Source organism: Streptomyces sp. NPDC059255, from assembly GCF_042752355.1.
In the GTDB taxonomy this organism is placed as follows: domain Bacteria; phylum Actinomycetota; class Actinomycetes; order Streptomycetales; family Streptomycetaceae; genus Streptomyces.
In genome coordinates this window covers 22,295-79,965 of sequence record NZ_JBHYZP010000007.1, presented here as the reverse complement: position 1 = coordinate 79,965, position 57,671 = coordinate 22,295, and the positions used below count along the sequence as shown (strand labels likewise).

The window sequence follows — 57,671 nt, the reverse complement described above, 5'->3', positions numbered from 1 at the left end:
GTCTCGGAGCTGGTCTCCATGGCCGTACAGGCGCTGCTGGAGAACGGCGACGAAGTACTCATCCCGGCCCCCGACTTCCCGCTCTGGACCGCCGTCACCACCCTGGCGGGCGGCCGGCCCGTGCACTACCTCTGCGACGAGTCCGCGGAGTGGTACCCGGACCTGGACGACATGGCGTCGAAGATCACCGACCGCACCAAGGCCGTGGTGATCATCAACCCCAACAACCCCACCGGCGCGGTCTATCCGCGCGAGATCGTCGAGGGCATCCTCGATCTCGCCCGCCGGCACCAGCTCATGGTGTTCGCCGACGAGATCTACGACCAGATCGTCTACGACGACGCGGTCCACCACACCGCCGCCTCCCTCGCCCCCGACCTGGTCGTCCTGACCTTCAGCGGGCTCTCGAAGACGTACCGTGTCGCCGGCTTCCGCTCGGGCTGGCTCGTCGTCACCGGCCCGAAGCAGCACGCGCGCAGCTACCTTGAGGGGCTCACGATGCTTGCCTCGATGCGCCTGTGCCCCAACGCGCCCGCCCAGTACGCCATTCAGGCCGCGCTCGGCGGCCGGCAGTCCATCAAGGAGCTGACCGCGCCGGGAGGCAGGCTGTACGAACAGCGCGACCGCGCGTGGGAGAAGCTCAACGAGATCCCCGGCGTGTCGTGCGTCCGGCCGAAGGGCGCGCTGTACGCGTTCCCCCGGCTCGACCCCAAGGTGCACAAGATCCACGACGACGAGCGGTTCGTCCTGGACCTGCTGCTGCGCGAGAAGATCCAGGTCGTCCAGGGGACGGGCTTCAACTGGCCGCGTCCCGACCACTTCCGGATCCTCACGCTCCCGTACGCCGACGATCTCGACGCGGCCATCAGCCGCATCGGCCGCTTCCTGAGCGGATACCGCCAGTAGACGGATGCCCGAAGAAACGAACCCGGGAACCCCGGGAAAAGGAGCGGACCCGGGGGCGTAGCCAACCTCCCGGGCCCTGAGATGCCACCCATCGAGCACGCCGGCACGTTTAAGAACCCAGGTCAGTCATGAAGTCGTCGCGTCCTGCCTTTGGACCACCGCGCATCGAGCTGCGCAGGCCGGAGTTGAACCGGCATTTCGACGTCCGGGGCCTGGGCCCGTTCGATCCGGCGATCGGCGGCGAATGCTGAGTCTGGAGCAATAGTCTGAGATTGATCGCGGTCTGCCTCTGCCCGTTGGGCTACCGCGGCCCGTCCATCCGTACGGATGTGCCGCGGGGAGGACTCGAACCTCCACTGGAACCGCGCCGTCACGACAAGCCTCAGTTTCAGCTTGCGCTCCTCGCGCACCCCGGCACACACCGGAACAGGGCTCAAGCCCTGCACCGACGGCCGGGGAATCATGGGGAACTGCTCTGTGTTACGTGAGCGAGGTTACCCGAAACTACCCGAACAGGTAGCCGAATACGGCGTCACCCACTCGCTCGTCGGTGACCTCCGCGCTGTTGGCCTCCTCGCGGGCGAACTTCACCGCCTGCTGGAGCTTCTCGACCCGGTCGAGCAGTTCGTTGACCCGGCGGGCCGGCAGCGCCCCGCTGAATTTCACCGTGGTCCAGTAGCCGACGGGAATGTCCTCGTAGTACACCTCGACCTGCGCCGGGTGCTTCTCCGTGGCCTCGGCCTTCACATGGTTGCGCGGCACCTTCTTCGTACGGAGTGTCCGTACGGCCTCGGTCTTCCACGCGTCCGTGGACGGGTCCTGGCTCCAGGACTCCGCCGCGTCCAGCACCGGCAGCTTGCGCACGAAGGTGTTGAGGTCGGTGAGCTGCTTCTCCAGGAAGAGCAGGTACGCCACCGGCGCGTCGCTCACCAGCACCCGGCCGTCGACGGTGACATCGGCGCGCGCCGTGCAGTTCGCCCAGTCCTTCGTGGCGGTCACGTCGAACAGCCGCGTCAGGGTCTTGGCCGTCTCCCGCAGGACATCCTCGGCCTTGACCTGGACCCGGGTGGACTCGGGCGGAAGCTGCTCGCCCTCCTCGTCCTTCGCCTGGTAGGTGCGGGAGATCCCGGCCAGCAGCGCCGGCTTCTGGAGGCCGTGATGCGCTGCCGTCAGGTCCTGGTGGGCCTTGGACTTGACGCCCTTTTCGACGGCAATTATCTGATTGAGTTTCGCCACGGCACCGACCCTAACAAGCCGGCCACCCGCGATCGAACGGATAAACGATCGAACGCGCCCCGGAGTCCATCGTTGGTATGGACCTGTCAGGCATCCTCCGCTACGCTCCGGCTGGCATCGCCTGAAAGCGCTCTCAGGCGCTGCTGTTCCACCCCCACGATGCTGGAACACAGAAGGGCAATTTCCTTGAGACGCACAACAGTTGTACGCACCGGTCTCTCCGCGCTCCTCCTCGTCGGAACCTGGGTGACCGCAGGGATCGCCCCCGCCGCCGCTACCCCCTCCACTCCCTCCGACGTCAAGGCCCCGGCCTCCGCGGGCATGCTCACGGCGATGCAGAAGGACTTCGGCCTGACGGAGAGCCAGGCCGTGGCACGGCTGGCCGCGGAGAAGACGGCGGCCGCCGTCGAGACCAAGGCCAAGCGTGCGGCGGGAGCGTCGTACGGCGGCTCCTGGTTCAACGCGGACAGCGGCACGCTGACCGTCGCCGTCACCGACGCGGCCAAGGCCGACGCGATCCGGGCGACCGGCGCGACCGTACGCCTGGTCGAGCACAGCGAGCGGCAGCTCGACGCGGCGAAGGACCGGATCGACGCGCTCGCCGACGACGCCCCGGCGGGTGTCAGCAGCTGGCGCGTGGACACCAGGACCAACCAGGTCGTGGTGGACGTCGTCGCCTCACGGAAGAACGACAACGATGTCCGCGCCTTCGTGGCCCAGGCCCGCGAGGCCGGTCCCGTCACCGTCGCGGAGACCGCCGAGGCCCCGTCGACCTTCGCGGCGGGCACGGTCGGCGGCGACCCGTACTACACGGGCAACGTCCGCTGTTCCATAGGCTTCTCGGTGCAGGGCGGCTTCGTCACCGCCGGCCACTGCGGCTCGACCGGTGCCCAGGTCAGGGGCTGGGACAACTCGTACATCGGCAACTTCCAGGGCTCGACCTTCCCCGGCAACGACTACGCGTGGGTGAACGTCGGCAGCGGCTGGTGGACCGTGCCGGTCGTCCTCGGCTGGGGCACCGTCTCCGACCAGCTCGTGCGCGGCTCCAACGAGGCCTCGATCGGCGCCTCGATCTGCCGTTCCGGCTCCACGACGCACTGGCGCTGCGGCAACGTCCAGGCCAAGAACGTCACGGTCAACTACTCCCAGGGCGCCGTGTACTCCATGACGCAGACCAGCGTCTGCGCCGAGGGCGGCGACTCGGGCGGCTCCTACATCAGCGGCGACCAGGCCCAGGGTGTCACCTCGGGCGGTTCCGGCAACTGCACCAGCGGCGGTACGACCTTCTTCCAGCCGCTCAAGCCGATCCTCAACCGCTACGGCCTCACCCTGCACACGGCCTGACGCGGGACGGCACGCGCGACCTGCCGCGCGTGACCGGCCGCACAGCCGGCTGACGGAAGCCTGTCGCACGGACCCGGGCCGCGATGACCGCCCGGCCCCCGCGCGGCAGGCTTTCGGCTGTGCTCACTCACGTTCGCGGGAGCCGTAGTGCCGGCCGCCGATCTTGTCGATATCGCCGATCTGATGGCCGATCTGGAGGACCGGTTCGTTGAACGTGCCGCCTTTGATCGTGTTGTGCAGATGAGTGGCCTGCTGGGTCGACGGAGGCGGGCTCAACTCGTCCAGCAGCGACCGCAGTTCCGCCGCCGCCTCCGGGTCCGCGCGCAGGGTGCGGCGCAGCCGGTTGCGCCACTCCGCCTGGATGTCGCTCGCCGCCTCCGCGTCGTCGTCCTGCCGGGCCGCGGTCAGGTCCGCGTGCGCGGTGTCCAGATCCGATCCGACGGACTCCGCGGATCCCCAGCCCCGCGCCGCGAAGAATCTCGCCACCCGGTCACGGGCCGCGCTCCAGCCGTCCGTCGCCATCTGCTGGACGAGTGTCGTCGCCCCTGCCGCCGCCAGTGCCACCAACTCGGCTTCCACAGATCCCCCTTCAACCGCTGTGCGATGTGTCCGCTTACCGAGGTACGGGAGTGAACGAGCTTACCGGTCACCTCCCGAGCAGGGCGGTGAGTGCGCCCACCGGGTCCGTGTCGGGGGTGCCGCGGGGCCACCAGTCCTCCCGGCCGCGGTCCGACTCGTAGCCGTACCAGATCCCGTCGCGGCCGAAGCGGAGCTGGAGGGAGTCGGTGGAGAGCTGGTTGCGCCTGGGGCGGAAGTGCGGGAAGTCGGCGGCGATGAGGGCCGGGCGGGCCCGGTCGAAGGGGCCTGCGGGCGGGTCCCAGGGCTCCTCCAGCACGGTCAGCCCCGCCAGGCCGCCCTGACGCCAGGCGGCGACGGCGCGGGCCAGGTCGGTGGGGGTGCGGTGGAGTGCGGCGGCCAGGTCCCGGTAGAGGGCCCGGGTGGAGGCCGTCAGCCCCGAGCCGGGGTGGGCGGCGGCCAGGCGCACCGCGTCCTGCCAGGGGGTGAGGGCGCCGACGGGGTCGAGCCCCGTGGTGAGGAGGGTGTGCGCGCGGGCCGCGGCCTCGGTGGCGAGGAGGTCGAGGGCGAGCGGGTCGGGAGCGCCGGGCGACTGCGGGTAGACGGGCGGCCGGCCCGGGTGCGCGGGGACGGGGAACGGCGGCGGGAGCTGCGGGAGTGTGCGCGGGGCGAGGGCGGTGTACGCGTCGACCGTGGGCATCGGCGGTGCGGACGTGCTCCGTTCGGCAGCGGAGCGGGCGGCGTTGCGGCGCGTCAGATCGGCGAGGACTTCCTGCTCGCCGCGGCCCCGGAGCAGGAAGAGGACGAACGGGTCCTCGTCGAGGAGCCGGGCCGTCTGGTAGCAGAGGGCCGCCGCGTGCTTGCAGGGGTAGCCGTCGTCCGGGCAGGAGCAGTCGGGGGTGAGGTCACCGGCGGTGGGCAGCAGGTCGGCGGAGGCCGCGAGGGTGTGCGGCATGGCCTTGTCGAGCAGCGCGGCGATGTGGTCGGGGCGGGCCGCCGCGGCGTCGAGGAGTTCCTCCCAGCCGGTGTCGTCGAGGGTGCGCAGGCGGATCTCCGTACGGTACGGGCGCGGCCGGGAGCCGTGGACGTACGCCATGACCCGGCCGGGCGTGACAGTGATCGCGTCGACATGGCCGCCGCCCGCGTACGTACGCCCGCGCTGGAGCCGGGCGGTGTCGAGGGCGGTGTCCTCCATGGACTCCACCCAGGCGTTGCCCCACCAGGTCTCGGCGAAGTCGGCGCCCTCGCGCGGGCGCGCCGGCAGGGCGGGGAACGTACGGCGGCGGTCGTCGTGCCGAGGAGTGCGGGCGGCGGTCATGACAGCCTCCTCAGGGAGACCAGATCGCCCAGCTCACGGTCGGTCAGCTCGGTGAGCGCGCTCTCGCCGGAGCCGAGAACGGCGTCGGCCAGTGCCTTCTTGGAGGCGAGCATCTCGGCGATCCGGTCCTCCACCGTGCCCTCGGCGATGAGCCGGTGGACCTGTACGGGCTGGGTCTGGCCGATGCGGTAGGCGCGGTCGGTGGCCTGTTCCTCCACAGCCGGGTTCCACCAGCGGTCGAAGTGGACGACATGGCCGGCCCTGGTCAGGTTGAGGCCGGTGCCGGCCGCCTTCAGCGAGAGGACGAAGACGGGCACCTCACCGGATTGGAACCGGTCGACCATGCGCTCGCGCTCCGCCACGGGCGTACCGCCGTGGAGCAGCTGGGACGGGACCGCGCGGGCCGCGAGATGCGCGGAGAGCAGCCGCGCCATCGACACGTACTGGGTGAAGACCAGGACCGAGCCGTCCTCGGTGAGGATCGTGTCGAGCAGTTCGTCGAGCAGGGCGAGCTTGCCGGAGCGGCCGGTCAGCCGGGCCGGGTCCTCCTTCAGATACTGCGCGGGGTGGTTGCAGATCTGCTTGAGGGAGGTGAGCAGCTTCATCACCAGGCCCCGGCGGGCGATGCCCTCGGACTCCTCGATCGCGGCCATCGTCTCGCGGACGACCGCCTCGTACAGCGACACCTGTTCGCGGGTGAGGGGGACGGGGTGGTCGCTCTCGGTCTTGGGCGGCAGCTCGGGCACGATCCCGGGGTCGGACTTCTTCCTGCGCAGCAGGAACGGCCGGACCAGCCGGGCCAGTCGCTCCACCGCCTCTTCGTTGTCGACGTCCTTGACGTCGACGCTCTTCGCGTTCTCCACATTCTCGACGATCCTCGCGTGGCGGGCGCGGAACGCCTTCAGGGAGCCGAGCAGCCCGGGGGTGGTCCAGTCGAGGAGGGCCCACAGCTCGGAGAGGTTGTTCTCCACAGGAGTGCCGGTCAGCGCGACCCTGGCGGGCGCCGGGATCGTACGGAGCGCCTTCGCGGTGGACGAGAAGGGGTTCTTGACGTGCTGCGCCTCGTCGGCGACGACCATCCCCCAGGGGTGCGCGGCCAGGGTCTCGGCGCTGCCGCGCATCGTGCCGTACGTGGTGAGGACGAAGCCGTCCGTCACCTCGTCCAGGGTGCGTCCCGCGCCGTGGAAGCGGTGCACGGGGACGCCGGGGGCGAAGCGGGTGATCTCGCGCTGCCAGTTGCCCAGGAGGGAGGCGGGGCAGACGACCAGCGTCGGGGCGGGGCGGGCGCGGTGCAGATGGAGGGCGATGACCGTGACGGTCTTGCCGAGGCCCATGTCGTCCGCGAGGCAGCCGCCGAGACCGAGCGAGGTCATCAGGTCGAGCCAGGCCAGGCCGCGCAGCTGGTAGTCGCGCAGGGTGGCGGCGAGCGCCGGGGGCTGCGGGACCGCCCCCGGGCCCGCGACCAGCCGGTCGCGCAGCGCCGCCAGCGCGCCCGTCGGGACGGCCTCCACCGTCGCGCCGTCCACCTCTGCCGTGCCGGTGAGGGCGACGGCCAGCGCGTCGACGGGCTCCAGCAGGCCCAGCTCCCGCTTGCGCGCCTTCCGTACGAGCGCGGGGTCGACGACCACCCACTGGTCGCGCAGCCGGACGATCGGGCGGTGCGACTCGGCGAGGGCGTCCATCTCCTGCTCCGAGAGCGGGTCGCCGTCGAGCGCCAACTGCCAGTTGAACTTGAGCAGTTCGGCACTGTCGAAGAACGGGGTGCCGTCGGTGGCCGAGCCGGGCGCGGGACGGACGACAGCGGCGGCCGTGAGGCTGCGGGCCAGCTCCCGGGGCCAGTGCACGGCGACGCCCGCGTCCGCGAGGCGGGCCGCCCCGGGCCCGAGCAGCTCGTACAGCTCGTCCTCGGAGAGCGGCAGCGCGTCGGGGACGTCCCGCTCCAGGAGCCGGGCGAGCGGTGTCCAGACCCGGGCCGCGCGGCGCAGCGCGAGCATGGCGTCGATCCGGGCGCGCGGGCCGAAGCTCTCACCGCCGCCCGCCCAGAGTCCGGCCGCGTCGATGACGAGGGTCGGGTCGGCCAGGCTGTGGATCTGGACGAGAGCCGCCCCGGACCGGCGCACATCGTCCGGGGACTCGCCGTCGGCCCGGCCCTCCCTCCCGAGGACGTCGGGGGCCGTCTCCGTGTGGTCGAACAGTTCGTAGGCCGACAGGTCGAGGCGCAGCGAAACCCGTACGCCCGCGTCCATGCCGGCCGCCGCCTCGGCCGCCCAGGGCCTGGCGCCCGGGAGATGCTGCGGGGCCCGCGCGGCGAACGGCTTCCCCGCCGCGTACGCCGCCGCGGGGGTGCGGGGCAGGGAGTCGGCCACCGCGTCGAGGAACGCCCGGACCAGCGCTTCCGGTTCGGGGAGCAGGAGAGGGCCGTCGCCGGGCAGCGGCACGGGATGGGCCTCGGGCGGCATGGCCGCGGCGACGGCGCGCAACTGCGCGATGTCGTCGGCGTCGAGCGGGCCGGCCCGCCAGGCGTCGTGGTCGGAGGCGGTGAGCCCGGGGAGCAGCCGGCCCCGCGCGGCCAGCTGGAGGGCGTGCAGCGCGGCGGCGCCCCAGCAGGCGGACGCCGGGTGGGCCGTCCTGTCGCGCCGGGCACGGACCAGCAGCGGGACCGCGTCGGCGACGGACATCATCACGGCGGGGACCGTGACCGCGCGGACACCGCCACCCGCGCCGCCACCGGCAGCGCCGCCACCGCCGGCGCCGAGTCCGTCGCGCCGTACGACCGTCAGCTCGTCCCCCGGCGCCTCGGGCAGCTCCCCCTCCGGCGCCCAGAAGGCGACCCGGCCTTCGCGCGGCAGCCCCGCGGGCAGGAAAACGGCTGCGTGGCGCACCAGCCCCGCGGTCCCGTGCGACGTCATGGTGCTCCCCCTCCTGCCTCGAACGGCCAAGATCCGATTACCTCTGCGAGTCTAGGCGGGGGGTCTGACACTGCCCCTCGGCCGAGTATCTCCGCAGGTCAGCGCAGTCCGTCCCAGAGTTCACGCTCCCGTGGCCGAAGGTCACGCACGGCGGCGGAGGCGGCGCCGGGGCCGCCGCCGAACACCATCGTCGTACGCGTGTCCCGGTCGTACGGCGCCCAGCCCGGGTCGCCCGTCCGCGCGAACGCCACCCACGCCCGGTGCATCGCGCCGGCGAGCTCCGCCGGCGGCCGGTCGCCGAGCATCGGGGTGTACGCCGGGTGGTCCGGGCGGTCGAAGACGAACCCCAGCTCCGCGCCGTGGCAGGCGCCGAGGACCCGGCCGGGCCCGTCTCCGTGGCGGAAGAGGCGAGGGGAGCGCCAGGCGAACTCGTACAGGTACGCGCCGGGCACGGACTCCGCGAGGCGGACCGCCGGGATCCGGTAGAACCAGTCGGTGGCCAGGGCGTCGAACACCTCGCCGGGGCTCGCGCCGGGCCGCGCCTCGCGGTAGACCGCCGACGCCCTGTCGGGGTCGGGCCCGTAGGCGGCGGCGGTCGCGCGCAGCTTGGACTCCGGCAGCGCGTCCAGCCGCCCGGTGGGCACGAGGAAGAGCCGGTACTCCTCCCGGTTGCTGCCGGCCAGCAGCCGGACGCCGCAGTCGGGGCCGGGCAGGGGCAGCTCCGGGAGGACCGGTTCGAACGGCATCATGTTGAGCGCCGCCTCACCCCAAAGCTCCGGGTCGGGCCGGGCGCCGATCTCCGCGCGCAGCTCGCTCTGCGCCGCCAGCAGCCGGTCGCCGGACACGGCGGCGAAGGCGTCCGCGGTGGGCGGTACCGACAGCTTCGCGGCCAGCCGGGCGGTGATCAGCCGCGCGGACGCGGGGCGCAGGAAGTGATGGGCCGCGCCGCTCTGGAGGATCGCCCCGCGGAACAGACCGCGGGCGCGCTCCGTCGCGAGGAGGACGCCGATGCTCATCGCCCCGGCCGACTCCCCGCAGAGGGTGACACGGTCCGGGTCACCTCCGAAGGAGGCTATGTTCTCCCGTACCCACTCCAATGCGGCGATCTGGTCGAGCAGCCCCCTGTTGTCCGGTACGCCGTCGAGATGGAGGAAGCCCTCGGCCCCGAGCCGGTAGTTGATTGTCACGCACACCACGCCGTCGCGGGCGAACGTACCGCCGTCGTACGCGGGCAGTGATCCCGAGCCGTTCGTGAACGCCCCGCCGTGCACGAACACCAGCACCGGAAGGCGGGCCTCCGGACCGGCCGCCGGGGTCCAGACGTTCAGGTTGAGGCAGCTCTCCCCGGGCGCGCCCGGGACGGTGTGCTGCGGCAGGAGGGCGTCGAGCGGCGGCGCGTACGGGGCCTGCGGCGCCGTCGGGCCGTAGCTGACCGCGGGCCGGACGCCCTCCCACGGCTCGGCTGCGTGCGGTCGGCCGAAGCGCGGGGCGGTCGCGTACGGGATCCCCAGGAACTCCGTCACCGACGGGAACGGGGCCGCCCGGCCCGCGACCCGGCCCTGCCGGGTCGCGCACCACACCGTAGGCCCTCGGCGCGCCACGCCCCGCCGGTCAGATGTGCGGCTGGACGTGGGGCCGGGCCGGTGGCGACGCCTCGTGGGAGACGAGCCGCTCGCTCAGCGCGTCCGGCTCCGCCTCGGCCCGCGCGGGCGTGCCGACGGGTCCCGGCGCCTCTGCCCTCCCTGGTGCCGCGGCCGTCCCCGGCTCGTCGAGCGGTTCCGGCTCCGGTTGCAGTTCCGGCTCCGGCTCCGGCTTCTCGACGGACCGGTACGGCTCGGCCGAAGGGGTCTCCGGGGTCCCGGTGCCCGCCGACGGGGCCGCCGGGGCCGGTGCGGCGACTCCGGCGACTCCGGAGACCGCGTCGACCGCCTGCGCGGCCTCGGCGGGCGTGGCCCGCTCCAGGAAGCGCAGCAGTTCGACCGGGAACGGCAGGACGAGGGTGGAGTTCTTCTCGGCGGCGACCGCCACGACCGTCTGGAGCAGCCTCAGCTGCAGGGCTGCGGGCTGTCCGGACATCTGCTTGGCGGCCTCGGCGAGCTTCTTCGACGCCTGGAGCTCCGCGTCCGCGTTGATGACGCGGGCCCGCCGCTCCCGGTCGGCCTCCGCCTGGCGGGCCATCGACCGCTTCATGGTCTCCGGCAGCGACACATCCTTGATCTCGACGCGGTCGATCTGGACGCCCCAGCCGATCGACGGGCTGTCGATCATCAGCTCCAGGCCCTGGTTGAGCTTCTCCCTGTTCGACAGCAGGTCGTCCAGGTCGCTCTTGCCGATGATCGAGCGCAGCGATGTCTGCGCCATCTGCGAGACCGCGAACCGGTAGTCCTCGACCCGGATCACCGCGTCTGCCGCGTCGACCACCTTGAAATAGATCACGGCGTCCACGCGCACCGTGACGTTGTCGCGCGTGATGCCGTCCTGTGCGGGCACCGGCATCGTCACGATCTGCATGTTGACCTTGTGCAGCCGGTCCACGAACGGGATGACCGTGGTGAATCCCGGACCCCTGATGCCTTCTCGCAGCCGCCCGAGGCGCAGGACCACGCCGCGCTCGTACTGCTTGACGACCCGGGCCGCCGCCATGGCGTACAGCCCGCATGCGCAGACGGCGGCTATGACCGCTACGACCAGTTCCTCGACCATGATGGGCCCCCTGACGCCTGACGCCGGACCGAGGTGCTATTAACCACGGTATGCCTTGTATGACCCGGTGGTCGAGACGCGCGGAGCGGGAAGATACCGGCGCGTAGCCCGACCGGCCGCGCTCGCGGTGCCGCGGTGGTCCGGATCCGGCAGGGTGACCAGCACCTGCCCGCTTTCCGCCTCCTCCCCGCCCGTTTCCCGCTCTCCTCCCGCCCGATTCCGCCGCTTCCGCCGATTCCGCCGCTTCCGCCGCTTCCGAGACGAGGGCCCGCACATGTCCGTGACCGATCACCGGCGCCTCGGCATCGCCGCCGGGACCGCGCTCCTGACCCTCGCCGTCGCGGGCTGTTCCGGTCTCGGCCGGGCCGCGGTGGGCACCATCACGTACGACACCGGGCAGAAGCTCCGGATCCAGGTGACCACCCCTTCGGTCACGGGCTGTCACCGGCTGAAACCCGTCGGCGCGGTCTCGATCGCCAATCGCACCGTGCTCGACCTCGTCGCGTACCCGACAGCCGACTGCACCGGCAAGAACACGACGTACATCGCCACGACGCTGTCCGATGTGATCGCCCCCGGCGCCGGGCCCTGGCGCAGCTACTCGATCGTGCACTGACGCGTTCACCGGCGCGTCGCGCGGGTACACCAGGGGTGAGGGCGGAACGGGAGGTGCGAGAGCCATGCGGCGCACCGGAAGTGAACCTGTCACCGCGCGCAGCGCACTGCGGATGCGGTTCTGGCTGAGCCTGTGGGGGCTGGTGTGGACCGGCCTCGGCACCGCCGCGTTCGCCGTGGCCGGCAGGCCCGGGTGGGCGGCGGCCTGCGGGGTGCTGGTGCTCATCGTCGCGATCGATCTGACCGTGGTCCTGCGGCGGATCCGGCAGGGGCCGCGCTTCCAGCCGGGCCGGGAGGTCCCGCCGTACCCACCGGGTCATGGCCCGAACCCGGTCCTGCCGCAGGACCGTGAGCGCATCCGCGACGTGGAGCGTCACCGGATGCGCCGGCGCCACCGCACCGGGCACCACACCGTCTGAGGTATCTGCCCGGCGCGGGGGACGCGCGCCTCGCCGAGGCGCGCGTCCCCCGCGTGTCCCACCTGTCCTACGTGTCCGACGCCTTCGAATCGAAGCGCGCGGCCTCCAGATACTCCGGCTTCGGGTCCAGCGCCGCCGCGAGTCTGAAGTGCCGCTTCGCCTGCTCCGGCCGCCCCGACCGCTCGAACGTGCGGGCCAGCGCGAAGTGCGCGAACGCGTTGTCCGGCTCCCTCTCCAGGACGAGCTCGAATTCCAGCTCGGCGGGGCGCAGTTGCGCGGCGGCGAAGAACGCGCGGGCGCGCAGCAGCCGGGCCGCGGTGTTCTCCGGGTGGGACGCGATCACCGAGTCCAGCAGTTTGACCGCTCCGCGCGGGTCACGCGCGGCCAGAAGCTGCTCCGCCGCGCGATAGTCGATGATGTGGGTCTCCGGGCTCTCTGGCACGTTCGCATCCTTCCCTTACTTCGCGCTCTCAACGCCGCGCACAGCGGCGCTATTCCTCGCGGCGGGCCTGTTCGGTCGCCGTCCGCCAGACCTCGCGTACCTGCGGTTCCAGCAGCTCCAGCGGACCGTCGTTGTCGATCACCACATCGGCGACGGCGCGCCGTTCCGCGCGGGTGGCCTGCGCCGCCATCCGCTCGCGCGCCTCGCGCTCCGTCATCCCGCGCAGCCGTACGAGCCGGTCCAGCTGGGTCTCGGGGGTGGCGTCCACGATCACGACGAGGTCGTACAGCCCCGACATGCCGTTCTCGACGAGCAGCGGTACGTCGTGGACCACGATCGCGTCCGGGCCCGCCGCCGCCTCCAGCTCCCCCGATCGCGCCCGCACCAGGGGGTGCACGATCGCGTTCAGCGCCCGTAGCCGCTCAGGATCACCGAAGACGATCCGCCCGAGCCCCGGCCGGTCAAGGGCGCCGTCGGGGGTGAGGACGCCCGGGCCGAACTCGGCCACCACGGCTGCCAGCCCCGGCGTTCCCGGCGCGACCACGTCCCGTGCGATCCGGTCGGAGTCGATCAGCACCGCTCCGTATCCGGTCAGCAGGCGAGAGACCTCGCTCTTTCCCGAACCGATTCCGCCGGTAAGTCCCAACCTCAGCATGGCGCAAGCCTAGGCCCTGGACGGACCGGGGCCCGTACGCGGCCACAGCACACGCACGGGCCACCTAGGCCGGCGACGCAGGCCCGCGACCGGGCGTCACGCGCCGCCGTCGCCCTCCCGCTCCGCGAGGAACTTCTCGAACTCGCGGCCGATCTCGTCGGCCGACGGCAGCTCCGCCGGCTCGGCGACCAGGCTGCCCCGCGTCTCGGCGCCGGCCATCGCGTCGTACTGGTGCTCAAGCCCCTGCACCATCGTGACCAGTTCGTCGTCGCCCTCGCCGAGCTGCCGCTCGATCTCGGTCTGGGTGCGCTGCGCCTCCGTACGCAGGGAGTGCGCGACGCTCGGCAGCACCAGCCCCGTCGCGGCCGTGATCGCCTCCAGGGCGGTCAGCGCCGCGTCCGGGTACGAGGACCTGGCGACATAGTGCGGGACATGCGCGGCGACACCGAGCACATCGTGCTCCGACTCCATCAGCCGGTACTCCACCAGCGATTCCGCGCTGCCGGGCACCTGTGCCTCGTCGAACGGGGAGCGATGACCCGGCATCAGATCGGTGCGGTTTCCGTGCGGTGTGATGCCGACGGGACGCGTGTGCGGCACACCCATCGGGATCCCGTGGAAGTTGACGGACAGTCGTACGCCGAGGCGATCGACGATCTGCCGTACGGCCAGGGCGAAGCGCTCCCATTCCACGTCCGGCTCGGGGCCCGAGAGCAGCAGGAACGGAGCACCCGTGGCGTCCTGGACCAGCCGTACGTCGAGCGTGGGCGTCTCGTAAGCCGTCCAGCGGTCACGCCGGAAGGTCAGGAGCGGGCGCCGCGCGCGGTAGTCGACCAGCCTGTCGTGGTCGAAACGGGCCACCACCTGGTGGGGCAGCGACTCCAGCAGGTTCTCGACGATCTGGTCGCCGGTCTCCCCCGCGTCGATGTAGCCGTCGAAGTGGTACAGCATGACCAAGCCCGCCGACTCCTGCGCCAGCGCCATGTCGACGACGGCGAGGCCCTTGGGCTCCCACTCGTACAAACCCTGCGGTTCAAGCACGGTTACCGCTCCTCCTCGTATTCATAACGAAGAACGCGTCATGGGGCGCAGGCATTCCCCACGTCCCACCCGCCTAACCTCCCGGACCGTGCGCCTTCTTGAACGGATCGGGACACGCACACACGCGGGCACGCGAGCACCCGCACACAGAGACACGCACACGGGGACACGCGTGAGGCCCGCTCCCCGAGGGGAACGGGCCTCACGTTCAAGCGGTCCTGCTACCTACGACACACTGCCGGAGCGTCAGCTCTGGCCGCCGGCCAGCTTCTCGCGCAGCGCGGCGAGCGCCTCGTCCGACGCCAGGGCGCCGGAGTTGTCCGCCGACTCCGAGGAGTACGAGCCACCGCCACCGGAGGCGGCCGGAGCGCTGCCCCCGCCGGCGGGCGCGGCAGCACCCTCGGCAGCGGCGGCCTCGTCGGCCTCGCGGGACTTGATGACCTGGGCCTGGTGCTGCTCGAAGCGCGACTGCGCCTCGGCGTACTGGCCCTCCCACGCCTCACGCTGGGTCTCGAAGCCTTCGAGCCAGTCGTTGGTCTCGGGGTCGAAGCCCTCGGGGTAGATGTAGTTGCCCTGGTCGTCGTAGGACGCGGCCATGCCGTAGAGCGTCGGGTCGAACTCGACCGAGGCCGGGTCGCTGCCGAAGGACTCGTTGGCCTGCTTCAGCGAGAGGCTGATGCGGCGGCGCTCCAGGTCGATGTCGATGACCTTGACGAAGATCTCGTCGTTGACCTGGACGACCTGCTCCGGGATCTCCACGTGGCGCTCGGCCAGCTCGGAGATGTGGACCAGACCCTCGATGCCCTCGTCGACGCGGACGAACGCGCCGAAGGGAACGAGCTTGGTGACCTTGCCGGGGACGACCTGGCCGATCTGGTGCGTCCGGGCGAACTGCTGCCACGGGTCTTCCTGCGTCGCCTTGAGCGACAGGGAGACACGCTCGCGGTCCATGTCCACGTCGAGAACCTCGACGGTGACCTCCTGGCCGACCTCGACCACCTCGGAGGGGTGGTCGATGTGCTTCCAGGACAGCTCGGAGACGTGCACGAGACCGTCGACGCCGCCGAGGTCCACGAACGCGCCGAAGTTGACGATCGAGGAGACGACGCCGGAGCGGACCTGGCCCTTCTGCAGGGTCGTGAGGAAGGTCTGGCGGACCTCGCTCTGGGTCTGCTCCAGCCAGGCACGGCGGGACAGGACCACGTTGTTGCGGTTCTTGTCCAGCTCGATGATCTTGGCTTCGAGCTCCTTGCCCACGTAGGGCTGGAGGTCACGGACGCGGCGCATCTCGACGAGGGAGGCCGGCAGGAAGCCACGGAGGCCGATGTCGAGGATGAGACCACCCTTGACAACCTCGATGACGGTACCGGTGACGATGCCGTCCTCTTCCTTGATCTTCTCGATCGTGCCCCAGGCGCGCTCGTACTGCGCACGCTTCTTGGACAGGATGAGACGGCCTTCCTTGTCCTCCTTCTGGAGAACCAGGGCCTCGATCTCATCGCCCACGGCGACGACCTCGTTGGGGTCGACGTCGTGCTTGATCGAAAGCTCGCGGGAGGGGATGACGCCTTCGGTCTTGTAACCGATGTCGAGCAGGACCTCGTCCCGGTCGACCTTCACGATGACGCCGTCGACGATGTCGCCGTCGTTGAAGTACTTGATCGTCTCGTCGATCGCGGCGAGGAAGGCTTCCTCGTTACCGATGTCGTTGACCGCAACCTGCGGGGTGGTGGCGGTGGTCTCGGTGCTGCTCGTCATGTGGGAAAGGGCTCCGGTGCGGACAGTGAGTCGTAGGTACTGCTACGCCGGGAGCCCGTATCGCCACCTGCAAGTACCCGGACAGCCAAGGGAGCGCCGTCCCCGAAGAGCCAGGGAAAGCGCCTCGCCGACCGAGGAAAACCCACTTACAGAGTGCGAGCGCGGCTGCTACGTCTGAGGCGCGCAAGCCCGCAGCGCAACCTTTAGCATACGGGGGCAGCCGGGCACGGTCAATGCGCGAAGGCGCACACCCGGGGCGGAACGTCCCATACCCGGCACAAACTGCGTTTGATGAGGCCACAAGGGCCTCCGCCCGCACCCTACGACGACGGACATGATGATCCAAGAGCAGCAGGAACAAGCCGCAGCGGAGCCCGGGGACGGGTCCGCGGCCGAGCCCGGACCCGAAGCTGGAACCGAGGCCGGAATCGAGCCCGAGGCGACCCGCCGTGACTCCGGTGAGACGGAGAGCAGCCGCGCCAACCGGGGCTGGTGGGACAGGAACGCCGACGACTACCAGATCGAGCACGGCAGCTTCCTCGGCGACGACCGCTTCGTCTGGTGCCCCGAGGGGCTCGACGAGGTGGAGGCCGAGCTGCTGGGCCCGGCGGAGGAACTGCGCGGCAAGGACGTCCTGGAGATCGGGGCGGGCGCCGCGCAGTGCTCGCGCTGGCTGACGGCGCAGGGCGCGCACCCCGTGGCGCTGGACCTCTCCCACCGCCAGCTCCAGCACGCGCTGCGCATCGCGGAGGGACGCAGCCGTGCCTTCCCGCTGGTGCAGGCGGACGCGGGGACGCTGCCCTTCCGGGACGGCTCCTTCGACCTGGCCTGCTCGGCGTACGGCGCGATCCCGTTCGTCGCGGACCCGGTGAAGGTGTTCCGCGAGGTACGGCGCGTCCTGCGGCCCGGCGGGCGCTGGGTCTTCTCGGTGACGCACCCGGTGCGCTGGGCGTTCCCCGACGAGCCGGGGCCCGAGGGTCTGACGGCCGGGGCGTCGTACTTCGACCGCACCCCGTACGTGGAGCAGGACGAGGCGGGGCGCGCGGTCTACGTGGAGCACCACAGGACGGTCGGTGACCGGGTACGGGACGTGGTGGCCGGCGGCTTCCGGCTGGTCGACCTGGTGGAGCCGGAGTGGCCGGAGTGGAACACGCAGGAGTGGGGCGGCTGGTCCCCGCTGCGCGGCGCGCTGATCCCGGGGACGGCGATCTTCGTCTGCGAGCGCGACTGAGGCAGGCCGGACCGAGGTACGCCGCCGAGGTATGCGGCGGTACGCGGCCGACGGCACGGTGCGCGCAGCGCCGCAGGCGACACTGGGCGGGTGATCCGCGACGACATCCTCGGCAGCCTGCCCGTACGTACCGCCGCCCCCGCGCTGGAACGTGCCCTCGACGAGCACGGCGGCGCGGTGCTCTGCGCGCCGCCGGGCACCGGCAAGACGACGCTGGTGCCGCTGGTGCTGGCCGGGCTGCTCGGGGAGGGCGGGGAGGGCCCGGTACGGCGGGTGATCGTGGCGGAGCCCCGGCGGATCGCGGCGCGCGCGGCGGCCCGCCGGATGGCGTGGCTGCTGGGCGAGCCGGTCGGGGAGCGCGTGGGATTCACCGTGCGCGGGGAGCGCGCGGTGGGGCGCTCCACGCTGGTGGAGGTGGTGACCACCGGGGTGCTGCTGCAGCGGCTCCAGCGGGACCAGGAGCTGGCCGGGGTCGACGTGGTGATCCTCGACGAGTGCCATGAGCGCCACCTCGACGCGGACACGGTGGCGGCGTTCCTGCTGGACGTACGGGCGGCACTCCGGCCCGAGCTGCGGCTGGTGGCGGCGTCCGCGACCACCGACGCGGCGGGGTGGGCGCGGCTGCTCGGGGACGCGCCGGTGGTGACGGCGAGCGGGGTGTCGTATCCGGTGGAGGTGGTGTGGGCGCCGCCCTCGGCGGCCGTGCGCCCGCCGCACGGGATGCGGGTCGATCCGGCGCTGCTGGCGCATGTGGCGTCGGTGGTGCGCCGGGCGCTCGCCGAGCGCGTCGGCGATGTGCTGTGTTTCCTGCCGGGGGTGGGCGAGATCGGCCGGGTGGCCGGGCTGCTCGGGGAGTGCGGCGCCGAGGTGCTCCAGGTGCACGGCCGGGCGCCCGCGGCCGTGCAGGACGCGGTGCTGGCGGGGGCGGCGGCGGGCCGCCGCGTGGTGCTGGCCACGGCGGTGGCCGAATCCAGCCTGACCGTGCCGGGCGTACGGGTCGTCGTGGACGCCGGGCTGGCGCGCGAGCCCCGTACGGATCATGCCCGGGGGCTGAGCGCGCTGACGACGGTACGGGTGTCCCGTGCGGGCGCCGGACAGCGCGCCGGGCGGGCCGGGCGCGAGGCCCCCGGGACGGTGTACCGCTGCTGGTCGGAGGCGGAGGACGGCCGGCTGGCGCGTTTCCCCTCCCCCGAGATCAAGGTCGCGGATCTGGCGGCGTTCGCGCTGCAGGCGGCGTGCTGGGGCGACCCGTCGGCCGAGGGGCTCGCCCTGCTGGACGCGCCGCCCGCGGGTGCGCTGGCGGCGGCGCGCTCGGTACTGACCGCGATCGGCGCGGTGGACGGGGACGGCCGGGCGACGGCGCGGGGCGTCCGGATGGCCGGGCTCGGTCTGCATCCCCGGCTCGCGCGGGCGCTCCTGGACGGCGCGTCCGAGGTGGGCGCGGGCCGGGCGGCGGAGGTGGTGGCGCTGCTGAGCGAGGAACCGCCGAGGGCGTACGGGGACGATCTGGCGGCGGCGTGGCGTACGGCGCGCAGGGGCGGGAGTGGGGACGGGTACGCGGCGCGCTGGCGCCAGGAGGTACGACGGCTCACCTCGTCCGTGACGGGCGCGCGCGCCCGGGACCGGTCCGGGGCCGGGGCCGGGGCCGCGGCCGGGGCCGCGTCCGACGATGCCGCCGCGGGGCTGGTCACCGCGCTCGCCTTCCCCGAGCGGGTCGCCCGGGCCCGGGGCGAGGGGGCGTTCCTGATGGTCTCGGGGACGGGGGCCGAGCTGGGCCAGGGCTCCGCGCTGCGGGGCGCGGGCTGGCTGGCGGTGGCGGTCGCGGACCGGCCCGCCACGGCCGCGTCGGCGCGGGTACGGCTGGCCGCCGTCGTCGACGAGGACACCGCGCGGGCGGTGGGCGGCTCCGCGTACTCCGAGGGCGAGGAGGTGCGCTGGGAGGGCGGCGAGGTGGTGGCCACCCGGGTGGCACGGCTGGGCGCGGTGGAGTTGTCCGTACGCCCGCTGAAGCAGCCGGATCCGGGGCTCGTGCGCGGGGCCCTGCTGGCCGGTCTGGAACGGGAGGGGCTGGGGCTGCTGCGCTGGACGCGCGACGCGGAGGGGCTGCGCGAGCGGCTCGGGTTCCTGCACCGGGAGCTGGGCGGCGGCTGGCCGGACGTCTCGGACGGGGCGCTGCTGGCGCGGGCCGACGCGTGGCTGGAGCCGGAGCTGTCCCGGGCGCGGCGGCGCGCGGATCTGGGCCGGCTGGACGCGGGGCAGGCGCTGCGACGGCTGCTGCCCTGGTCGACCGGGGAGGCGGCGCGGCTGGACGAGCTGGCGCCGGAGCGGATCGAGGTGCCGAGCGGTTCGCGCGTACGGGTGGAGTACGGCGGGCCGCAGCCGGTGCTCGCGGTGAAGCTCCAGGAGCTGTTCGGGCTGCGGGACACGCCGCGGGTGGCCGGGGAGGCGGGCGTTCCGGTACTGGTCCACCTGCTCTCGCCGGCGGGGCGGCCCGCGGCGGTGACGGCGGATCTGGCGTCGTTCTGGCGGGACGGCTACCGGGCCGTACGGGCGGAGCTGCGGGGCCGCTATCCGCGCCACCCGTGGCCGGAGGACCCGTCGACGGCGGTGGCGACGCGCCGCCTGAACGGCCGGCGCTGACGCCACCGGCCGTAGGGCGCGGAGGCCGGGGGCGGGGCTTCCCGCTCCCGGCCTGCGCGCGGTGGGTCAGGCGACCGTCAGCTCTACGGTCAGGGTGGCGCCGCCCTCGGTGCTGATACGGAGCAGGAACGTGCCAGCGGTGTCGCCCGCGAAGATCTTCGGGAGCTGGAGGACGCCGTCGGCGTCGGTCTTGAGCTCCGTCAGCGCCCGCAGCGGGTTGCCGTCGGCGTCCTTGAAGTAGGGGCTGTCGGCGGGGGCGGTGTCGTCGGTCGCGGAGGTGACGAAGGCTGCGCTCGCGGCCACGTTCGGAGCGGCGGCTCCCTGGTAGGTGGCCTTGGCCTCGACCAGGTCGGCGAACTCGGCGCCGGGCGCGGCCGTCAGCGCCGTGTCGGCGGTCCTGGCGAGTCCGTCGGCCTGACGTGCCGTCACCTTCGCCGTGTAGTCGACCGCGCCGATGTCCAGTTCGTCGACGACGGTGGCGCGGATCGTGAAGGTGCCGGTCCGCTCGCCCGCCTGGACGACCGGGGCGGTGGCCTCGCCGTCCTCGCCGGTGACGACGGTCAGCCCGGTCTTGCCGGGTACGAAGCGCGCGTCGGTGTCGCCGACGATCTCGAACCGTACGGGTACGTCGGCGACCGGTTCACCGGCCGCGTCCGTGGCGCGTACCGAGACGCCCTCGGCGAAGCGGCCGCCCGCCACGGCGGTGGCCGTACCGGAGCCGGTCTTCACCAGATTCGCGACGACGGGCTCCGGGTCCGGGGTGCCGGGCGTCTCGCCGTCGCCGGTGGCGGGCGGCTTGGGGGTGCCGGTGGCGGGCGGCTTCGGGGTGCCGGTGGCGGGCGGCTTCGGGGTGCCGGTCGGCGGCTTCGGCGTCGATGTGTCGGGCGTGCTCGGGGTGTTCGGCCGGGGAGATGCGGCCGGCTTGTCCGGCGTCGACGTGGACGGCGGGACGGTGGGGCCGGGCGTCGTGGGCGGGGTGGTGGAGGGAGCCCCGGGGCCGGGGCCGACGGGCAGCACGCCCTGGCCGTCCGGGACCTCGTGCGTGCCGTTCTTGTAGTACCGGAACCAGGTCAGGACCGTGTTCAGGTACTCCGTGGAGCGGTTGTAGCCGAGGATCGCCTGGTGGAGGTCGGCCTCGACGGAGAGATCGCGGTCCCCCGCGCAGAGGTAGTAGGCCGCCGCGAGCGCCGCGTCGTAGATGTTGTTGGGGTCCTTGCGGCCGTCGCCGTTTCCGTCCTGGCCCCAGGTCGCCCACGTGGACGGGATGAACTGCATGGGGCCGACGGCGCGGTCGTGCGTGGTGTCGCCGTCGTAGCGGCCGTTGTCGGTGTCGGAGATGTTGGCGAAGCCGACGCCGTTGAGGACTGGGCCGAGGATCGGCGCGAGCGTGGTGCCGTCGGCGTCGACCTGGCCGCCGCGTGCCTGGCCGGACTCCACCTTCCCGATCGCGGCGAGGAGTTGCCACGGCACGTTGCAGCCGGGCTTGTCCTCCGTGACGGTCTGTTCCGCCCTCTTGTACGCGGCCAGGACGGTGGCCGGTATGCCCGCTTCCGCCGGACCCTTGGCCGGCAGGTCTATCGAGGTGCCGGGCTTGTCCGGGGTGGTGAGCGGCGGAAGCTCGGTGTAGTAGGGGGAGTTGCCGGTCACCGCGGTGTCGGGGGACGGCGTCGCGTCGGCGGCCTGGGACCCGCCCGCGCCGGTGGGGATGGCGCCGGGTGCCTGGGACGCGGAGAGTGCCGCGATGGCGGCGGCGGCCACGGCGGTGGTGGTCGCTCCTCTGCGCAGTCGGCTGCCGAATAGCGCTGGCATAGGTCGGGTCCCTCCCCGTGGACGGCTGTTCGCGCTCCCCGCGCGAGGACTCAGGCGACCCTATGTCAACTCCTGGCCCCAGCACACCGGTCGGTCGGCCGTTTTCACCAGTTCGCCACCTCCGCGTCGCCCAGTCGTCCGTATGGGCGCGTGACCTCTGGTGGCCGGTCCGCTCCCGTCGGCCCGGACCGCGCCGCCCGGCCGCCCGTTTCGCGCCGCTGTCCGTCGGCGGCTGCCCGGCCGGGCACGCGTCGGCGGCACCCACCGGGACGCCGGCGGGTGCCGCCAGGGCACCGTGCGGACGCCCGGGGCGGCGTGCCGCCCGGCGCGGCGGACGTGCGGCGCGGCGGACGTGCGGCGCGGCGGACGGCTGAGTCCGGGGCGGCGGCGGGTGGTGGCCCGCCCGGGTCAGTGCGCCGCGGACTCCCAGTCGGTGCCCACGCCGATCGAGACGTCCAGCGGCGCGCGCAATTCGACCGCGGCCGACATCTCGCGGCGCAGCAACTCCTCCACCCGCTCGCGCTCGCCCGGGGCGATCTCCAGGACGATTTCGTCGTGGACCTGGAGGAGCATCCGGGAGGTGAGTCCGGCCTGTTCCATCGCCCGGTCGACCCGGAGCATGGCGACCTTCACGATGTCCGCGGCGGTGCCCTGGATGGGCGCGTTGAGCGCCATCCGCTCGGCCATCTCGCGGCGCTGGCGGTTGTCGCTGTTCAGGTCGGGCAGATAGCGGCGGCGGCCCAGCATCGTCTCCGTGTACCCCGTGGCCCTGGCCTCGACGACCGCGCGGTGCAGATAGTCCCGTACGCCGCCGAAGCGCTCGAAGAACGTGTCCATCAGGCCACGTGCCTCGGCGGCCTCGATGTTGAGCTGCTGGGAGAGGCCGAACGCCGAGAGGCCGTAGGCCAGTCCGTACGACATCGCCTTGATCTTGCGGCGCATCTCGGGGTCGACCGCGGACTTCTCCACGCCGAACACCTGGGAGGCGACGGTGGTGTGCAGGTCCTCACCGGAGGTGAACGCCTCGATCAGGCCGGCGTCCTCGGAGAGGTGGGCCATCACACGCAGCTCGATCTGGCTGTAGTCCGCCGTCATCAGCGACTCGTAGCCCTCGCCGACGACGAAACCGCGGCGGATCGCCCGGCCCTCGTCGGTGCGGACCGGGATGTTCTGGAGGTTGGGATCGGTGGAGGAGAGCCGGCCGGTGGCCGCGACGGTCTGGTTGAACGTGGTGTGGATCCGGCCGTCGGCCGCGATCGTCTTGATCAGCCCCTCGACCGTGACCCGCAGCTTCGCCTGCTCCCGGTGGCGCAGCATGATCACCGGCAGCTCGTGCTCCGTCTGGGCGGCGAGCCAGGCCAGCGCGTCGGCGTCCGTGGTGTAACCGGTCTTGGTCTTCTTGGTCTTGGGCAGCCCCAGCTCGCCGAAGAGGACCTCCTGGAGCTGCTTGGGCGAGCCGAGGTTGAACTCGCGGCCGACGGCGGCGTACGCCTCCTTGACGGCCTGCTGCACCGCGCCCGCGAACTGCTGCTCCATGGACTCCAGATGGGCCCGGTCCGCGGCGATGCCGTGCCGCTCCAGGCGGGCCAGCAGGACGGAGGTGGGCAACTCGACGTCGTCGAGCAGTTCGGTGGCGCCGACCTCGCCCAGCCGTTCGGTGAACGCGCCGCCCAGGTCGAGGACCGCGCGGGCCTGCGCCATCAGCGCGTCGGCCTCCGCCTGCTCGTCGCTGCCGAAGGCGAGCTGTCCGTCGGAGGCCGCCGCGGGGGCCAGCTCGCGGCCCAGGTACTCGATGGCGAGGGCGTCCAGCGCGAAGGAGCGGCGGCCCGGCTTGACCAGATAGGCGGCGAGAGCGGTGTCCATCGTGACGCCGCCGACCCGCCAGCCGTGCTCGGGGGCGACGCGCATCACGCCCTTCGCGTTGTGCATCACCTTGGGGCGGTCGGCGGCGGCGAGCCAGGCGGCGAAGGCCCGCTCGTCGGCCTCGTCGAGCCGCGCCGGGTCGAACCAGGCCGCGGGCCCGTCCGCCGCGGCGAGCGCGATCTCGCTGACGCTGCCGGCGCCCAGCGCCCAGGTGTCGGCGGTGGCGACACCGAGCGGCTGTTCGCCGTGGGCCGCCAGCCAGGGCGCCAGCTCGCCGGAGCCCAGCACGGCGCCGTCCAGCTCGACACCCGCGGCGGGCGCCGGGGCCTCGTCCTCCGCCGCCCCCGGATCCACGGCGAGCAGCCGCTCGCGCAGGCTCGGGTTGCGGATCTCCAGCACGTCGAGGACGCCCTTGAGCGCCGCCCGGTCGTAGGGGGCGCGCTCCAGGTCAGCCGGGCCCTTGGGCAGCTCGACGTCACGGACCATCTCCGTGAGCCGGCGGTTGAGCTTGACGGACTCCAGGTGGTCGCGGAAGTTCTGTCCGGCCTTGCCCTTGACCTCCTCCGCGCGCTCCACCAGCGCGTCGAACGAACCGAACTGGTTGATCCACTTGGCGGCGGTCTTCTCACCGACCCCCGGGATGCCGGGCAGATTGTCGGAGGGGTCGCCGCGCAGGGCCGCGAAGTCCGGATACTGCGCGGGGGTCAGCCCGTACTTCTCCTGGACCTTCTCCGGGGTGAACCGCGTCAGCTCCGAGACACCCTTCGTCGGATACAGCACCGTCGTGTGCTCGCTGATGAGCTGGAAGGAGTCCCGGTCGCCGGTGACGATCAGCACCTCGAAGCCCGCCGCCTCCGCCTGCGTGGCCAGCGTCGCGATGACGTCGTCCGCCTCGAAGCCGTCGATCGCGAACCGGTCCGCGCGCATCGCGTCCAGCAGCTCGCCGATCAGCTCGACCTGCCCCTTGAACTCGTCGGGCGTCTTCGAGCGGTTCGCCTTGTACTCCGGGAACTCCTCGGAGCGCCAGGTCTTGCGGGACACGTCGAACGCCACCGCGAAGTGTGTGGGGGCCTCGTCACGCAACGTGTTCGCCAGCATCGACGCGAAGCCGTAGATGGCGTTGGTCGGCTGGCCCGTCGCGGTCGTGAAATTCTCCGCGGGCAGCGCGAAGAACGCCCGGTACGCCAGGGAGTGCCCGTCCATGAGGAGCAGGCGCGGACGGTTGTCTTCGATCTTCTTCGATGCTGTCTCAGCCACGCACCCGATCCTGCCACGCCCCACTGACAATCCCGACCGGCCGCACCCGCCACCCCCGTCTCCGGGCTGCCTCCGGGCCGCCGCGAAGCCGCCCCGGAGAGCGCCACCGGATCACTGTGGCAGCGCCCGCCGGACCGCCGTGTGAAGCCGTACTCCGGGACTACGCCGGGACTACGCCGGGACCTCATCCGAGGGGTGTCGGTGGCCCGTGACAGGATCGGACCCGTACACGAAAGCCCCACGCCCGAGGGAGAGCGCGATGGCCAGCAAGCCGCCCACAGGTGATCCGGTACAGGACGCCCCCCAGGTCGCTGCCCCCAAACACGCGGCGGCGGGGCTCCCCGCCATCGGACACACCCTCCGTATCGCCCAGCAGCAGATGGGTGTGCGGCGCACCGCGCAGACCCTCCTCAAGGTCAACCAGAAGAACGGCTTCGACTGCCCCGGCTGCGCCTGGCCCGAGGGCGACCACCGGCACACGGCCGAATTCTGCGAGAACGGCGCGAAGGCCGTCGCGGAGGAGGCCACCCTGCGCCGGGTCACCCCCGAGTTCTTCGCCGCGCACTCCGTCGCCGACCTCGCCACCCGCAGCGGCTACTGGCTGGGACAGCAGGGCCGGATCACCCGGCCGATGCTCCTCGACCGGGACGCCGAGGGCCGCTCCGCGGACCACTACACACCGGTGACCTGGGAGCGGGCCTTTGCGATCATCGCCGAGGAGCTGACCGCGCTCGGCTCGCCCGACGAGGCCCTCTTCTACACCTCGGGCCGCACCAGCAACGAAGCGGCGTTCCTGCTCCAGCTCTTCGCCCGCGAGTTCGGCACGAACAACCTGCCGGACTGCTCCAACATGTGCCACGAGTCCTCCGGCTCCGCGCTCTCGGAGACCATCGGCATCGGCAAGGGCAGCGTCTCGCTCGAAGACATGCACCAGGCCGACCTGATCATCGTCGCCGGACAGAACCCGGGCACGAACCACCCCCGGATGCTCTCCGCGCTGGAGAAGGCCAAGGCCGCCGGCGCGAAGATCATTTCGGTGAACCCGCTGCCCGAGGCGGGCACGGAGCGGTTCAAGAACCCGCAGACCCCCCAGGGCATGCTCAAGGGCGCCGCGCTGAACGACCTCTTCCTCCAGATCCGCATCGGCGGCGACCAGGCCCTCTTCCGGCTGCTCAACAAGCTGATCGTCGAGACCCCGGGCGCCGTGGACGAGGAGTTCGTCCGCGAACACACCCACGGCTACGAGGAGTTCACCGCCGCGGCGCGCACCGCCGACTGGGACCAGACTCTGGCCGCCACCGGCCTGGAGCGCGCCGAGATCGAGGAGGCCCTCGCCCTCGTCCTCGCCTCGAAGCGCACCATCGTCTGCTGGGCCATGGGGCTCACGCAGCACAAGCACTCCGTGCCGACCATCCGCGAGGTCGTCAACTTCCTGCTGCTGCGCGGCAACATCGGCCGCCCCGGCGCCGGCGTCTGCCCCGTACGCGGCCACTCGAACGTGCAGGGCGACCGCACCATGGGCATCTTCGAGCGGCCCGCGCCGGCCTTCCTCGACGCGCTCGACCGGGAGTTCGGCATCACTTCGCCGCGCCACCACGGCTACGACGTCGTACGGTCCATCGAGGCGCTCCGCGACGGCAAGGCCAAGGTCTTCTTCGCGATGGGCGGCAACTTCGTCGCCGCCACCCCCGACACCAACGTCACCGAGGCCGCGATGCGCCGCGCGAGCCTCACCGTCCACGTCTCGACCAAGCTCAACCGCTCCCACGCGGTCACCGGCGCCCGCGCGCTGATCCTGCCCACCCTCGGCCGCACCGACAAGGACATACAGGCGGGCGTCCGGCAGATCGTCACCGTCGAGGACTCCATGGGCATGGTCCACGCCTCGCGGGGGAACCTGCCGCCCGCGAGCCCCCACCTGCTCTCCGAACCGGCCATCGTCGCCCGGATGGCCCGCGCCACCCTCGGCCCGCGGTCCCTCACCCCGTGGGAGGAGTTCGAGAAGGACTACGCGACCATCCGGGACCGGATCGCCCGCGTCATCCCCGGGTTCGAGGACTTCAACACCCGCGTCGCCCACCCCGGCGGCTTCGCCCTCCCGCACGCCCCGCGCGACGAGCGCCGCTTCCCGACCGCCACCGGCAAGGCCAACTTCACCGCCGCGCCCGTGGAGTACCCGAAGCTGCCCGAAGGCCGGCTGCTGCTCCAGACCCTGCGCTCCCACGACCAGTACAACACCACGATCTACGGCCTGGACGACCGCTACCGCGGCATCAAGGGCGGACGCCGGATCGTCCTGGTCAACCCCGAGGACGCCGCCGAACTCGGCCTGGCCGACGGCTCGTACACCGACCTGGTCAGCGAATGGACCGACGGTGTCGAGCGCCGCGCCCCCGGCTTCCGCGTCGTCCACTACCCCACCGCCCGCGGCTGCGCCGCCGCGTACTACCCGGAGACCAATGTGCTGGTCCCCCTGGGCGCCACCGCGGACACGAGCAACACCCCGACGAGCAAGTCCGTCGTCGTTCGCTTCGCCTAGGAACAACCCCACCCGGGGCCTGTTCCTGTCCGGACAGGAACAGGCCCCGGGGAGTGGACCTAAGCGTCCGCTCAGTCATCTGATAGACAGGACGGTGCAGACCGCACTCACAAGCGAACGCCGCAGCCGATCGGAGCCGGGCCCATGGGTGAGCAGACCACCGTGAAGTTCCCGCAGGACGTCATCGACGAATACGCCGCGCTGGGCGTCGATCTGAACGCCATCTTCTCCGCGGGGCAACTCCGCGACCGGATGGGGGTGGAGATCGTCGAGGCGTCCGCCGAGCGGGTCGTCGGCACCATGCCCGTCGAGGGCAACACCCAGCCCTACGGCCTGCTGCACGGCGGCGCGTCCGCCGTGCTCGCCGAGACCCTCGGCTCGATCGGCGCGATGCTGCACGGGGGCCCCAGCAAGATCGCCGTCGGGGTGGACCTCAACTGCACCCACCACCGCGGCGTGCGCAGCGGCATGGTCACGGGCGTCGCCACCCCCGTCCACCGCGGCCGCTCCACCGCGACGTACGAGATCGTCGTCACCGACGAGCACGACAAGCGGATCTGCACCGCCCGGCTGACCTGTCTGCTGCGTACCTCCCCCGGAGCCCCCACCGGCACCGCCTCCACCGCGTCGTAGCAGGGCTCCAAGGACCTCTTGTACGGGCCGGGAGCACCGCTTACCGTGCCCCCATGGTCGCGGTCGGACGGCGTGGATCCGGTGCGGGCGGGCGCATCGCCCCCGCACGGATCCCGCCGGTCCCGGCACCCGCGCGAAACGGCGCCACCGGCGGTACGGAGAACTGGCGCGAGCCGCCGTGACCGTTCACGGGAGCTCCGCCGAGCCCCGCGCGGACACCCCGCCAGCCATCACCCTGTGTAACAGCCAGGTGAACGAAGATCCGTCCGCTGCCCGCGCGGAACACCCCGCTGCCCGTTTCGCTCCCCGCGCCTGCCCGATCGGCCGTCAGCACCAAAAACCGCTCAAGTCCCTTAGCGGAACTGCAGGTTCTCACGATGTGGTCGAAATTCGGAAAACGTGGAACGTCACGGTTCGCCCGGACTGCACCCACCAAGTGTTGGCCTCGGCATAACAAGACAGTCACATCCTTAGCTCACCGCTCCCCACCTCGCTCACCTGCGCTTAGAGTCACGCCCAGTCACCGCGCCGCCGGTGTGAGCATCAGCTCATATGTACGCACGAGTACAGTCCGGCGAACGCAAACGGCACCTCAGCAGAGGAGGCCGCGCCAGGGGAGAGGACTCAACCGTGCGACACCGTTCATTGATCATGCTCACCACCGCGATAACGACGGGTGCGCTTACGCTCACCGCCTGTGGCTCCCGCGACGACAGCGGAAGCAGCAGCGGTAGCGACAAGATCACCGTCGTCATCGGTGTCGACGCGCCGCTCACCGGATCGCTCTCCGCGCTCGGCCAGGGCATCAAGAACTCCGTCGACCTCGCCGCGAAGACCGCGAACAAGAACAACGAGGTCCCCGGCGTCGAGTTCAAGATCGAGGCCCTCGACGACCAGGCCGTGCCCGCCTCCGGCCAGGCCAACGCCGCCAAGCTCGTCGGCGACAAGAACGTCCTCGGTGTCGTCGGCCCCCTGAACTCCGGTGTCGCCCAGTCGATGCAGGGCGTCTTCAACACCGCCAAGCTCGTCCAGGTCTCCCCCGCCAACACCAACCCCGCCCTCTCCCAGGGCGACAACTGGGCCAAGGGCGACCTGAAGCGCCCCTTCGCCTCCTACTTCCGCACCGCCGCCACGGACGTCGTCCAGGGCAAGTTCGCCGCGCAGTACTACTACAACGACGCCAAGAAGCGGAAGGTCTTCGTCGTCGACGACAAGCAGACCTACGGCGCCGGCCTCGCCGCGATCTTCTCCGAGGAGTTCCAGCGCCTCGGCGGCAAGGTCGTCGGCACCGACCACGTCACCGTCAAGGAGACCGACTTCTCCGCCACCGCCGACAAGGTCAAGTCCAAGGGCGCCGACTCCGTCTACTTCGGCGGCCAGTACCCCGAGGGCGGCCTGCTCTCCGACCAGATCAAGAAGACCGGCGCCCAGGTCCCGACCATGGGCGGCGACGGCATCTACGACCCGAACTTCATCTCCGCCTCCGGCGAGTCCAACGACGGCGACTTCGCCACCTCCATCGGCTACCCCGTGGAGAAGCTCGACACCGCCAAGCAGTTCATCACCGACTACAAGGCGGGCGGCTACAAGGACCCGTACGGCGCCTACGGCGGCTACTCCTACGACGCCGGCTGGACCATCATCCAGGCCGTCAAGGCCGTCCTCGCCGACAACGACGGCAAGCTCCCCGACGACGCCCGCGAGAAGATCCTCGAAGCCACCGCCAAGGTCTCCTTCGACGGCGTGACCGGCAAGGTCGCCTTCGACGAGTACGGCGACACCACCAACAAGCAGCTCACCGTCTACAAGGTCGAAGGCGGTGTCTGGAAGGACGTCAAGAGCGCCACGTTCGAGGACTGACCCGGACCGCCACGCCCCCACACACCGACCGAACCGCGCGAGGGCGCAACAGCGCCCTCGCGCGGTGTCATATCCGACACCATCGGAGGCCCTGCGGTGAACGAACTGCCGCAACAGCTCGCCAACGGCCTTGCCCTCGGTGCCCTCTACGGCTTGATCGCCATCGGGTACACCATGGTCTACGGCATCGTGCAGCTCATCAACTTCGCCCACGGCGAGATCTTCATGATCGGGGGCTTCGGCGCCCTCACCACCTACACCTGGCTCCCCAGCGGAACCTCCCTGGTGGTGGCGATCCCCCTCATGATCGCAGGCGGCGCCCTCGCCTCGGTGGCCGTCGCCACCGCGGCCGAACGATTCGCCTACCGCCCCCTGCGAGGCGCCCCACGGCTGGCACCGCTCATCACCGCGATCGGCCTCTCCATCGCCCTTCAGCAGCTCATCTGGGCGTTCTACCCCGACGCCAAGAAGGCCATCAGCTTCCCGGAATTCAAGGGCGAGTCCTTCCACATCACGGACAGCCTCTACATCCAGCGCGCCGACGCCTTCCTCTTCGTCCTCGCCCCCCTGTGCATGCTCGCCCTCGGCCTCTTCGTCTCGAAGAGCCGCAGCGGACGCGCCATGCAGGCCACCTCCCAGGACCGCGACACCGCGAAGCTCATGGGCATCAACACCGACCGCATCATCGTCATGGCCTTCGCGATCGGCGCCGCCTTCGCCGCCGTCGCCGCCGTCGCCTACGGACTCGACAAGGGCCAGATCAACTTCGAGATGGGCTTCCTCCTCGGACTCAAGGCGTTCACCGCCGCGGTCCTCGGCGGCATCGGCAACATCTACGGAGCCATGGTCGGCGGCGTCGTCCTCGGCCTCGCCGAAGCCATGTCCATCGCGTACATCGAAGAAATCCCCGGGATGCAGCAGCTCGGCGGCGGCGCATGGGCCAACGTCTGGGCCTTCGTCCTCCTCATCCTCGTACTCCTCGTCAGGCCACAGGGCCTGCTCGGCGAGCGCGTCGCGGATCGGGCGTGACCCCATGACTGACAAGACGACTGACAACACGACCGACACCACCGACACCACCAAAGCCACACCCGCCACGGCACCGGCCGACGCCAAGCGCGCCACCCAGCTGCGCGTGCTCACCCTCGTCGGCGGCATCGCCACCGTGGCCAGCACCTTCCTCTCCTGGACCTACACCACCGAGTTCCCCGGCGACCTCACCGTCTACGGCTACCCCGGCGGCCTCCAGCTCCTCACCCTCACCGCCGGCCTGCTCATCGCGCTCTTCGCGCTCTCGGCACTCGGCGTCAAGGGCCTCACCTGGCTCACCCCCACCGGCGCCACCAAAGCACTCCAGCTGCTCGCCCTCGGCGCCTTCGCCACCACCTGGTTCACGGTCATCGCCATCGCCGTCGAACTCGGCGGACTCGTCAACCTCGACCCCGGCGGCTTCGTCGCCGCCGTCGTCACCGTCATCCCCGTCGCCGCCGCCTTCCTGCTGCCCGACGACACCCGCCAGGCCAAGCGGCCCAAGGAACTCCCCTCCTGGGCAGAGATCCTGATCATCGTCGCCGTCTTCGCCGTCGGCCTCTTCGTCTTCACCTACGGCATCGACACCGAGTACGCCGAACTCTTCACCGGCTACCTGCTCACCGTCGGATTCACCGCCACCGCCCTCTTCAAAGCCGGCCTCATCGCGCGGATCAACGGCCTCACCGCCAAATACCGCCTGATCGCCGTCTCGGCCGCGTTCGTCGCCGCCGCCGCGTTCCCCTTCACCCAGAGCACCGACCAGTTCACCCTCATCGCGGTCAACATCCTCATCTTCGCGACCGTCGCCCTCGGGCTGAACATCGTCGTCGGCCTCGCCGGACTCCTCGACCTCGGATACGTGGCCTTCCTCGGCGTCGGCGCCTACACCGCCGCCCTCGTCTCCGGAACCACCGCCTCCGTCTTCGACATCCACTTCCCCTTCTGGGCCGCGGTCCTCACCGGCGCCGTCGTCTCCCTGATCTTCGGCGTCCTCATCGGCGCACCGACCCTGCGGCTGCGCGGCGACTACCTCGCCATCGTCACCCTCGGCTTCGGAGAGATCTTCCGCATCGCGGTCGGCAACCTCGACGGCGTCTCGGGCCCCCGCATCACCAACGGCCCCAACGGTGTGCCGAACATCCCCGACCTCAGCTTCTTCGGGTACAACTTCGGCGAGTCCCACACCGTCCTCGGCATCGAACTCGGCGCCTACGCCAACTACTACCTGCTGATGCTGCTCGCCATGATCCTCGTGGTCGTCGTCTTCAGCCGGGCCGGCGACTCCCGTATCGGACGCGCCTGGGTCGCCATCCGCGAGGACGAGACCGCCGCCACCGCCATGGGCATCAACGGCTTCCGCGTCAAGCTCATCGCCTTCGCCCTCGGCGCCACCCTGGCCGGCCTCGCCGGCACCGTACAGGCACACGTCCAGCACACCGTCGTCCCCGAGATGTACGTGTTCGCCGGCCCCGTGCCGCCCAACTCCGCGTTCCTCCTCGCGGCCGTCATCCTCGGCGGCATGGGCACCATCACCGGACCGCTCATCGGCGCCTCCCTGCTCTACCTGATCCCCGCGAAGCTCCAGTTCCTCCAGGACTACCAGCTCCTCGGCTTCGGTATCGCCCTCATCCTGCTGATGCGCTTCCGCCCCGAAGGACTCATCGCCAACCGGCGCGCCCAACTCGAATTCCACGAAACGGACCAGCTCGACGTACCGGACGGCACCACCGGCAAGGGCGCCGGCGTCGCCAAGGCGGGGGCGTGAACGACATGACGACCGCGACCACAACCACCAGCGTCCTCGACGCCACCGGCGTCACCATGCGCTTCGGCGGCCTCACCGCCGTACGCAACGTCGACCTCAGCGTCAACGCCGGCGAGATCGTCGGCCTCATCGGCCCCAACGGCGCCGGCAAGACCACCTTCTTCAACTGCCTCACCGGCCTGTACGTACCGACCGAGGGCACCGTCACCTACAAGGGCACCGTCCTCCCGCCCAAGCCCCACCTGGTCACCAACGCGGGCATCGCCCGCACCTTCCAGAACATCCGGCTCTTCGCCAACATGACCGTCCTGGAAAACGTCCTCGTCGGACGGCACACCCGCACCAAAGAAGGACTCTGGTCCGCGCTCCTGCGCGGCCCCGGCTTCAAGAAGGCCGAAGCCGCCTCCCACGCACGCGCCATGGAACTCCTCGAGTTCATCGGCCTCCAGGACAAGGCCGACCACCTCGCCCGCAACCTCCCCTACGGCGAGCAGCGCAAGCTCGAAATCGCCCGCGCCCTCGCCGCGGAACCCGGCCTGCTCCTCCTCGACGAGCCCACCGCCGGCATGAACCCGCAGGAGACCCGGGTCACCGAAGAACTCATCTTCGCCATCCGGGACCAGGGCATCGCCGTCCTCGTCATCGAGCACGACATGCGGTTCATCTTCAACCTCTGCGACCGCGTCGCCTGCCTCGTCCAGGGCGAGAAACTCGTCGAGGGCACCCCCTCGACCGTCCAGGGCGACGAACGCGTCATCGCCGCCTACCTCGGCACCCCCTTCGAGGGCGCCCCCGGCGGCGAAGAGGTCGCCGCGGTCGAAGCGGCGGAAGCGGCGGCCGAGGCCGCGGACACGGTCTCCGACACACCCCGCGACGCCGGCACCACAGGCACCACCAGCACCACGGGTACGGAAGGGGACGCGAAGTGACCGCGCTTCTGGAGGTCGAAGACCTCAAAGTCGCCTACGGCAAGATCGAAGCCGTCAAGGGCATCTCCTTCAGCGTCGAAGCCGGCCAGATCGTCACCCTCATCGGCACCAACGGCGCCGGCAAGACCACCACCCTGCGCACCCTCTCCGGGCTCCTCAAGCCCTCCGGCGGCCGGATCGTCTTCGACGGAAAACCCCTCAACACCGTCCCCGCCCACAAGATCGTCGCCCTCGGACTCGCCCACTCCCCCGAAGGCCGGCACATCTTCCCCCGGCTCACCATCACGGAGAACCTCCAGCTCGGAGCCTTCCTCCGCACGGACAAGGCCGGCATCGAGAAGGACATCCAGCGCGCCTACGACCTCTTCCCCATCCTGGGCGAACGACGGAAGCAGGCGGCGGGCACCCTCTCCGGCGGCGAACAGCAGATGCTCGCCATGGGACGCGCCCTCATGTCCCAGCCCAAACTGCTCATGCTGGACGAGCCCTCCATGGGCCTCTCCCCCATCATGATGCAGAAGATCATGGAAACCATCGTGGAGCTCAAGTCACAGGGCACCACCATCCTGCTCGTCGAACAGAACGCCCAAGCCGCGCTCTCCCTCGCCGACCAGGGCCACGTCATGGAGATCGGCAAGATCGTCCTGTCGGGCACCGGTGAATCCCTGCTCCACGACGAATCCGTACGCAAGGCCTACCTCGGCGAGGACTGACCCGGCCGACCGCACACGTGAGAGGGCCCGCCCCCTGGGAAATCGGGGGGCGGGCCCTCTCACGTACGAGACCACCAGAGGCCTACTGCCCCTTCGCCGCCTTCTTCTCCGCCGCGTCCTCGATGACCGCCTCGGCCACCTGCTGCATCGACATCCGACGGTCCATCGACGTCTTCTGGATCCACCGGAACGCCGCCGGCTCCGTCAGCCCGTACTGCGTCTGCAGCACCGACTTCGCCCGGTCCACCAGCTTCCGCGTCTCCAGCCGCACCGTCAGGTCCGCGACCTCACGCTCCAGCGTCCGCAGCTCCGTGAACCGCGACACCGCCATCTCGATGGCCGGCACCACATCACTCTTGCTGAACGGCTTCACCAGATACGCCATCGCCCCGGCGTCCCGCGCCCGCTCCACCAGATCACGCTGCGAGAACGCGGTCAGCATCAGCACCGGCGCGATCGACTCCTCCGCGATCTTCTCCGCCGCGGAGATCCCGTCCAGCACCGGCATCTTCACATCGAGGATCACCAGATCGGGCCGGTGCTCCCGCGCCAGCGCGACAGCCTGCTCCCCGTCACCGGCCTCACCGACGACCGAGTACCCCTCCTCCTCCAGCATCTCTTTGAGATCCAGACGGATCAGGGCCTCGTCCTCGGCGATGACGACACGCGTCGTCAGCGGCGGAACGTGCGACTTGTCGTCATCGTCGACGGGCTGGGGCGACTCGGGGGCGGTCACGGGGGCTCCTCGTTCCAGACAGGATGCTGCTCCCCATGAGCCTACCGAGCTGCGGTAAAGTAGGCCCAGGCGGGGGACCTCAATCCCTTGCATTCTTAGGCCCCAGTACTCCAACTGGTCAGAGAGGCCGCTCTCAAACAGCGGACAGTGTGGGTTCGAATCCCACCTGGGGCACTTTCCTTCGGTTCCAAGGTCACGGCACGCGTCCCCGCGACCACGTGACCACGCGCCCCTCCCCCGCGACGGCCCCCGATCGGATCCCTGTGACCAGGGGCGACCCGATGCCCCGCTTCCAGAGACAGCGGCGAGAGCCCGGGGACCGCCCTTGGCCTGATCGCGTGAAGCTCCGCTTCCGGCCGGAGCGGCGATGTCAAAAAATAATATTGCCGCATTAATTGTGGCCTTCGGAGCAGGAGACCGGAGGCCCTCCATGGATCAGAACATCGCGCAGGTGAAGATCCACCCTGCCATCGGCGTCGCCCGTGTCGGCAACAGTGCCACGGAGTTCTTCGTCGGCCCGGAGTCGCCCGACCGGGTGCCCGAGCAGCCCGGGTTCTACAAGGACGCGGCCGGGGCGATCAAGCGGCAGGCGGCGCGTTTCCGGGTGTACGGGTACAACGCGGCCGGAGAGGTCGTGCGGGAGCTCAAGGTGAACGAGGGGGGCGTGTCCGAGATCGCGTGGACCGTGCATCTCGCCAACAAGAAGGCCGCGTGGTACCAGTTCCATGTCCCGCTCGACATCCCCGAGGGGAAGAGTCTGGCGCCCGCGCTGTACGGCCGGCGGAACGCCGCCGTCGTGGGGGCCGACCGGGCGAAGCTGGTCAACGATCCCGGAAGCCGGACCGTCCTCGGGTCGACCGCCGGGACCCAGAAGTTCGACTCCGGGAAGATCATGGGCAAGGCGGTCTACCTCGGGGAGATCTCCGCCCAGCCCGACGGCCGTCTGCTGGTGCTGGGCGGCATGGGCACGTCCAGGTCGTACGCGAACCAGCCGGCGACGGGGGTCGCCAACAACGACACCTGGTACGACGACACCTCCGACGGCCCGGTGACGGCGCAGGTCACCATCGGGGGCAGCACGCTGACGGCGACACCGGCCTGGGTCGTCGTCGGGCCTCCGGACTACGCGCCGGACGTGAAGAGTGTCCGTACGCTGCACGACCTGCTCCACGACGTGTTCTTCGGTGCGCAGCCCCTCCCGCAGGTTTCGTTCGCGGATGACATCGAGCCCATCCTGCGCCGCTTCTGTGATCTTCAGTGGGTCAATCACGGTTTCGCCTCGCAGTTCGGCTGGAACGGTCCGCATTACTTCCTCGCTCCTCCGATGCTGGAGCGTCTTGCCGACGCGTCCGACCGGAACCGGGAGTTGCGTCGTCAGGTGTACATCGCGCTGCGTGACTACGACCGGGACGGGACGTCCCCGCTGCCGTGGCCGTGGGTCTACGGGGACGCGATGGCCACGGCCGCGCATCCGTCCGTACGTCACTATCTGCTGCTGTCGCCGACGCAGGACCGGATGATGGGGCGGTGGGCGGACGGGATGTTCACGCCCGGCACGGGGCGGACGGTCCATCCGGTCGTCGATGGCGCGCCCGTGGCCGAGCAGCCGGGGCTGCTGGACCGTGCGGCGCTGGACCACTGCGCGGCGGACGCCTTTCATCCGGGGAGTGAGCTGACCTGGCCGATCCGGCACGGCACCCTGTACACGGAGCCGTTCCGGGTGCGGCATCGCGCCGCGAGCGATCCGGAGCCCGATTACGGTGCGTCTCTCACGGCGGAGAAGGCGCTCGCACCGAACGGTCCGACGTATGCCCAGGGGCCCGGGGATCTGACCCGCTGGATGGCGGCCCCGTGGCAGACGGACGCGGCGCGCTGTCGCTCCGGCTATGAGGTGCTGAGCAATCTGGGGCCGCGCTACAGCCCGTACCTGCCGACGTTCTGGCCCGCCCATGTGCCCAACCATGTGCTCAAGGAGGACGATTTCGCGGTGGTCAACGCGGCGCCGGGGCCGGGCGACGACATCGTGAGGGAGACCGCCTTCGAGCGGCGTGCGGTCTGGCTGCGGGGTCTCGTGGGTTCGGTGACGGAGCAGACCAATCAGATGATCAGTGACTGGCCGAAGTTCGGCATCGTCGAGGAGCGCGCGTACACCGTGGGGGACGGCGCGTTCCCGGCGAGGATCTCGGTGGAGTCGCGGCCCGCGGCGCCGTTCGACGCCGCGCCGGACACCCGCAATCTGGTCAACCTTCAGGTGCCGCAGGCCGCTTTCCCCCATCTGTCCGCCGCCGCGGGCACCTGGGCGGCGGAGGGGCCTGACGCGGCGGCTGTAGAGGACGCGCTGGTCGGTCAGGCGGTCCGCCGGGCCGTGGCGGAGACCCGGTACAGCGAGGAGGAGATCTCCGCCGGGTACGACGAGCGGCTCGACCCGTTCCACGAGCAGCTGTGAGCCGCGCGCCCGCCCGGGGTCGTTCTCCGGGCGCTCGTCCCCGCGCCGGGTACGACGTGGTGGTGGCGGGTGGTGGGCCGGCCGGGTGTGCGGCCGCGCTCGCGCTCGCCCGGGCGGGCCGGCGGGTTCTGCTGGCGGACGCCGGTACGGGGCCGCCGAAGGTCGGTGAGGCGCTCGTGTCCGCCGGTGGGGTGCTGCTCGACGATCTCGGGGCCGGTGGCCGGGTGCTGGGTTCGGGGCATCTGCCCTGTTACGCGAACCTGTCGGCGTGGGGGTCGTACGAGTTGCGCGCGGTGGACTTCATCAACGATCCGCAGGGCCCCGGGTGGCATCTCGACCGGAAGGTGTTCGACGGGCGGCTGCGGGAGGCTGTGCGCGCGGCGGGGGCGGAGGTCGTCGAGCGTACCGCGGTGCGTCGGCCGGTGCGTCGGCCTGACGGCGGCTGGATCTCGGTGCTGCGTGGTCCGGGCGGTGACCGTGCCGTGCGGTGCCGCTGGCTGGTCGACGCCACCGGGCGGGGGGCGGCGATCGCCGTGCGCTGCGGTGCGGTGCGGCGGGTCCGTGATCGGCTGACCGCTGTGTGTCTGACGCTGGACGCGGCCCCGGGCGCGGCCGATGGCTGTTCGCTGGTGGAGTCGGCCGAGGACGGGTGGTGGTACACGGCGCCGCTGCCGAGGGGGCGCCGGCTGATCACTTACTTCACCGATACGGATCTGCCTTCGGCCGCTCTGCGTACCGCGGAGCAGGTGCGGCTGCGTGTGTGGGCGACCCGTCATGTGCGGCGGCGGGCGGGGCCTCATGGGTTCGCCGTGTCGGCGGTGCCGCGCAGGGCGCCCGCGTACAGCGCGTATCTGGATCGGGTGTACGGGGATGGCTGGGTCGCGGCGGGGGACGCGGCTGTCGCGTTCGATCCGCTGTCCTCGCAGGGTGTTCTCACGGCTCTGTACACGGGGATGAGCGCGGGGCGGGCTGTCGACGCGCGGCTGCGTGGTGAGGCGGCGGCGTTGGAGGGTTACGCGGAGGGGGTGCGGCGGGCGCGTGCCGCGTATGTCCGTGGTCATCGGGCTGTTCACGCGCAGGAGACCCGCTGGGCGCACCGTGTTTTCTGGGCCCGTCGGCTGGCGGCGGCGGGGGACGGCGCCCGCCCGTGAGCCCGCGCCCCGGGGTGGGGTGCGGGTGGGAGCGTGCGGGTGGGAGGAGCGGGTGGGAAGGGGCGCGTGGGAGCGTGCGGCTACTTCGGGGTGTCGTCCTCGCCGATGTGGTGGACGCGGACGAGGTTGGTGGAGCCCGCGACGCCGGGCGGGGAGCCGGCGGTGATGACGACGGTGTCGCCTTTCCGGCAGCGGCCGATCCTGAGGAGTTCCTCGTCGACCTGCGCGACCATCGCGTCGGTGGAGTCCACGTGCGGGCCGAGGAAGGTTTCGACGCCCCAGGTGAGGTTGAGCTGGGCGCGGGTGGCCGGGTCGGGGGTGAAGGCGAGGAGGGGGATCGGGGAGCGGTAGCGGGAGAGGCGCTTGACGGTGTCGCCGGACTGGGTGAAGGCGACGAGGAACTTGGCACCGAGGAAGTCGCCCATCTCGGCGGCGGCGCGGGCGACGGCGCCGCCCTGGGTGCGGGGTTTGTTGCGGTCGGTGAGGGGCGGGAGGCCCTTGGCGAGGATGTCCTCCTCGGCGGCTTCCACGATGCGGCTCATGGTCCTGACGGTTTCGACGGGGTATTTGCCGACGCTGGTCTCGCCGGAGAGCATCACGGCGTCGGTGCCGTCGATGACGGCGTTCGCGACGTCGGAGGCCTCGGCGCGGGTGGGGCGGGAGTTGTCGATCATCGAGTCGAGCATCTGGGTGGCGACGATGACCGGCTTGGCGTTGCGGCGGGCCAGTTTGATGGCGCGTTTCTGGACGATGGGCACCTGTTCGAGGGGCATTTCCACGCCGAGGTCGCCCCGGGCGACCATGATGCCGTCGAAGGCGGCAACGATGTCATCGATGTTCTCGACGGCCTGGGGCTTCTCGACCTTGGCGATGACGGGGAGCCGGCGGTGTTCCTCGTCCATGATCCGGTGGACGTCCTCGATGTCGGCACCGCTGCGTACAAAGGAGAGGGCGATGATGTCGGCGCCGTGGCGGAGAGCCCAGCGGAGGTCGTCGACGTCCTTCTCGGAGAGGGCGGGGACGGAGACGGCGACGCCGGGGAGGTTGAGGCCCTTGTGGTCGGAGACCATGCCGCCTTCGACGACGAGGGTGTGGACGCGGGGGCCGTCGACGGAGGTGACTTCGAGGGTGACCTTGCCGTCGTCGACGAGGATGCGTTCGCCGGTGGTGACGTCGTGGGCGAGTCCTTCGTAGGTGGTGCCGCAGCCGTGGCGGTCGCCTTCGTGGGGTTCGACGGTGATGGTGAATTCGTCGCCGCGTTCAAGGAGTACGGGGCCTTCGCGGAAGTGGCCGAGGCGGATCTTCGGGCCTTGAAGGTCGGCGAGGATTCCGACGCTGCGGCCGGTTTCCTCGGCGGCTTTCCGTACGCGCTGGTAACGCTCCTCGTGTTCGGCGTGGGTGCCGTGGCTGAGGTTGAGGCGGGCGATGTCCATTCCGGCTTCGACCAGTGCTTTGATCTGGTCGTACGAGTCGGTGGCGGGCCCCAGGGTGCAGACGATCTTGGCTCGGCGCATATATCGAGCGTAGGGCTTACCGGCCGGTAGGGAATTGGCGGTGCATGACTGCCCAACAACCTTTGAGTTAAAGGTTGTTGACAAGCGTTTAATTGTGCGGCGGGGCGCTCCGATGAGCGTTTTCGCGGGGGTTCAGCGGGTGAGGTCCGGCGGGGTCATGGTGAAGCGTGCGTTCACCTGCGCGTAGACCGTCTGCCGCTGCGGTTCGAGGTCGAGCGCGGGCGCGGCCTCGGCGGAGTCGGCCCCCTTGTACGCGACGCTGCGCAGGGCGCCGGGGGCGGCGGGCCCGCCGTATCCCCCGCTGTTCTCCGCGCCGATGTCGGCGAGCTCGACCAGGGCGGCGAGGCGGGCGTCGAGCGCTTCCGCGTACTCCCTGGCGCGCTGGACGGCTTCCCGTACGGCCTGGCGGCGGGCGTTCGCCCGGGCCGGGGAGTCGGGGCGCAGGGACCACCAGGGGCCGGTGACGCTGGTGAGTTCGAGGTCGGCGAGGCGGGTGGTGAGTTCGCCGAGGGCGGTGAAGTCGGAGAGCTCGACGGTGAGGTGGACGCTGCCGTGGTAGGCGCGGACGCGCTCGCTCCGGCCGTGCCGGGTGAGCTCGGGGGTGATGGAGAAGGCGCCGGTCTCCAGTTTCTCGATGGCGTCGCCGTACCCCTTGACGAGGTCGAGGACCCGGGCGTTGCGCCGGGTCAGGTCGTCGAGGGCGGTGCGCCGGTCGGTGCCGCGGGCGCCGACGGTGATGGAGATGCGGGCGATCTCGGGGTCGACTTCGAGCAGCGCTTCACCGCGGACGGCGACCCGCGGTGTCTCGGGGGTGCCGTAGGGCGGGGTGGGGGTCGGGGTGTCGGTGGTCATGGGGCGGCTCCCTCGCGGCGCGGGTACGGCGGTGGCTGTCTCTGCGGCTGTGCCTACTCTCGCATCCGGGTCGGACACGCGCGGGTGCGCGACCTCTGTCAGTCATCTGATCGAAACCCTCAGGGGGTGTTGCGTCCCGGTGGTTCTGGGCCAGAATCTACGCGCGTTGTGCAATGGATCGGTTGTGCAATGAACCGAGGGAGAAGAAGAAATGCCGCTGAACCGTAGGACGCTCCTGGGCAGTGCGGCCGCCGCCGGTGCCGGTGCGGCGCTGGCCGCCGGGGGGACGGCTCCGGCGCAGGCCGCCGGGCATGGTCAGGGTTCCGCTCATGGACGTCCGCAGAAGCGGTACGCGTTCACGGTGATGGGGACGACCGACCTGCACGGGAACGTCTTCAACTGGGACTACTTCACGGACAAGGAGTTCGACGACGCCGCGCACAACGATGTCGGTCTGGCGAAGATCTCGACGCTGGTCGAGCAGGTCCGCAAGGAGAAGGGCCGGCAGAACACGCTGCTGATCGACGCGGGTGACACCATTCAGGGCACCCAGCTCGCGTACTACTACGCGAAGGTCGACCCGATCACCGCGAAGCGCGGTCCGGTGCACCCGGTGGCGCAGGCGATGAACGCGATCGGCTACGACGCGGCGGCGCTCGGCAACCACGAGTTCAACTACGGCATTCCGGTGCTGCGGAAGTTCGAGGAGCAGGTGCGTTTTCCGCTGCTCGGCGCTAACGCGCTGGACGCGAAGACGCTGAAGCCGGCTTTCGCGCCGTATGTCATCAAGAAACTGCGGACGCCGCAGGGCCGGGACGTACGGGTGGCGATTCTCGGGCTGACCAACCCCGGCATCGCGATCTGGGACAAGGCGAACGTCCAGGGGAAGATGACGTTCCCGGGTCTGGAGGAGCAGGCGGCGAAGTGGGTGCCGAAGCTGCGGTCGATGGGCGCGGACGTGGTCATCGTGTCGGCGCACTCGGGGTCGGACGGTTCGTCGTCGTGGGGTGACCAGCTTCCGTACGTGGAGAACGCGGCGGGTCTGGTGGCCGAGCGGGTGCCGGGCATCGACGCGATCCTGGTCGGTCACGCGCACGTGGAGATCCCGGAGCGCCGGGTGGTCAACGAGAAGACCGGCAAGGACGTGGTGCTGTCCGAGCCGCTCAAGTGGGGCCAGCGGCTGACGCTCTTCGACATCGAGGTGGTGTGGGACCGGGGCGGGTGGACGGTCGAGAAGGTCTCCTCGAAGGTCCTCAACTCGAACACGGTCGCGGAGGACAAGAAGATCACGGGGCTGCTGGCGGACGAGCACCGCAAGGTCGTCGCGTACGTCAACCAGGTGATCGGTACGTCGACGGCGGCGATGTCCACGGCGGACGCGCCGTGGCGGGACGAGCCGATCATCGACCTGATCAACCACGTCCAGACGGAGACGGTGAAGGCGGCGCTGGCGGGCGGCGAGTGGGCGGCGCTGCCGGTGCTGTCGCAGGCCTCGTGCTTCTCGCGTACGGCGGGGATCCCGGCCGGCGAGGTGACGATCCGGGACGCGGCGGGGCTCTACCCGTTCGAGAACACGCTGGAGGCGCGCCTGGTGACGGGGGCGCAGATGCTGGCGTACCTGGAGTACTCGGCGCGGTACTACGTGCAGACGGCGGCGGGTGCGCCGGTGGACACGGCGAAGCTGACGAACGCGGGCGGTACGCCGGACTACAACTACGACGTGGTGTCGGGGCTGACGTACGAGATCGACATCGCGAAGCCCGCGGGTTCGCGCATCGTGGATCCGCGGTTCGGGGGTCAGCCGCTGGACCCGGCGGCGAAGTTCGTGCTGGCGGTGAACAACTACCGGGCGAGCGGGGGTGGTAACTTCCCGCATGTGCCGGGGGCGCAGCAGCTCTGGTCGAATTCGGACGAGATCCGTAACACGATCATCGGCTGGGTGAAGGAGACGGGCACGGTCGATCCGGCGGTGTTCGCGTCGGTGGACTGGAAGCTGACGCGGGACGGTACGCCGGTCTTCTGAGCCACGGGGCACTCCTGCGGTCTCAGCGGACTTCGGTGAGCGGGACCAGGCTCCTCGGTGCGGGCACCGTGTGGGTCCGGTCCCGTCCGTCGAGTCCGAAGGTGGTGAAGGCGGTGCGCCGGGGCAGGGTGTAGGGCTCGGTCCCGGTGCGGCCGCCGATGAGGTGGTTGAGGATGGTCGCGCTGCGCCAGGCGGCGAGGCCGAGGTCGGGCGCGCCGACGCCGTGGGTGTGGCGTTCGGCGTTCTGTACATAGGCGGAGCCGCTGACGCCCGGGTCGAGGACGAGCCGGTGGTGGGCGTCGACGTGGGGGCGTCCCGAGGCGTCCCGGCGCATGTACGGGTCGAGCCCGGCGAGGATCCGGTCGAGCGAGCGCTCCCGGTAGCCGGTGGCGAGGACGACGGCGTCGGTGGTGAGCCGGGAGCGGGTGGCCTGCCTGCGGTGTTCGAGGTGGAGTTCGATCCTGGTGGTGCTGACGCGGCCTGCCGTACGGACGTGGACGCCGGGGGTGAGGACGGCGTCGGGCCAGCCGCCGTGGAGGGTGCGGCGGTACAGCTCGTCGTGGATGGCGGCGATGGTCTCGGGGCCGATGCCCTTGTGGAGCTGCCACTGGCTGGGGAGCAGGTCGTCGCGGGCGCGTTCGGGCAGCGCGTGGAAGTAGCGGGTGTAGTCGGGGGTGAACTGTTCGAGGCCGAGCTTCGAGTACTCCATGGGCGCGAAGGCCTCGGTACGGGCCAGCCAGTGGATCCGCTCGGCTCCGGCGGGGCGGGCGCGCAGCAGGTCGAGGAAGACCTCGGCGCCGGACTGTCCCGAGCCGATGACGGTGATGTGTCCCGCGGCGAGGAGCCGGTCCCGGTGGTCGAGGTAGTCGGCGGAGTGGATGACGGGGACGGTGGGTGCCTCGGCGAGCGGCCTGAGCGGGTCGGGGATGTACGGCTCGGTGCCGATGCCGAGGGCGATGTGGCGGGTGTGGACGCGGCCGAGGGCCTCCGCCTCGCCGTCGGCGTCGAGTTGGGTGAAGTCGACCTCGAACACCTCGCGTTCGCCGTTCCAGCGGACGGCGTCGACCTGGTGGCCGAAGTGGAGTCCGGGTAGCCGTTCGCTGACCCAGCGGCAGTAGGCGTCGTACTCGGCGCGCTGGATGTGGAAGCGCTCGGCGAAGTAGAAGGGGAAGAGGCGCTCGCGGGCCTTGAGGTAGTTGAGGAAGGACCAGGGGCTGGTGGGGTCGGCGAGGGTCACCAGGTCGGCGAGGAACGGGACTTGGAGGGTGGCGCCGTCGAGGAGCAGACCGGGGTGCCAGTGGAAGGCGGGGCTCTGGTCGAAGAAGGCGGTGGTGAGCGGCGCGGAGGCACCCCCCGCCCCCGGAACGCCTCCCGCCCCCGGAACACCCCTCGGCCCCGGAACGCCCCCCGCCCCCGGAACGCCGTCCCGTGGCGGAACGCGGTCGGCGAGGGCGGCGAGGGAGAGGTTGAACGGGCCGATGCCGATGCCCACCAGGTCGTGGGGGTGGGCGAGGTCGGTGAGTTGGGCGGTCATCGGCGTGTGCTGCCTTCCACGAGTGGTGGTCTCTGGTAGGCACAACGAGGCGACGCTGTCAGGGGTATCGGGGGATCCGGCGCCTGTCGCCGAAAAGGCTGAAAAACACTCCGGGATCCGCCCCTCCCGGTCGGAGGGAACGGATCCCGGCTGTTCCGGAAGGACTCCACCGGAGTCCACCGGTCCGGAGTCCACCGGTCCTCAGGCCGTACGGACCCGCAGCGCGCGCCCCAGGTCGTCGAGCTGGTCGATCAGCTTGCGCCGCAGGGAGGGGATCATCTCCGTACCGTCCAGGCAGTCCTGGCCGAGGCGGAGCGCCTCCTCGTCGACGGCGTACGCGGGGAAGGCGTAGCGGCCGGCGGCGTCGGCGATGGCCGGGCCCCTGCGGTCGGCGAGGGCGGTGGCCCGGGGGTAGAACAGCGGCACGTACTCCCGTACGAGATCGGTCTGTTCGGGTTGCCAGAAGCCCTTCGCCGTGGCGGTGAAGAGGTAGTTGGAGAGCTCGTCGGTGTCGAAGAGCAGGGCCCAGGCGCGGGCCTTGGCCGCCGGGTCGGGAAGGGCGGCGCGGCACTGGGCGGCGCCCTCCTGGCCGGTGGCGCTGGGGTCGCGGTCGAGTTCGGCGTCGATGGTGGCGGTGTCGAGGGCGCCGAGGACGGCGAGGCGGGTGAGGACGCGCCAGCGCAGTTCGGGGTCGAGTTCGGGGCCGCCGGGGACGCTGCCGGAGTCGAGCCAGTCCTGGAGCGGGTCGGGCTGGGTGGCGGCGTCGATGAAGTGGCGTACGGCGGTGAGGCGCAGGCCCGGGTGGTTGCCGTCCTCGGTGCGGCGGATGAGGTCGCGGCAGAGTGCGGTGAGGGTGGCGAGCGCGGCGGGCCGGTGCTCGGGGGCGAGATAGCGGTCGGCGATCTGCGTGGCGGCGAAGGCGAGGACGCCTTCGGCGAGGGCGACGTCGGTCTCGTGGGGCAGGTGGGTGCGGGCGGCGTCGAGGTAGGCGGCGGGGGCGAGTTCCCCGTCGCGGACCATGTCGCGGGCGGCGTTCCACAGGACGGTGCGGGTGAGGGGTTCGGGGACGCCGGAGAGGGTGCGCAGCGCGGTGTCCCAGGAGGGCGCGTCGAGGCGGATCTTGGCGTAGGTGTAGTCGCCGTCGTTGAGGAGGACGAGGGCGGGCCTGCGGCCGGGGAGGGTGACGGGGCCGGTGAGGGGCACGTCGAGTTCGAAGCGTTCGCGGGCGACGAGGCGGGCGGGTCCGGCGCCGGCCCCGTCGTCGGGAGCGGTGTCGTACGTGCCGACGGTGACGCGGTGGGGCCGGCCGCCGTCCCGGACGACGTCGAGGCTCCACCGTGTGGTGTGGTCGGTGATCCGGGGGGTGAGGGTGTCGACGCCGGTGGTGCGGAGCCACTGCTCGGCCCAGGCGTGGACGTCGCGGTCGGTGGCGTGGGCGAGGGAGTCGATGAAGTCGGCGAGGGTGGCGTTGCCGAACTTGTGGCGGGCGAAGTGGGTGTTGATGCCGGCGAGGAAGTCCTTCTCGCCGAGCCAGGCGACGAGCTGGCGGAGCGCGGAGGCGCCCTTGGCGTAGGAGATGCCGTCGAAGTTGAGGAGCGCGGAGGCGGTGTCGGGGACGGCGTCGGGGTCCGGGGCGACGGGGTGGGTGGAGGGGCGCTGGTCGGCGTCGTACCCCCAGCCCTTGCGCCAGATCCCGAAGTCGACCCAGGTCTCCCTGAAGCGGGTGGCTTCGGTGAGGGTCTGGTAGCCCATGTACTCGGCGAAGGACTCGTTGAGCCAGATGTCGTCCCACCAGGTGAGGGTGACGAGGTCGCCGAACCACATGTGGGCCATCTCGTGGGCGATGACCATGGCGCGGGTCTGCCGCTCGTTGTCGGTGACGGCGGAGCGGTAGACGAATTCGTCGCGGAAGGTGACGAGGCCGGGGTTCTCCATGGCGCCCGCGTTGAACTCGGGGACGAACGCCTGGTCGTAGGAGTCGAAAGGGTACGGCTCCTCGAACTTCTCGTGGTAGCGGTCGTAGCAGGCGCGGGTGATCTCGAAGATCTCGTCGGCGTCGGTGTCGAGGTGGGGGGCGAGGGAGCGGCGGCAGTGGATGCCGAAGGGGAGGCCGGCGTGTTCGGTGCGGACGGTGTGCCAGGGGCCCGCGGCGACGGCGACGAGGTAGGTGGAGATCCTGGGCGTGGGGGCGAGGCTCCAGCGGCCCGCGCCGTCCGGTCCTGCGGCGGTCCGTTCGGCGATTCCGTTGCCGAGGACGGTCCACCGGTCGGGCGCGGTGACGGTCAGCTCGAAGACGGCCTTGAGGTCGGGCTGGTCGAAGGCGGCGAAGACGCGCTGGACGTCCTCCATGAAGAGCTGGGTGTAGACGTACGTCTCGCCGTCGGTGGGGTCGGTGAAGCGGTGCATGCCCTCGCCGGTACGGGAATACCGCATCGCGGCGTCGACGCGCAGCTCGTGCGTGCCGGGGGTGAGCCCGGCGAGCGCGAGCCGGTTCCCGTCGAGCGCGGCGGGATCCAGGCTCACGCCGTCGAGGGTGACGGTGCGCAGGGTGGCGGGCTTCAGCTCGACGAAGGTGTCTCCGGCCGCCCGGGCCGTGAACTGTATGACGGTGCTGGAGTCGAAGGTGTCCTCGCCGGTGGTCAGATCGAGGGTGATCGTGTACCGCTGGACATCGAGGAGCCGGGCTCGGGTCTGCGCTTCGTCGCGCGTCAGTACGGGCATGGAGCCATGCTGCCCGATGGGCCGGGGGCCGCGCAGCAAGGTTCTTTGCGCTCTGAGCGCACGGCTCCCCCACGGGATCGGCCCTGTCTCAGGGGTGGTCGGCGCGGTTCTCGCCGGCGATCGTCTCGTGGTGGCGGATCACCTCGGCGATGATGAAGTTGAGGAGTTTCTCGGCGAAGGCGGGGTCGAGGCGGGCGTTCTCGGCGAGCTGGCGGAGCCGGGTGATCTGGCGGGCCTCGCGGGCCGGGTCGGCCGGGGGGAGCTGGTGTTCGGCTTTGAGGTGGCCCACCTGCTGGGTGCATTTGAAGCGCTCGGCGAGCATGTGCACGACAGCGGCGTCGATGTTGTCGATGCTCTCGCGGAGCCGGGTCAGTTCGGCCCGCACCGCGGGGTCGACGGCGCTACCGCCGCCGCTGCCGTTGCCGGGGGTGGTGCCGGGGTCGCTCGTGGTCATGGTCCGGCAGCTTAGACGGAGCGGGGCGCGGGGCCTTCGGGGTGGTCAGCATGCGGGATCCCGTCCGCCGGTACGCGGGGGTTGTCCCCGCCCTCCGGTGCGCCGAAGGCGCCCGGGCCGTCCCCGTCCCCGTCCCGGTCCCCGTCCCCGTCCCCGTCCCGGTCCCCGTCCGCCGTGCCCGGCACCGTACGGCTCTGCTGCGCCCGGAAGCGCACGGGCGCGAGGCCGACGCGGCGGGTGAACAGCCGGGAGAAGTAGGCGGGGTCGTCGTACCCGACCCGGCGGGCCACGGCGGCGACGGGCAGTTCGGTGGCGGCCAGGAGTTCCTTGGCGTGGCCGAGGCGGATCCCCAGCAGGTAGTCCTTGGGGCTGCGTCCGGAGGCCCGGCGTACGGCCGCGCGCAGGGCCGCCGGGGTCATGCCGTGGCGGGCGGCGTGCTCGGCGACGGTGAGCGGCCGGCAGGCGTCGCGGGCGAGCGCCTGGAGTACGGGGTCGCCCTCGGCGTCGGTGTCGGCGCGGGCGCGGCGCAGGGCGACGAGCAGTTCGTGGACGGCGGCGCCGGTCTCGACTTCGAGCAGGGGGTTGCCGTGGCGGGCGGCGCGGGCGATCCGGGCGACGGCGGCGCGGGCGCCGGTCGCGTCGGAGAGGGGGACGACGGGCCGGTCCGGTTCGATGTAGCCGAGTTCGGTGTACGTGGCGGTGGCGGGCCCGGTGAAGTCGACGAAGCTCTCGTCCCAGCCGCCCGGCCGGTCGGGCCCGTAGTGGTGCGCGACGCCGGGCGTGAGCCAGAGCAGCGCGGGCGCGGTGACGGTGGTGCGGCGTCCGTCGGCGCCGCGGAACCAGCCGCTGCCGGTGCTGATGACGACGGCGACGTGGTGGTCGAGGGTGCGGGGGCCGACGACGGGGAGGCTGCCCCGCTGGAGTCCGACGCCGAGGCAGACGAGTCCGAGCCCGTGGTGGACCGGGCCGGGGCTGAAGAAGCGCATCCACGTGTGGTACGTCATCCCGGCTCCCCTCGCCCCTCCCCCGCGCCGTTCCGTCCAACCAGTGGCGATCTTTGTCCATGGACCGTCCGGCCGCCAGCGGGACAAGGTGGATGCGGCACGGAAAGGCCGAGGACCGCGACGGACGAGCAGAGGGACGGTGGCTGAGCCGATGACGACCGGATTCACGGTGGGGAAAGAGCACTTCGAGGTGGACGGCCGTCCGGTGCGGCTGCTCTCCGGCGCGCTGCACTACTTCCGGGTCCATGAGGAGCACTGGGCGCACCGGCTGGGGATGCTGCGCGCGATGGGCCTCAACTGTGTGGAGACGTACGTCCCGTGGAATCTCCATGAGCCGGAACCCGGCCGGTTCCACGACACCGCGGCGCTCGGCCGGTTCCTGGACGCGGCGCACGCGGCCGGGCTGTGGGCGATCGTCCGGCCGGGCCCGTACATCTGCGCGGAGTGGGAGAACGGCGGGCTGCCGCACTGGCTGACGGGGCCGCTGGGGGCGCGGGTGCGGACCAGGGACGCGGAGTTCCTGGGCGCGGTGGAGCGCTGGTACGGGGAGCTGCTGCCGCGGGTCGCGGCGCGGGAGCTCGGCCGGGGCGGTCCGGTGATCATGGTGCAGGTGGAGAACGAGTACGGGAGTTACGGCACCGACCAGGTCTATCTGGCGCGGCTGACGGAGCTGACTCGGGCGTGCGGGATCACGGTGCCGCTGTTCACCTCGGACGGGCCGGAGGAGCACATGTTGACGGGTGGCCTGGTCCCGGGGGTGCTCGCGACCGTCAACTTCGACAAGGACGCGGCCGCGGCCTTCGGGGCGCTGCGCCGCTACCGTCCCGAAGGCCCGCTGATGTGCATGGAGTTCTGGTGCGGCTGGTTCGAGTACTGGGGCGGGAAGCCGGCCGTACGGGAGCCGGCGGAGGCGGCGGGCGCGCTGCGGGAGATCCTGGAGGCCGGTGCCTCCGTCAATGTGTACATGGCGCACGGCGGGACGAGCTTCGCGGGGTGGGCGGGGGCGAACCGGGCCGGGGAGCTGAACGACGGTGCGCTGGAGCCCGATGTGACGTCGTACGACTACGACGCGCCGATCGACGAGGCGGGGCGGCCGACGGAGAAGTTCCGGCTGTTCCGTGAGGTGTTCGCGGAGTACCAGGAGGGCCCGCTGCCGGAGATCCCGCAGGCGCCGCCGGTGCTGGCCGCGCCCGTGACGGCGGAGTTCACGGGGTGGGCGCCGCTGGACGCGGTCATGGAGGCGCTCGGCGGTCCCGAGGCGGAGTCGGCGCTGCCGCCCTCCTTCGAGGAGCTGGGCGTGGACCGGGGCCTGGTCCGCTACCGCGTGGACATCCCGGGCCCGCGGGCGCCGCAGCGGCTCACGCTGGCCGGGCTGCGGGATCTGGCGGTGGTGTACGTGGACGGCGTACGGGCCCAGGCGGACCCCCTGAGCGACGCGGCGCCCGCCCTGCTGGAGCCGGTGTCCGGGCCGGCCTCGGTCGAGATCTGGGTGGAGTCGCTGGCCCGGGTCAACTACGGGCCGCGGCTGGGTGAGCCGAAGGGCATCACGGGCGGGGTGCTGCACGAGCGGCAGCAGCTGCACGGGGTGCGGGCGCGGGGGCTGCGGCTCGACGCGTTCGACGACGCGGAGGCGGTGGCGCGGATCCCGTACGGGGCGGTGGAGCCGGAGCCGTCGGAACGCGGGCTGTACCGGGCCGCGTTCACGGTGACCGGGGCGGGTGACGCGAGGCTGACGCTGCCGTCGTGGACCCGGGGCTTCGTCTGGGTGAACGGTTTCTGCCTGGGCCGCTACTGGTCCGCCGGGCCGCAGGAGTCGCTGTACGTCCCGGGCCCCGTGCTGCGCGAGGGCGCCAACGAGGTGTGGGTGCTGGAGCTGGACGCGGCGGGCGAGCCCCGCGCGCACCTCGCCTGAGACACGCACCTCGCCTGAGACACGTGCTTCACCTGAGACACGCGCTTCGCCCGGGACGCGCGGACGAGGGGGTGTGTGCCGGACCCGCCGGTCCGGCACACACCCCCTCAGGTCACTGCGTGCGCCGCGCCGCTACAGGGTCGCGGCGGCCGAGGCGATCTGGGAGGCGAAGGTCGAGACCTCGGTGTAGACGCCGGGGTAGCCGGGCCGGGCGCAGCCGTTGCCCCAGCTCACGATGCCGACCTGGACGTAGGCGCCGGAGTTGTCCGTACGGAACATCGGGCCGCCCGAGTCACCCTGGCAGGTGTCGGTGCCGCCGCTCGCGTAACCGGCGCAGATCTCCTCGTTGGCTATGATGTCGCCGCCGTAGGAGGCGTTGCAGCTCGCGTCGGAGACGAACGGCACGGTGGCCTTGAGCAGGTAGCGCTGCTGGGCGCCGCCCTCGGTGGCCGCGCCCCAGCCGGCGACGGTGAAGTTGCCGGTGTTGTACTGCGTGGTGGTGGCGATCTTCAGCGTCGCCAGGTTGATCGGCGAGGCGAGCTTGATCAGCGCCCAGTCCTTGCCCGCGCCGTTGTAGCCGGGGGCCTGGAGGACCTTGGTGGACTTGACCTTGATGGCGCTGGTGCTCTGGAGGTCCACGACACCCGCGGTGGCGGTGATGCTCGTGTTGTTGCCGGAACCGCTCACACAGTGCGCGGCGGTCAGCACGACGGTCGGGGAGTACAGCGAGCCGCCACAGCCCATGGAGAGGCGGACCATGAAGGGGAATTCGCCCTGGGCGGCGCGGGTGCCGCCGACGACCGGCGGGGCGAGGGGCGCGGCGGCCTGGGCGACGGGCGCCGGAGCCGGCAGCGGCGAGGCCATGGCGGAGGACGGCTGAAGGCTGATGGCGGCGAGAGCGACGGCGCCGACGGCGGCGCATCTCTTCAGGGCACCAAGAATGCTCAACGGTCTGCCTTTCGTGGGGGATGCGGTGGGGGCAGTGCACCGGGCCCGGGTTGACGCGCGTTGCGTCACGGTGTGTTACGGGCAGGGTGCGTGACGGCGCGGTGGCATGCACCGTGCCGGCCTGCGCCGTGCCGCACCGCGACGCGTTGCACTGACATGAGCCCGACAAGAAAGCGTGATCCGGATTATGCGGAGCGAATACGCCGCGCCACAAGAACCCTGTTTCGGCCATCGAGGCAGACCGCTTGTCGGCCAACGCCCGCTGACCGGACAACCCCGTGCCGCACTCCGGGCACGCCCCGTGCCATGCTCCGCGCCGCACTCCGGGGCACACTCCGCGCCGCACTCCGGGGCACACTCCCGCGGCGCGCTCCCGCGCCCCGTCCGTACACCGCCGTACAGTTGACGGGTGCGGGCCGGACCGCCCCGCGAGCCGGTCGCGGGGCAGGCGGAGGGGGCAGGGACGTGAGAGACGGCGGCGAGGTCGTCCACGGATATCCGCATCTCGACACGGCGCGGGCCGCGATCACCGCGCTCTACCACCGGCTCTCGGCCGACGGGGTCCGGGCGTACGCCACCAGTGTGGCGCCCGCCGATGTCGCCTTCTCCGATCTCGACGACCTCCATCTGGGCACCCAGCGGGTGGCGCACGCCCTCGTGCAGCAGCTCCGGCTGCCCGACGCGCGCGTGATCGTGAGTTTCCGGGAGATGACACACGCGGCGAACGTGGAGCTGACCGCGGGGCCCGAGTACTTCGTCGAGCTGAACGACCGCTTCCGTACCCACCGCAGGGACATCGGCGCCGCGCTCGCCCACGAGATCACCCATGTCCTGCTGCACCGGCTCGGGCTGAGCTTCCCGGGCACCCGGGACAACGAGATCCTCACCGACACGGCCACCACCTACCTGGGCGCGGGCTGGCTGCTGCTCGACGCGTACCGCGAGGACCGCGACTCCAGCCAGAAGCTCGGCTACCTCACCCCCGAGGAGTTCGGCTACGTCCTCGCCAAGCGCGCGGAGGTCTTCGACGAGGATCCGCGGATCTGGTTCACCAGCCCGCAGGCCTACACGTCGTATACGAAAGGCAGGGCGCAGGCGCAGCGCGACGAGCAGCAGCCGCCGCTGACCACGGCCGGCTGGGCGGGCCGGCACCGCTACGCCAAGGACCGCCGCTACGCGCTCGACCACCCGGGCGCGGCCCCGGACCCGGCGTCGCCGTACGCGTTCGAGAGCCGGCCGGACGGGCTGCGCGTCTCGTTCCCCTGCCCGACGTGTCTCCAGCGGATCCGGGTACCCGTACGCGGACGGGTACGGGCGCGGTGCGGACTGTGCGGGACCGTCCTGCACTGCGACACCTGAACGACAGGGCCTGGCTCCGCCGAACACCACGGCGCAACGCGGCCGCCCGGGGAAACGTAGGGTCGAAGCATGACGAAAGAGGCGGCAGCGGGCGTCACCGACCTGTTCGAGGCGGTGATCGGCGGCAAGGACGACGCCGTCGTACGGCTGCTCAGGGCGGGCGTGTCCGCCGAGGCGACCGACACGGACGGGGAAACGGTTCTGTACCGCGCGGCGGTCAGCGACGAGCCGGGGATGGTACGGCTGCTGCTCGCGGCCGGCGCCGATCCGCAGCGGGCGAGCGGCCCCGAGGGCTGGGACCTGCCGCTGTGCGCGGCGGCCTGCGGCGGCCACACCGAGGTCGTCCGGGCGCTGCTCGCGGCCGGGGCGGCGCCGGACGGCCGGGAGGCGTTCGACTACACGGCGATCGTCTGGGCGGTGGTGCAGGGCTTCGCGGACACGGCGGAGACCCTGCTGGAGTACGGCGCGGACCCGGATCTGCCGGGCCCCGGCGGAGAGGCGCCGCTGGTGCTGGCGGCCCGGCGCGGCTCGACGGCGGCCGTCCGCGTCCTGCTGCGGTACGGCGCGGGCGCGCGCGACAGCGGCTCCGTGTACAACACGGCGCGCGCGGGCGCGTATCCCGGCGCGGATCACGGCATGGGCCCCGGCGCATATCCCGGCGCGGACTCCGGCACGCGCGGGGCGGCGCTCGCCGAGGCCCGGCGCTGGATGGCGCTCGACGTCGAACAGGAGCTGCGGAAGGGCCTGTTGAGCGCCTTCGGCGACGGGGACGAGGCGGAGGGGTACGAGACGGTGGTGCGCCGGATCCGGGCGGACGGTTCCGAGACGGTCGTCGTCGAACTGCTCAGGGACGGGGGCTCGGCGGCCGGCCGTGAGCAGCAGACGGGGCATGCGGCCGTCGCCACGCTGCTGGAGGCGGAGCTGGGGATCGCGACACCGTACGAGGAGCTGGCCGGGCGCGCGCTGGGCTGCGGGGACCCGGAGCGGGACGACTGGACCGAGGCGGTGGCCGCCCTGTGGCGGCGCGGCGACGAGGAGACGTTCGCGACCTGCGCCGCGTGGTGCGCGAGCGACGAACCGCTGCGGCAGGCGTTCGCCGCCGATGTGCTGGCACGCCTGGGCGCGACCGGCGGCGCGGGGCCGCAGGGCACCGGGGCGACCGTCCCCGGCGCGGGCGCGGAAGCGGCCGACGGTGGCAGCCCGTACAGGGCGCGCGCGGTGCCCCTGCTGCGCGAGCTGTCCCGGCAGGCGGTGGAGCCGGAGCTGATCAGCTCGGCCGTCGTGGCGCTCGGCCAGCACGGCGATCCCGCGGCGCTGCCGGAGATCCTGCGCCACACGGCGCACCCGGACGCGGGGGTACGGCGCCGGGTCGCCGTCGCGCTGACCGGCCTCGTACTGGCGACCGGGCCCGTACCGGCGACTGCGCCCGTACCGGCAGCCGGGCCCGTACCGGCGGACCATCAGGACGCGGTACGGGCGGTGGTGCGGCTGAGCCGGGACGCGGACGCGGTGGTCAGGGACCGCGCGGTCATGGCCCTGGCGGCGCTGGAGGCGGACACGTACGAGATCCGGGAGGCGCTGGCGGCCCGGCTGAACGAGCCGGACGCGGGCACCGCGGCGCGCGCGGCGTGGGGGCTGGCCGTGCGCCGCGATCCGCGGGCGGTGGCCGCGCTGGAGCGGATCCTGCTGGACGAGGATCCGGAGGGGCGGCCGCGCAGAACGGCGGTGGAGGCCGTGGCGTACCTGCCGAAGGGCCCGGAGCGGCGGCGCCTGGAGTGCACCCTCCCCCGCCGCCGCTGACGCCCCGTACGCCACGCGTCCGGCGCGGCCGGGTCAGCGGAGCCGCAGCGTCCCGGGGGCCTCTTCCTCGATGAGCTGGACCAGTTCGTCGAAGACGGTGGGCCCCCGGCCCGCGAGCGCGTCCTCCAGACGGGCCCGCGCGGCGGGCCGGTTGTCGGGGTGCGTGCGCTCCAGCCGCCGCTGGAGCGTCCGCACGGTCTCCTCCTGGCCGAGCGCCCGGCGCGAGAACTCGTGCCGGCGCCATTCGATGACGAAGTCGCCGTCGTCCGGCGTTCCGTAGCCGCCGTGCAGACAGTCCGCGAGCGAGTCGAGGTTGCCCCCGAAGTACCCGTCGGGCCCGTTCACGGCGGCGCCGATCACCTGCCAGAAGCGGTCGAGGCCGGTGACCTCCGCCCCGTCGATCACATATGTCACCGTCATGGGACGGAGGTTACCTTCCGGGGTGGGGATCAGCAGGAGTACTTGACGAGCGAGAACGACGCGTAGTGGTCGGCCGTGTAGTAGTCCTCACTGGCCTTGCTGCCGGTGACGATGCGGCGCGCGCCGCGGTTCGAGGAGCCCGGCGTGATGACGGTGTACTCGTGGTAGTAGCCGTTGGACTGGCTCGGCAGGATGCCTTCCCGGTTCTGGAAGACACCGCCGTCCTGGGAGTACGGGAACGGTCCGCCGGCGTCGATCAGGTCGAGCGTGTCGTGGGCCTGGGACGGCAGCTTGGAGTAGCAGATGCTGCCGACCGCTGTGGGGGCGGCGTTGGCGGTCGTGGTGACTCCACCGACGAGCAGAGTCGAGACCAGTGCGGCGAGGCCACCAAGGGTGGCGATACGTGGGGGAATTCGCATGCCTCATGATGACGCGCGTAGACGTGCACACGTCAAGAACAACCGCCGGGAATTTCCCCGAAGTTAACGGTCGGCCCCGGCCGGGCAGCCCCCGTACACCGGTCGGCGGGGCCGCGCGCGGCGGGCGGCCCCCGCCCGTTCCGGGGCGCGTGGTGCCGTACGGGTCGTACAGCACCACGCGCCCGCGGGGACGGATCAGCCGAGGTCCGCGGCGAGCCGCTCCGCGACCTCGGACGGCGAGAGCATCGCGGCGATCTGCCCGGCGGCACGGGCGGCGCTGTCCCGGTACTCGGGACGGCCGAGCACCTCGGTCATGGCCTCCGCCACGGCCTCGACACCGGCCGGCGGCAGCACGGCGACCCCGGCCCGCGCGCCCGCGACGGCGGCGGCGTTGAGGAACTGGTCGGCTCCCTGCGGTACGACGACCATGGGCAGGCCGCGGGAGAGGGTGCCGAGCACCGTACCGGCCCCGCCGTGGGTGACGACCAGGTCGATGCCGTCGAGCAGTTCGGCGAAGGGGGTGAAGCCGACGAAGTCGACCCGGTCGAGCCCGTCACCGTAGTCGGCGGCGGTGGCGGTCAGGCCGAGGGTGACGACAAGGTCGGCCGTCGGCGTGAGGGCGTCTATGAGCGGCCGCAGGACGGCCGGCTCGGCGTAGTTGGTGCCGAAGGAGAGCAGCACCCTGGGGCGCGCTCCGGCGGCCGGCGGCATCGCGGGGGCGGGCGCCGTGCCGGGCGCGCCGGGGCCCTGGTGGGCCTCGGGGCGCAGCGAGAGGTGGCCCTGCGGCGGCTCCCAGCCGGGCCCCTGGAGCAGCTCGGGGCACGGGTCGAGATACCAGGCGGGCGGGGGCACCGTCAGGCCGCGCTCCTTGTGGCGGCTCTCGACGACCGCGTCGAAGACATCGGTGAATTCGGCAGGCATCTGGGGGCCGAACGCCAGCTTGGCGAACGGCACCTCCAGCGCGGCGGCAACGAGCGGCCCCACGTAGTCCGTGGCCTCCCCGACGATCAGGTCGGGCCGGAACTCACGCCCCGCGTCGAGTGCCGCGTCCGCGGTGAGGTCGACGCGCGTGCCGGCGAAGAACTCCGCGACGGCCGCCGGGGTGGCTTCCGCGGCCGCGGCCGCGCTCGCACCGGAGCGGCGGGCCGCCTCCGCCAGTATCTCGGACGCCTCGGGGCCGACGGCGAACAAAGGAATGCCCTCGGCGGCGAGCAGCGGCCCGAAGGACGCGGAGGTGAGTACGGCGACCTCGTCACCGCGGTCGCGGAACGCGCGGGCGAGGGGCAGCTGCGGCAGGAGGTGGCCATAGCCCGGGGTGCTGGAGAAAAGGATACGCATGGCGGCGAGTCTAGGACATTGACTGAAGCCGAACTCCATTGAATGCAGCCACACTTGGCGGGGTGTGCATCCCGTGTCCTACGGCAACAGCGCGGCAGCGACCACGTCCGCCAGGAATACCTCCGCGCGCTCCCAGTCCCAGCCGAGCTGACGCGTCCGGTGCCAGGACTGCGGTGTCACGAAGTACTCCAGGATCTGGACGGCATCGCTCACGGTGATGCCGGGGCGCAGGGCGCCGAGTCGCTCCAGACGGAGCGCCACCCGGCTGTAGCGCTCCCGCCGGAGTTCCTCCGTCCGGCAGAGCAGTTCGGCGATGTCCTGGTCCACCGCGGCGGCTTCGAACAGGACGGTCATGCTCCGGTTGTGCCGCCGTCCCAGATCGCGGGTCTGGCGCACCACCAGGCGCACCACCTCCTCGCCGGTCGTGGCCCGTTCGACCGCGGCGAGGGCCTCGCCGATGCCGGCGTCCCCGGCGGCGCGCTCGGTGAGCGCGGCGACCAGGGCGGGCTTGCTGCCGAAGGCCGCGTAGACCGTTCCCTGGGCGACCTCCGCCGCCTCGGCGATGCGCTTGATGGTGACCCGGGCGTAGCCGTGCTCCGCGAACAGCGCCTCCGCCGTGTCCAGAACCGCCGTCCGCGTCGCCGCGGCCGCCTGTTCACGCACGGTCGAGCGGTACACGCGGGGAGACATACGCCCAGTATAGGAAGCACCCCCGGGGCCACGGCCCGCCGCCTGCGAACCGGCCCGCCGGAAGCGGCCACCGCTCGCCCCTCCCCACAACGGCCGGGGCCCGGCGGGGCGGTTCGCCGCGGCCCCCCGCCCCCGCCCGGGGTGATGCCGCTCCAGG

General features: G+C 71.8%; 43 protein-coding genes and 1 tRNA gene (1 of these 44 cut by a window edge). 20 read left to right on the top strand and 24 right to left on the bottom strand.

The annotated features are described in order from the left end of the window. Positions 1-906 carry the 3' portion of a pyridoxal phosphate-dependent aminotransferase gene (locus ACFXKG_RS11995; protein ID WP_384836096.1) on the top strand. Its footprint begins 306 nt before the window's first position, so 906 of the gene's 1,212 nt are visible here — the last part of the coding sequence; its start codon lies off the left edge, out of view; it ends in the stop codon at positions 904-906. A 504-nt stretch (positions 907-1,410) separates the two neighbouring features. Here the strand turns inward: ACFXKG_RS11995 and ACFXKG_RS11990 are convergent. Further along, on the bottom strand, positions 1,411-2,142 hold the full coding sequence (locus ACFXKG_RS11990; protein WP_365808568.1) for a hypothetical protein: 732 nt from the start codon (positions 2,140-2,142) through the stop codon (positions 1,411-1,413). A gap of 186 nt (positions 2,143-2,328) precedes the next feature. Between ACFXKG_RS11990 and ACFXKG_RS11985 the strand changes: the two genes are divergently transcribed. Next, positions 2,329-3,486 carry a S1 family peptidase gene (locus ACFXKG_RS11985; protein ID WP_384836093.1) on the top strand — a complete coding sequence of 386 codons (1,158 nt, stop codon included), beginning with the start codon at positions 2,329-2,331 and terminating at the stop codon, positions 3,484-3,486. Positions 3,487-3,609: 123 nt separating this feature from the next. Here the strand turns inward: ACFXKG_RS11985 and ACFXKG_RS11980 are convergent, their stop codons facing one another. The 5 genes from ACFXKG_RS11980 to ACFXKG_RS11960 form a co-directional block, all read right to left on the bottom strand. Next, complete coding sequence (locus ACFXKG_RS11980; protein WP_384836090.1) at positions 3,610-4,065, bottom strand: hypothetical protein; 456 nt, start codon at positions 4,063-4,065, stop codon at positions 3,610-3,612. Between the two features lie 67 nt (positions 4,066-4,132). Continuing rightward, positions 4,133-5,380, bottom strand: a complete 1,248-nt coding sequence (locus tag ACFXKG_RS11975) for an SWIM zinc finger family protein (RefSeq protein ID WP_384836087.1) — start codon at positions 5,378-5,380, stop codon at positions 4,133-4,135. Continuing rightward, positions 5,377-8,289: a DEAD/DEAH box helicase gene (locus tag ACFXKG_RS11970; protein ID WP_384836084.1), complete on the bottom strand. Its 2,913-nt coding sequence runs from the start codon at positions 8,287-8,289 to the stop codon at positions 5,377-5,379. Before ACFXKG_RS11970 ends, ACFXKG_RS11975 begins: the two co-directional genes overlap by 4 nt. A 98-nt stretch (positions 8,290-8,387) precedes the next feature. Continuing rightward, positions 8,388-9,869, bottom strand: coding sequence for a carboxylesterase/lipase family protein (locus ACFXKG_RS11965; protein ID WP_384836537.1), 1,482 nt, complete (start codon positions 9,867-9,869; stop codon positions 8,388-8,390). Between the two features lie 31 nt (positions 9,870-9,900). Continuing rightward, positions 9,901-10,992 carry a slipin family protein gene (locus ACFXKG_RS11960; protein ID WP_384836081.1) on the bottom strand — a complete coding sequence of 364 codons (1,092 nt, stop codon included), beginning with the start codon at positions 10,990-10,992 and terminating at the stop codon, positions 9,901-9,903. Between the two features lie 274 nt (positions 10,993-11,266). On the opposite strand from ACFXKG_RS11960, the gene ACFXKG_RS11955 reads away from it, so the two are divergent. Together ACFXKG_RS11955 and ACFXKG_RS11950 are read left to right on the top strand one after the other, a co-directional pair. After that, on the top strand, positions 11,267-11,608 hold the full coding sequence (locus ACFXKG_RS11955) for a hypothetical protein (protein ID WP_384836078.1): 342 nt from the start codon (positions 11,267-11,269) through the stop codon (positions 11,606-11,608). 64 nt (positions 11,609-11,672) lie between these two features. After that, positions 11,673-12,026 carry a DUF6343 family protein gene (locus ACFXKG_RS11950; protein WP_384836075.1) on the top strand — a complete coding sequence of 118 codons (354 nt, stop codon included), beginning with the start codon at positions 11,673-11,675 and terminating at the stop codon, positions 12,024-12,026. Between the two features lie 67 nt (positions 12,027-12,093). On the opposite strand, the gene ACFXKG_RS11945 is transcribed toward ACFXKG_RS11950, so the two are convergent. The 4 genes from ACFXKG_RS11945 to rpsA form a co-directional block, all read right to left on the bottom strand. Next, the gene (locus ACFXKG_RS11945) at positions 12,094-12,468 is read right to left on the bottom strand and encodes a tetratricopeptide repeat protein (RefSeq protein WP_365808552.1); all 375 of its coding nucleotides are present in this window, start codon (positions 12,466-12,468) and stop codon (positions 12,094-12,096) included. Positions 12,469-12,517: 49 nt separating this feature from the next. Beyond that, positions 12,518-13,123, bottom strand: a complete 606-nt coding sequence (gene coaE / locus ACFXKG_RS11940) for a dephospho-CoA kinase (protein ID WP_384836072.1) — start codon at positions 13,121-13,123, stop codon at positions 12,518-12,520. 96 nt (positions 13,124-13,219) lie between these two features. Beyond that, positions 13,220-14,164, bottom strand: coding sequence for a PAC2 family protein (locus ACFXKG_RS11935; protein WP_384836070.1), 945 nt, complete (start codon positions 14,162-14,164; stop codon positions 13,220-13,222). 246 nt (positions 14,165-14,410) lie between these two features. Beyond that, the gene (gene rpsA, locus ACFXKG_RS11930) at positions 14,411-15,922 is read right to left on the bottom strand and encodes a 30S ribosomal protein S1 (RefSeq protein WP_365808547.1); all 1,512 of its coding nucleotides are present in this window, start codon (positions 15,920-15,922) and stop codon (positions 14,411-14,413) included. Positions 15,923-16,256: 334 nt separating this feature from the next. Between rpsA and ACFXKG_RS11925 the strand changes: the two genes are divergently transcribed. After that, positions 16,257-17,153 (top strand): class I SAM-dependent methyltransferase, encoded by an 897-nt coding sequence (locus ACFXKG_RS11925; protein ID WP_384836067.1) that lies wholly within the window; start codon positions 16,257-16,259, stop codon positions 17,151-17,153. A gap of 90 nt (positions 17,154-17,243) precedes the next feature. Next, complete coding sequence (gene hrpB, locus ACFXKG_RS11920) at positions 17,244-19,793, top strand: ATP-dependent helicase HrpB (protein ID WP_384836064.1); 2,550 nt, start codon at positions 17,244-17,246, stop codon at positions 19,791-19,793. A 66-nt stretch (positions 19,794-19,859) separates the two neighbouring features. Here hrpB and ACFXKG_RS11915 read toward each other — a convergent pair whose 3' ends face one another. Beyond that, the gene (locus tag ACFXKG_RS11915) at positions 19,860-21,602 is read right to left on the bottom strand and encodes a lytic murein transglycosylase (protein ID WP_384836061.1); all 1,743 of its coding nucleotides are present in this window, start codon (positions 21,600-21,602) and stop codon (positions 19,860-19,862) included. Positions 21,603-22,010: 408 nt separating this feature from the next. Continuing rightward, positions 22,011-24,722, bottom strand: coding sequence for a DNA polymerase I (gene polA, locus ACFXKG_RS11910; protein ID WP_384836058.1), 2,712 nt, complete (start codon positions 24,720-24,722; stop codon positions 22,011-22,013). A 259-nt stretch (positions 24,723-24,981) separates the two neighbouring features. Between polA and ACFXKG_RS11905 the strand changes: the two genes are divergently transcribed. The 7 genes from ACFXKG_RS11905 (at position 24,982) to ACFXKG_RS11875 (ending at position 34,193) form a co-directional block, all read left to right on the top strand. Continuing rightward, positions 24,982-27,261, top strand: a complete 2,280-nt coding sequence (locus ACFXKG_RS11905; protein WP_384836055.1) for an FdhF/YdeP family oxidoreductase — start codon at positions 24,982-24,984, stop codon at positions 27,259-27,261. Between the two features lie 144 nt (positions 27,262-27,405). Further along, on the top strand, positions 27,406-27,894 hold the full coding sequence (locus tag ACFXKG_RS11900; protein WP_384836052.1) for a PaaI family thioesterase: 489 nt from the start codon (positions 27,406-27,408) through the stop codon (positions 27,892-27,894). A 630-nt stretch (positions 27,895-28,524) separates the two neighbouring features. Next, the gene (locus tag ACFXKG_RS11895; protein ID WP_384836049.1) at positions 28,525-29,754 is read left to right on the top strand and encodes a branched-chain amino acid ABC transporter substrate-binding protein; all 1,230 of its coding nucleotides are present in this window, start codon (positions 28,525-28,527) and stop codon (positions 29,752-29,754) included. A 96-nt stretch (positions 29,755-29,850) separates the two neighbouring features. After that, positions 29,851-30,783, top strand: a complete 933-nt coding sequence (locus ACFXKG_RS11890) for a branched-chain amino acid ABC transporter permease (protein ID WP_384836047.1) — start codon at positions 29,851-29,853, stop codon at positions 30,781-30,783. Between the two features lie 4 nt (positions 30,784-30,787). Further along, positions 30,788-32,551: a branched-chain amino acid ABC transporter permease gene (locus tag ACFXKG_RS11885; protein ID WP_384836044.1), complete on the top strand. Its 1,764-nt coding sequence runs from the start codon at positions 30,788-30,790 to the stop codon at positions 32,549-32,551. 5 nt (positions 32,552-32,556) lie between these two features. Further along, the gene (locus ACFXKG_RS11880) at positions 32,557-33,480 is read left to right on the top strand and encodes an ABC transporter ATP-binding protein (protein ID WP_384836535.1); all 924 of its coding nucleotides are present in this window, start codon (positions 32,557-32,559) and stop codon (positions 33,478-33,480) included. Next, positions 33,477-34,193: an ABC transporter ATP-binding protein gene (locus tag ACFXKG_RS11875; RefSeq protein ID WP_365808515.1), complete on the top strand. Its 717-nt coding sequence runs from the start codon at positions 33,477-33,479 to the stop codon at positions 34,191-34,193. Before ACFXKG_RS11880 ends, ACFXKG_RS11875 begins: the two co-directional genes overlap by 4 nt. 82 nt (positions 34,194-34,275) lie before the next feature. Here the strand turns inward: ACFXKG_RS11875 and ACFXKG_RS11870 are convergent, their stop codons facing one another. After that, a complete protein-coding gene (locus tag ACFXKG_RS11870) occupies positions 34,276-34,929 on the bottom strand; it encodes a response regulator (RefSeq protein ID WP_365808514.1) in 654 nt (217 codons plus the stop codon). A 99-nt stretch (positions 34,930-35,028) separates the two neighbouring features. Here ACFXKG_RS11870 and ACFXKG_RS11865 point away from each other — a divergent pair. The 3 genes from ACFXKG_RS11865 (at position 35,029) to ACFXKG_RS11855 (ending at position 38,526) form a co-directional block, all read left to right on the top strand. Then, positions 35,029-35,103, top strand: a tRNA-Leu gene (locus tag ACFXKG_RS11865). A 256-nt stretch (positions 35,104-35,359) separates the two neighbouring features. After that, positions 35,360-37,375 (top strand): LodA/GoxA family CTQ-dependent oxidase, encoded by a 2,016-nt coding sequence (locus ACFXKG_RS11860; protein ID WP_384836040.1) that lies wholly within the window; start codon positions 35,360-35,362, stop codon positions 37,373-37,375. Positions 37,376-37,431: 56 nt separating this feature from the next. Continuing rightward, positions 37,432-38,526, top strand: coding sequence for an NAD(P)/FAD-dependent oxidoreductase (locus ACFXKG_RS11855; protein WP_384836532.1), 1,095 nt, complete (start codon positions 37,432-37,434; stop codon positions 38,524-38,526). Between the two features lie 80 nt (positions 38,527-38,606). Here ACFXKG_RS11855 and pyk read toward each other — a convergent pair whose 3' ends face one another. Next, positions 38,607-40,040 carry a pyruvate kinase gene (gene pyk / locus ACFXKG_RS11850; protein WP_384836037.1) on the bottom strand — a complete coding sequence of 478 codons (1,434 nt, stop codon included), beginning with the start codon at positions 40,038-40,040 and terminating at the stop codon, positions 38,607-38,609. A 132-nt stretch (positions 40,041-40,172) separates the two neighbouring features. After that, on the bottom strand, positions 40,173-40,892 hold the full coding sequence (locus ACFXKG_RS11845) for an SIMPL domain-containing protein (protein WP_384836034.1): 720 nt from the start codon (positions 40,890-40,892) through the stop codon (positions 40,173-40,175). A 211-nt stretch (positions 40,893-41,103) separates the two neighbouring features. On the opposite strand from ACFXKG_RS11845, the gene ACFXKG_RS11840 reads away from it, so the two are divergent. After that, on the top strand, positions 41,104-42,915 hold the full coding sequence (locus tag ACFXKG_RS11840; protein ID WP_384836032.1) for a bifunctional metallophosphatase/5'-nucleotidase: 1,812 nt from the start codon (positions 41,104-41,106) through the stop codon (positions 42,913-42,915). 22 nt (positions 42,916-42,937) lie between these two features. Here ACFXKG_RS11840 and ACFXKG_RS11835 read toward each other — a convergent pair whose 3' ends face one another. The 4 genes from ACFXKG_RS11835 to ACFXKG_RS11820 all read right to left on the bottom strand — a co-directional run bounded on the left by ACFXKG_RS11835 (position 42,938) and on the right by ACFXKG_RS11820 (position 48,628). Beyond that, on the bottom strand, positions 42,938-44,449 hold the full coding sequence (locus ACFXKG_RS11835) for a lysine N(6)-hydroxylase/L-ornithine N(5)-oxygenase family protein (RefSeq protein ID WP_384836029.1): 1,512 nt from the start codon (positions 44,447-44,449) through the stop codon (positions 42,938-42,940). Positions 44,450-44,650: 201 nt separating this feature from the next. Continuing rightward, on the bottom strand, positions 44,651-47,170 hold the full coding sequence (pepN, locus tag ACFXKG_RS11830; RefSeq protein ID WP_384836026.1) for an aminopeptidase N: 2,520 nt from the start codon (positions 47,168-47,170) through the stop codon (positions 44,651-44,653). Between the two features lie 88 nt (positions 47,171-47,258). Further along, positions 47,259-47,624 carry a chorismate mutase gene (locus tag ACFXKG_RS11825; protein ID WP_384836023.1) on the bottom strand — a complete coding sequence of 122 codons (366 nt, stop codon included), beginning with the start codon at positions 47,622-47,624 and terminating at the stop codon, positions 47,259-47,261. Positions 47,625-47,635: 11 nt separating this feature from the next. Continuing rightward, complete coding sequence (locus ACFXKG_RS11820) at positions 47,636-48,628, bottom strand: helix-turn-helix domain-containing protein (protein ID WP_384836020.1); 993 nt, start codon at positions 48,626-48,628, stop codon at positions 47,636-47,638. A gap of 151 nt (positions 48,629-48,779) precedes the next feature. Here ACFXKG_RS11820 and ACFXKG_RS11815 point away from each other — a divergent pair, with 151 nt between their 5' ends. Then, entirely contained in the window at positions 48,780-50,540 is a 1,761-nt protein-coding gene (locus tag ACFXKG_RS11815) for a beta-galactosidase family protein (RefSeq protein WP_384836017.1), read from the top strand. A 132-nt stretch (positions 50,541-50,672) separates the two neighbouring features. Here the strand turns inward: ACFXKG_RS11815 and ACFXKG_RS11810 are convergent, their stop codons facing one another. Further along, positions 50,673-51,488 (bottom strand): serine protease, encoded by an 816-nt coding sequence (locus ACFXKG_RS11810; protein ID WP_365808492.1) that lies wholly within the window; start codon positions 51,486-51,488, stop codon positions 50,673-50,675. Positions 51,489-51,953: 465 nt separating this feature from the next. On the opposite strand from ACFXKG_RS11810, the gene ACFXKG_RS11805 reads away from it, so the two are divergent. Together ACFXKG_RS11805 and ACFXKG_RS11800 are read left to right on the top strand one after the other, a co-directional pair. Next, a complete protein-coding gene (locus ACFXKG_RS11805) occupies positions 51,954-52,847 on the top strand; it encodes a hypothetical protein (RefSeq protein ID WP_384836014.1) in 894 nt (297 codons plus the stop codon). A gap of 69 nt (positions 52,848-52,916) precedes the next feature. Further along, positions 52,917-54,647, top strand: a complete 1,731-nt coding sequence (locus ACFXKG_RS11800; RefSeq protein ID WP_384836011.1) for an ankyrin repeat domain-containing protein — start codon at positions 52,917-52,919, stop codon at positions 54,645-54,647. A gap of 33 nt (positions 54,648-54,680) precedes the next feature. On the opposite strand, the gene ACFXKG_RS11795 is transcribed toward ACFXKG_RS11800, so the two are convergent. From ACFXKG_RS11795 to ACFXKG_RS11780, 4 genes are all read right to left on the bottom strand, one after another. After that, a complete protein-coding gene (locus ACFXKG_RS11795) occupies positions 54,681-55,067 on the bottom strand; it encodes a barstar family protein (RefSeq protein WP_384836008.1) in 387 nt (128 codons plus the stop codon). 29 nt (positions 55,068-55,096) lie between these two features. Continuing rightward, complete coding sequence (locus ACFXKG_RS11790; RefSeq protein ID WP_384836005.1) at positions 55,097-55,486, bottom strand: ribonuclease domain-containing protein; 390 nt, start codon at positions 55,484-55,486, stop codon at positions 55,097-55,099. 195 nt (positions 55,487-55,681) lie between these two features. Next, positions 55,682-56,824, bottom strand: coding sequence for a glycosyltransferase (locus ACFXKG_RS11785; protein WP_384836003.1), 1,143 nt, complete (start codon positions 56,822-56,824; stop codon positions 55,682-55,684). Between the two features lie 78 nt (positions 56,825-56,902). After that, the gene (locus tag ACFXKG_RS11780) at positions 56,903-57,514 is read right to left on the bottom strand and encodes a TetR/AcrR family transcriptional regulator (RefSeq protein WP_384836000.1); all 612 of its coding nucleotides are present in this window, start codon (positions 57,512-57,514) and stop codon (positions 56,903-56,905) included. Positions 57,515-57,671: the final 157 nt, after the last annotated feature.

Excerpts from the sequence above, each read along its gene's own strand:
- ACFXKG_RS11880 (WP_384836535.1), top strand. The coding sequence starts at position 32,557 with ATGACGACCGCGACCACAACCACCAGCGTCCTCGACGCCACCGGCGTC.
- ACFXKG_RS11835 (WP_384836029.1), bottom strand. The coding sequence starts at position 44,449 with ATGACCGCCCAACTCACCGACCTCGCCCACCCCCACGACCTGGTGGGC.
- ACFXKG_RS11845 (WP_384836034.1), bottom strand. The coding sequence starts at position 40,892 with ATGACCACCGACACCCCGACCCCCACCCCGCCCTACGGCACCCCCGAG.
- ACFXKG_RS11815 (WP_384836017.1), top strand. The coding sequence starts at position 48,780 with ATGACGACCGGATTCACGGTGGGGAAAGAGCACTTCGAGGTGGACGGC.
- ACFXKG_RS11795 (WP_384836008.1), bottom strand. The coding sequence starts at position 55,067 with ATGACGGTGACATATGTGATCGACGGGGCGGAGGTCACCGGCCTCGAC.
- ACFXKG_RS11950 (WP_384836075.1), top strand. The coding sequence starts at position 11,673 with ATGCGGCGCACCGGAAGTGAACCTGTCACCGCGCGCAGCGCACTGCGG.
- ACFXKG_RS11785 (WP_384836003.1), bottom strand. The coding sequence starts at position 56,824 with ATGCGTATCCTTTTCTCCAGCACCCCGGGCTATGGCCACCTCCTGCCG.
- ACFXKG_RS11900 (WP_384836052.1), top strand. The coding sequence starts at position 27,406 with ATGGGTGAGCAGACCACCGTGAAGTTCCCGCAGGACGTCATCGACGAA.
- ACFXKG_RS11885 (WP_384836044.1), top strand. The coding sequence starts at position 30,788 with ATGACTGACAAGACGACTGACAACACGACCGACACCACCGACACCACC.
- ACFXKG_RS11840 (WP_384836032.1), top strand. The coding sequence starts at position 41,104 with ATGCCGCTGAACCGTAGGACGCTCCTGGGCAGTGCGGCCGCCGCCGGT.
- rpsA (WP_365808547.1), bottom strand. The coding sequence starts at position 15,922 with ATGACGAGCAGCACCGAGACCACCGCCACCACCCCGCAGGTTGCGGTC.
- ACFXKG_RS11780 (WP_384836000.1), bottom strand. The coding sequence starts at position 57,514 with ATGTCTCCCCGCGTGTACCGCTCGACCGTGCGTGAACAGGCGGCCGCG.
- ACFXKG_RS11915 (WP_384836061.1), bottom strand. The coding sequence starts at position 21,602 with ATGCCAGCGCTATTCGGCAGCCGACTGCGCAGAGGAGCGACCACCACC.
- ACFXKG_RS11925 (WP_384836067.1), top strand. The coding sequence starts at position 16,257 with ATGATGATCCAAGAGCAGCAGGAACAAGCCGCAGCGGAGCCCGGGGAC.
- ACFXKG_RS11905 (WP_384836055.1), top strand. The coding sequence starts at position 24,982 with ATGGCCAGCAAGCCGCCCACAGGTGATCCGGTACAGGACGCCCCCCAG.
- ACFXKG_RS11975 (WP_384836087.1), bottom strand. The coding sequence starts at position 5,380 with ATGACCGCCGCCCGCACTCCTCGGCACGACGACCGCCGCCGTACGTTC.
- coaE (WP_384836072.1), bottom strand. The coding sequence starts at position 13,123 with ATGCTGAGGTTGGGACTTACCGGCGGAATCGGTTCGGGAAAGAGCGAG.
- pepN (WP_384836026.1), bottom strand. The coding sequence starts at position 47,170 with ATGCCCGTACTGACGCGCGACGAAGCGCAGACCCGAGCCCGGCTCCTC.
- ACFXKG_RS11790 (WP_384836005.1), bottom strand. The coding sequence starts at position 55,486 with ATGCGAATTCCCCCACGTATCGCCACCCTTGGTGGCCTCGCCGCACTG.
- ACFXKG_RS11955 (WP_384836078.1), top strand. The coding sequence starts at position 11,267 with ATGTCCGTGACCGATCACCGGCGCCTCGGCATCGCCGCCGGGACCGCG.
- ACFXKG_RS11820 (WP_384836020.1), bottom strand. The coding sequence starts at position 48,628 with ATGACGTACCACACGTGGATGCGCTTCTTCAGCCCCGGCCCGGTCCAC.
- pyk (WP_384836037.1), bottom strand. The coding sequence starts at position 40,040 with ATGCGCCGAGCCAAGATCGTCTGCACCCTGGGGCCCGCCACCGACTCG.
- ACFXKG_RS11970 (WP_384836084.1), bottom strand. The coding sequence starts at position 8,289 with ATGACGTCGCACGGGACCGCGGGGCTGGTGCGCCACGCAGCCGTTTTC.
- ACFXKG_RS11825 (WP_384836023.1), bottom strand. The coding sequence starts at position 47,624 with ATGACCACGAGCGACCCCGGCACCACCCCCGGCAACGGCAGCGGCGGC.
- ACFXKG_RS11960 (WP_384836081.1), bottom strand. The coding sequence starts at position 10,992 with ATGGTCGAGGAACTGGTCGTAGCGGTCATAGCCGCCGTCTGCGCATGC.
- ACFXKG_RS11860 (WP_384836040.1), top strand. The coding sequence starts at position 35,360 with ATGGATCAGAACATCGCGCAGGTGAAGATCCACCCTGCCATCGGCGTC.
- ACFXKG_RS11800 (WP_384836011.1), top strand. The coding sequence starts at position 52,917 with ATGACGAAAGAGGCGGCAGCGGGCGTCACCGACCTGTTCGAGGCGGTG.